The organism is Dyadobacter frigoris, from assembly GCF_005280585.1.
In the GTDB taxonomy this organism is placed as follows: Bacteria; Bacteroidota; Bacteroidia; order Cytophagales; family Spirosomataceae; genus Dyadobacter; species Dyadobacter frigoris.
In genome coordinates this window covers 115,344-173,014 of the sequence record NZ_SZVO01000002.1, presented here as the reverse complement: position 1 = coordinate 173,014, position 57,671 = coordinate 115,344, and the positions used below count along the sequence as shown (strand labels likewise).

49 protein-coding genes (1 of these 49 only partly in view) are annotated in these 57,671 nt (G+C 39.6%); 21 read left to right on the top strand and 28 right to left on the bottom strand.

Annotated features, from left to right (window positions below):
• Window positions 1–453, top strand: partial view of a GNAT family N-acetyltransferase gene (locus tag FDK13_RS04505; RefSeq protein WP_137338798.1) — the 3' portion only. It extends 15 nt beyond the left edge of the window; only the last 453 of its 468 coding nucleotides appear in the window; its start codon lies beyond the left edge, outside the window; its stop codon occupies window positions 451–453.
• A 410-nt stretch (window positions 454–863) separates the two neighbouring features.
• Window positions 864–1,820 (top strand): methylenetetrahydrofolate reductase [NAD(P)H], encoded by a 957-nt coding sequence (metF, locus tag FDK13_RS04500; RefSeq protein ID WP_137338797.1) that lies wholly within the window; start codon window positions 864–866, stop codon window positions 1,818–1,820.
• 7 nt (window positions 1,821–1,827) lie between these two features.
• Here metF and FDK13_RS04495 read toward each other — a convergent pair whose 3' ends face one another.
• Window positions 1,828–2,145: a heavy metal-binding domain-containing protein gene (locus FDK13_RS04495; protein WP_137338796.1), complete on the bottom strand. Its 318-nt coding sequence runs from the start codon at window positions 2,143–2,145 to the stop codon at window positions 1,828–1,830.
• 160 nt (window positions 2,146–2,305) lie between these two features.
• Between FDK13_RS04495 and FDK13_RS04490 the strand changes: the two genes are divergently transcribed.
• Both FDK13_RS04490 and FDK13_RS04485 read left to right on the top strand, forming a co-directional pair.
• Window positions 2,306–2,881 (top strand): nitroreductase family protein, encoded by a 576-nt coding sequence (locus tag FDK13_RS04490; protein WP_137338795.1) that lies wholly within the window; start codon window positions 2,306–2,308, stop codon window positions 2,879–2,881.
• Between the two features lie 121 nt (window positions 2,882–3,002).
• Window positions 3,003–3,968, top strand: coding sequence for an ABC transporter ATP-binding protein (locus FDK13_RS04485; protein ID WP_137338794.1), 966 nt, complete (start codon window positions 3,003–3,005; stop codon window positions 3,966–3,968).
• 7 nt (window positions 3,969–3,975) lie between these two features.
• Here the strand turns inward: FDK13_RS04485 and FDK13_RS04480 are convergent, their stop codons facing one another.
• The 6 genes from FDK13_RS04480 to FDK13_RS04455 form a co-directional block, all read right to left on the bottom strand.
• The gene (locus tag FDK13_RS04480) at window positions 3,976–6,489 is read right to left on the bottom strand and encodes a DUF5686 and carboxypeptidase-like regulatory domain-containing protein (RefSeq protein WP_137338793.1); all 2,514 of its coding nucleotides are present in this window, start codon (window positions 6,487–6,489) and stop codon (window positions 3,976–3,978) included.
• Window positions 6,490–6,526: 37 nt separating this feature from the next.
• Entirely contained in the window at window positions 6,527–7,174 is a 648-nt protein-coding gene (locus FDK13_RS04475) for a SanA/YdcF family protein (RefSeq protein WP_374756086.1), read from the bottom strand.
• 160 nt (window positions 7,175–7,334) lie between these two features.
• Complete coding sequence (locus tag FDK13_RS04470) at window positions 7,335–10,076, bottom strand: DNA gyrase/topoisomerase IV subunit A (protein WP_137338792.1); 2,742 nt, start codon at window positions 10,074–10,076, stop codon at window positions 7,335–7,337.
• A gap of 177 nt (window positions 10,077–10,253) precedes the next feature.
• On the bottom strand, window positions 10,254–10,898 hold the full coding sequence (locus tag FDK13_RS04465; RefSeq protein ID WP_137338791.1) for an NUDIX hydrolase: 645 nt from the start codon (window positions 10,896–10,898) through the stop codon (window positions 10,254–10,256).
• A gap of 143 nt (window positions 10,899–11,041) precedes the next feature.
• Window positions 11,042–12,619 carry an NAD(P)/FAD-dependent oxidoreductase gene (locus FDK13_RS04460; protein WP_137338790.1) on the bottom strand — a complete coding sequence of 526 codons (1,578 nt, stop codon included), beginning with the start codon at window positions 12,617–12,619 and terminating at the stop codon, window positions 11,042–11,044.
• A gap of 97 nt (window positions 12,620–12,716) precedes the next feature.
• Window positions 12,717–14,126: an SGNH/GDSL hydrolase family protein gene (locus FDK13_RS04455; RefSeq protein WP_137338789.1), complete on the bottom strand. Its 1,410-nt coding sequence runs from the start codon at window positions 14,124–14,126 to the stop codon at window positions 12,717–12,719.
• Window positions 14,127–14,345: 219 nt separating this feature from the next.
• Here FDK13_RS04455 and FDK13_RS04450 point away from each other — a divergent pair, with 219 nt between their 5' ends.
• The 3 genes from FDK13_RS04450 (at window position 14,346) to FDK13_RS04440 (ending at window position 18,482) form a co-directional block, all read left to right on the top strand.
• Complete coding sequence (locus FDK13_RS04450) at window positions 14,346–16,184, top strand: glycoside hydrolase family 9 protein (RefSeq protein WP_137338788.1); 1,839 nt, start codon at window positions 14,346–14,348, stop codon at window positions 16,182–16,184.
• A gap of 112 nt (window positions 16,185–16,296) precedes the next feature.
• The gene (locus FDK13_RS04445; protein WP_137338787.1) at window positions 16,297–17,217 is read left to right on the top strand and encodes a sugar phosphate isomerase/epimerase family protein; all 921 of its coding nucleotides are present in this window, start codon (window positions 16,297–16,299) and stop codon (window positions 17,215–17,217) included.
• A 101-nt stretch (window positions 17,218–17,318) separates the two neighbouring features.
• Window positions 17,319–18,482 carry an acyl-CoA dehydrogenase family protein gene (locus FDK13_RS04440; protein ID WP_137338786.1) on the top strand — a complete coding sequence of 388 codons (1,164 nt, stop codon included), beginning with the start codon at window positions 17,319–17,321 and terminating at the stop codon, window positions 18,480–18,482.
• Here the strand turns inward: FDK13_RS04440 and FDK13_RS04435 are convergent.
• The 3 genes from FDK13_RS04435 to FDK13_RS04425 all read right to left on the bottom strand — a co-directional run bounded on the left by FDK13_RS04435 (window position 18,475) and on the right by FDK13_RS04425 (window position 22,021).
• Window positions 18,475–19,389 carry a sterol desaturase family protein gene (locus tag FDK13_RS04435; protein WP_137338785.1) on the bottom strand — a complete coding sequence of 305 codons (915 nt, stop codon included), beginning with the start codon at window positions 19,387–19,389 and terminating at the stop codon, window positions 18,475–18,477. The two genes, FDK13_RS04440 and FDK13_RS04435, sit on opposite strands and share 8 nt — an antisense overlap.
• 264 nt (window positions 19,390–19,653) lie before the next feature.
• Entirely contained in the window at window positions 19,654–21,144 is a 1,491-nt protein-coding gene (locus tag FDK13_RS04430; protein WP_137338784.1) for a helix-turn-helix domain-containing protein, read from the bottom strand.
• A gap of 214 nt (window positions 21,145–21,358) precedes the next feature.
• Window positions 21,359–22,021 carry a porin family protein gene (locus FDK13_RS04425; protein ID WP_137338783.1) on the bottom strand — a complete coding sequence of 221 codons (663 nt, stop codon included), beginning with the start codon at window positions 22,019–22,021 and terminating at the stop codon, window positions 21,359–21,361.
• Window positions 22,022–22,395: 374 nt separating this feature from the next.
• Here FDK13_RS04425 and leuS point away from each other — a divergent pair, with 374 nt between their 5' ends.
• Window positions 22,396–25,221 carry a leucine--tRNA ligase gene (leuS, locus tag FDK13_RS04420; protein ID WP_137338782.1) on the top strand — a complete coding sequence of 942 codons (2,826 nt, stop codon included), beginning with the start codon at window positions 22,396–22,398 and terminating at the stop codon, window positions 25,219–25,221.
• Between the two features lie 86 nt (window positions 25,222–25,307).
• On the opposite strand, the gene FDK13_RS04415 is transcribed toward leuS, so the two are convergent.
• Together FDK13_RS04415 and FDK13_RS04410 are read right to left on the bottom strand one after the other, a co-directional pair.
• Complete coding sequence (locus tag FDK13_RS04415; protein ID WP_137338781.1) at window positions 25,308–25,688, bottom strand: T9SS type A sorting domain-containing protein; 381 nt, start codon at window positions 25,686–25,688, stop codon at window positions 25,308–25,310.
• 379 nt (window positions 25,689–26,067) lie between these two features.
• The gene (locus tag FDK13_RS04410; RefSeq protein WP_137338780.1) at window positions 26,068–26,322 is read right to left on the bottom strand and encodes a helix-turn-helix domain-containing protein; all 255 of its coding nucleotides are present in this window, start codon (window positions 26,320–26,322) and stop codon (window positions 26,068–26,070) included.
• Between the two features lie 259 nt (window positions 26,323–26,581).
• Between FDK13_RS04410 and FDK13_RS04405 the strand changes: the two genes are divergently transcribed.
• The 4 genes from FDK13_RS04405 (at window position 26,582) to FDK13_RS04390 (ending at window position 29,380) form a co-directional block, all read left to right on the top strand.
• Window positions 26,582–27,385 carry a glycoside hydrolase family 25 protein gene (locus FDK13_RS04405; protein ID WP_137338779.1) on the top strand — a complete coding sequence of 268 codons (804 nt, stop codon included), beginning with the start codon at window positions 26,582–26,584 and terminating at the stop codon, window positions 27,383–27,385.
• Between the two features lie 281 nt (window positions 27,386–27,666).
• Complete coding sequence (locus FDK13_RS04400) at window positions 27,667–28,404, top strand: CPBP family intramembrane glutamic endopeptidase (RefSeq protein WP_137338778.1); 738 nt, start codon at window positions 27,667–27,669, stop codon at window positions 28,402–28,404.
• A gap of 76 nt (window positions 28,405–28,480) precedes the next feature.
• The gene (locus tag FDK13_RS04395; protein ID WP_170982708.1) at window positions 28,481–28,960 is read left to right on the top strand and encodes a CPBP family intramembrane glutamic endopeptidase; all 480 of its coding nucleotides are present in this window, start codon (window positions 28,481–28,483) and stop codon (window positions 28,958–28,960) included.
• Between the two features lie 12 nt (window positions 28,961–28,972).
• Window positions 28,973–29,380, top strand: a complete 408-nt coding sequence (locus tag FDK13_RS04390; RefSeq protein WP_137338776.1) for a hypothetical protein — start codon at window positions 28,973–28,975, stop codon at window positions 29,378–29,380.
• A gap of 469 nt (window positions 29,381–29,849) precedes the next feature.
• Here the strand turns inward: FDK13_RS04390 and FDK13_RS04380 are convergent, their stop codons facing one another.
• On the bottom strand, window positions 29,850–30,632 hold the full coding sequence (locus FDK13_RS04380) for a LytR/AlgR family response regulator transcription factor (protein ID WP_137338774.1): 783 nt from the start codon (window positions 30,630–30,632) through the stop codon (window positions 29,850–29,852).
• Between the two features lie 316 nt (window positions 30,633–30,948).
• On the opposite strand from FDK13_RS04380, the gene FDK13_RS04375 reads away from it, so the two are divergent.
• The 8 genes from FDK13_RS04375 (at window position 30,949) to FDK13_RS04340 (ending at window position 37,375) form a co-directional block, all read left to right on the top strand.
• A complete protein-coding gene (locus FDK13_RS04375; protein WP_137338773.1) occupies window positions 30,949–31,263 on the top strand; it encodes an HTH domain-containing protein in 315 nt (104 codons plus the stop codon).
• A 6-nt stretch (window positions 31,264–31,269) separates the two neighbouring features.
• On the top strand, window positions 31,270–31,824 hold the full coding sequence (locus tag FDK13_RS04370) for a CPBP family intramembrane glutamic endopeptidase (RefSeq protein ID WP_137338772.1): 555 nt from the start codon (window positions 31,270–31,272) through the stop codon (window positions 31,822–31,824).
• A gap of 153 nt (window positions 31,825–31,977) precedes the next feature.
• Window positions 31,978–32,166, top strand: a complete 189-nt coding sequence (locus FDK13_RS04365; protein WP_137338771.1) for a hypothetical protein — start codon at window positions 31,978–31,980, stop codon at window positions 32,164–32,166.
• A gap of 23 nt (window positions 32,167–32,189) precedes the next feature.
• Entirely contained in the window at window positions 32,190–32,399 is a 210-nt protein-coding gene (locus FDK13_RS04360) for a hypothetical protein (protein WP_137338770.1), read from the top strand.
• 43 nt (window positions 32,400–32,442) lie between these two features.
• A complete protein-coding gene (locus tag FDK13_RS04355) occupies window positions 32,443–33,189 on the top strand; it encodes a CPBP family glutamic-type intramembrane protease (protein WP_137338769.1) in 747 nt (248 codons plus the stop codon).
• 23 nt (window positions 33,190–33,212) lie between these two features.
• Complete coding sequence (locus tag FDK13_RS04350) at window positions 33,213–35,393, top strand: peptidase domain-containing ABC transporter (protein WP_229215899.1); 2,181 nt, start codon at window positions 33,213–33,215, stop codon at window positions 35,391–35,393.
• Window positions 35,394–35,406: 13 nt separating this feature from the next.
• Window positions 35,407–36,570: an HlyD family secretion protein gene (locus tag FDK13_RS04345; protein WP_137338767.1), complete on the top strand. Its 1,164-nt coding sequence runs from the start codon at window positions 35,407–35,409 to the stop codon at window positions 36,568–36,570.
• Window positions 36,571–36,658: 88 nt separating this feature from the next.
• Window positions 36,659–37,375, top strand: coding sequence for a hypothetical protein (locus FDK13_RS04340; protein ID WP_137338766.1), 717 nt, complete (start codon window positions 36,659–36,661; stop codon window positions 37,373–37,375).
• A 64-nt stretch (window positions 37,376–37,439) separates the two neighbouring features.
• Here the strand turns inward: FDK13_RS04340 and FDK13_RS04335 are convergent, their stop codons facing one another.
• The 11 genes from FDK13_RS04335 to FDK13_RS04285 all read right to left on the bottom strand — a co-directional run bounded on the left by FDK13_RS04335 (window position 37,440) and on the right by FDK13_RS04285 (window position 51,702).
• On the bottom strand, window positions 37,440–38,498 hold the full coding sequence (locus tag FDK13_RS04335) for an agmatine deiminase family protein (RefSeq protein ID WP_137338765.1): 1,059 nt from the start codon (window positions 38,496–38,498) through the stop codon (window positions 37,440–37,442).
• A 188-nt stretch (window positions 38,499–38,686) separates the two neighbouring features.
• The gene (locus tag FDK13_RS04330) at window positions 38,687–39,283 is read right to left on the bottom strand and encodes a hypothetical protein (protein WP_137338764.1); all 597 of its coding nucleotides are present in this window, start codon (window positions 39,281–39,283) and stop codon (window positions 38,687–38,689) included.
• 13 nt (window positions 39,284–39,296) lie between these two features.
• Window positions 39,297–40,391, bottom strand: a complete 1,095-nt coding sequence (locus tag FDK13_RS04325; protein ID WP_137338763.1) for an AEC family transporter — start codon at window positions 40,389–40,391, stop codon at window positions 39,297–39,299.
• A gap of 148 nt (window positions 40,392–40,539) precedes the next feature.
• Entirely contained in the window at window positions 40,540–41,727 is a 1,188-nt protein-coding gene (locus FDK13_RS04320; RefSeq protein WP_137338762.1) for a pyridoxal phosphate-dependent aminotransferase, read from the bottom strand.
• A 74-nt stretch (window positions 41,728–41,801) separates the two neighbouring features.
• Window positions 41,802–42,374 (bottom strand): hypothetical protein, encoded by a 573-nt coding sequence (locus FDK13_RS04315; protein WP_137338761.1) that lies wholly within the window; start codon window positions 42,372–42,374, stop codon window positions 41,802–41,804.
• Between the two features lie 38 nt (window positions 42,375–42,412).
• Window positions 42,413–43,882, bottom strand: coding sequence for a SusD/RagB family nutrient-binding outer membrane lipoprotein (locus FDK13_RS04310; RefSeq protein ID WP_137338760.1), 1,470 nt, complete (start codon window positions 43,880–43,882; stop codon window positions 42,413–42,415).
• A 38-nt stretch (window positions 43,883–43,920) separates the two neighbouring features.
• A complete protein-coding gene (locus tag FDK13_RS04305) occupies window positions 43,921–47,079 on the bottom strand; it encodes a SusC/RagA family TonB-linked outer membrane protein (RefSeq protein ID WP_137338759.1) in 3,159 nt (1,052 codons plus the stop codon).
• 785 nt (window positions 47,080–47,864) lie between these two features.
• Window positions 47,865–48,758 (bottom strand): carbon-nitrogen hydrolase, encoded by an 894-nt coding sequence (locus FDK13_RS04300; RefSeq protein WP_137338758.1) that lies wholly within the window; start codon window positions 48,756–48,758, stop codon window positions 47,865–47,867.
• A gap of 52 nt (window positions 48,759–48,810) precedes the next feature.
• Window positions 48,811–49,797, bottom strand: a complete 987-nt coding sequence (locus FDK13_RS04295; RefSeq protein WP_137338757.1) for a glycosyltransferase family 9 protein — start codon at window positions 49,795–49,797, stop codon at window positions 48,811–48,813.
• The gene (locus FDK13_RS04290; RefSeq protein ID WP_137338756.1) at window positions 49,794–50,708 is read right to left on the bottom strand and encodes a lysophospholipid acyltransferase family protein; all 915 of its coding nucleotides are present in this window, start codon (window positions 50,706–50,708) and stop codon (window positions 49,794–49,796) included. Before FDK13_RS04290 ends, FDK13_RS04295 begins: the two co-directional genes overlap by 4 nt.
• Before the next feature lie 85 nt (window positions 50,709–50,793).
• The gene (locus tag FDK13_RS04285; RefSeq protein ID WP_137338755.1) at window positions 50,794–51,702 is read right to left on the bottom strand and encodes a lysophospholipid acyltransferase family protein; all 909 of its coding nucleotides are present in this window, start codon (window positions 51,700–51,702) and stop codon (window positions 50,794–50,796) included.
• A 104-nt stretch (window positions 51,703–51,806) separates the two neighbouring features.
• Here FDK13_RS04285 and FDK13_RS04280 point away from each other — a divergent pair, with 104 nt between their 5' ends.
• Window positions 51,807–52,100: a hypothetical protein gene (locus tag FDK13_RS04280; RefSeq protein WP_137338754.1), complete on the top strand. Its 294-nt coding sequence runs from the start codon at window positions 51,807–51,809 to the stop codon at window positions 52,098–52,100.
• A gap of 30 nt (window positions 52,101–52,130) precedes the next feature.
• Here the strand turns inward: FDK13_RS04280 and cobA are convergent, their stop codons facing one another.
• From cobA to cysD, 4 genes are all read right to left on the bottom strand, one after another.
• On the bottom strand, window positions 52,131–52,883 hold the full coding sequence (gene cobA, locus FDK13_RS04275) for a uroporphyrinogen-III C-methyltransferase (RefSeq protein WP_137338753.1): 753 nt from the start codon (window positions 52,881–52,883) through the stop codon (window positions 52,131–52,133).
• A 199-nt stretch (window positions 52,884–53,082) separates the two neighbouring features.
• Window positions 53,083–55,305 (bottom strand): ferredoxin-like domain-containing protein, encoded by a 2,223-nt coding sequence (locus tag FDK13_RS04270; RefSeq protein ID WP_137338752.1) that lies wholly within the window; start codon window positions 55,303–55,305, stop codon window positions 53,083–53,085.
• A gap of 78 nt (window positions 55,306–55,383) precedes the next feature.
• The gene (locus FDK13_RS04265) at window positions 55,384–56,628 is read right to left on the bottom strand and encodes a sulfate adenylyltransferase subunit 1 (RefSeq protein WP_137338751.1); all 1,245 of its coding nucleotides are present in this window, start codon (window positions 56,626–56,628) and stop codon (window positions 55,384–55,386) included.
• A gap of 75 nt (window positions 56,629–56,703) precedes the next feature.
• On the bottom strand, window positions 56,704–57,660 hold the full coding sequence (gene cysD / locus FDK13_RS04260) for a sulfate adenylyltransferase subunit CysD (protein ID WP_137338750.1): 957 nt from the start codon (window positions 57,658–57,660) through the stop codon (window positions 56,704–56,706).
• Window positions 57,661–57,671 lie beyond the last annotated feature (11 nt).

Below are 57,671 nucleotides of genomic sequence, written 5' to 3'. Positions count from 1 at the left end.
CAATGGGATACCAAATCCTTTGATGCGCTTTCGAATCAGGAATTATATGAACTGCTGCGTTTAAGAAATGAAGTTTTCATCGTCGAACAAAATTGCATCTTTCCGGATCTTGACGGTAAAGATCAAAAATGCTATCATTTGCGGGGAATGGAAAATGGGAATTTGATGGCTTATTCCAGAATTGTTCCTCCCGGAATCTCGTATGAATATCCCTCCATCGGACGTATTTTGGTTTCACCGCTTGGCCGGGGAAAAATGTTCGGGATTGAATTGATGGAACAATCAATAACCAAGCTGGAAGAAATTTACGGAGAGGCCATTATCAGGATCGGGGCCCAGCTTTATCTTAAAAGATTTTACGAGTCTTTTGGCTTTGTTCAGTCCGGTGAAATTTATGATGAAGACGGTATTGATCATATTGAAATGACCAGAAAGAATACTTTTGTGGAATAATGGGTAACCGGATTCGGCATTATGTAGAATTATTCGTCATTTTGGCATATGGCCTTTCACTGGATTGTATGAATTTTTAATCTGGTAAAGGTTGAAGATATATTCTAAATCCCTCTTACGGCCGGGAAATGGGCCAAAAGCAATGAATACTTGAATCTTTTGCAGTCAGCGTCCATCATTGCATACATCTGGCATGAATATTTATAATATAGAAGTCAGTCAAGCAAACTGCAACTAGTATCTGACGCCTGTCAGTTTTACTTTGTAGTTTTGACGAACACTGATAGAGGAGGGTTTACGTGGAATGGCCTACTGTTATGCGGTAGGCCATTTTTTTGTTTTATCGGTTGGTTTGGTTATATAAATGGTGTTCTTTTGTATACGCTTACGCAAACCAAGAAAACCAGTACATGACCAAAGTTACCGAATTCATACACCAGGCTCAGGGCAAGACACTCTTTTCTATTGAGATTATCCCACCTTTAAAAGGACAAAATATAACTGAATTGCTGGATTCCATAGAACCTTTAATGGAATTTAAGCCACCTTTCGTTGATGTCACTTACCATAGAGAAGAATTAATTGATGTAAAAGGCCAAAACGGCCTGATTGAGAGAATACCTATTCGCAAGCGTCCGGGAACTGTGGGGATCTGCGCAAGACTGATGGAACGATTTAAAGTTGATGCTGTTCCTCATGTCATTTGCGGAGGTTTTACCAAAGACGAAACAGAAGATGTATTGTTTGATCTTCACTATTTAGGAATTGATAATGTTCTGGTATTACGAGGCGATCCTGAAAAATCTGCGGGCGTTTTTAAAGCGAAACTTGGTGGACATACTTATGCCTCTGAACTGGTAGTGCAGGTTGATAAGATGAATAAAGGCGTATTACTTCATGCTGAAACCGAAGCTGCCCACACAAATTTCTGTATTGGAATAGCCGGATATCCTGAAAAACATTTTGATGCAGAAAGTCTTGATACGGATTTTGAGCATTTGAAAAGGAAGATTGACCTGGGCGCAAATTATATTGTAACCCAAATGTTTTTCGATAACCAAAAATATTTCCGTTTTGTTGACCGCTGCCGTGCTGAGGGAATTACGGTTCCTATCATTCCGGGACTAAAACCATTGGCAACCAAAAGACAACTTACCGTACTAGCCGATATTTTCCACCTTGAATTTCCTCAGGAACTCGTCAAAGAGGCGGAAAAATGTGCTACAGATAAAGAAGTCCGCCAGCTTGGTGTTGAATGGGGCGTTCAGCAATGTAAAGAACTGATTGAATACGGTGTTCCGGTTTTACATTTTTACACCATGGGAAAATCAGATAATGTCGCCAGAATCGCAAGTCAGGTTTTTTAACTGAATATTATTCAAGGCAGACTGCAGTGCCGTTGCAGCTAACCATGAGCATTGACCCATTTCCGAGCGTTTCAAAGTCAAGATCTACGGCGATAATAGCATGGGCACCAAGGCGCTGTGCCTGGTCCATCATTTCACGAAGCGCAATGCTTTTTGCTTCGCGAAGACTTTGTTCATATGCCGCGGAACGTCCGCCGACTACGTCGCGTATGGAAGCGAGTACATCTTTGATAATGTTGGCTCCAATGATAGCCTCACCATTTACGAGGCCAATATATTTTATGATTTTTTTACCTTCAATGTTTGGAGTGGTAGTAACAAGCATGTAGATATTAGTTAGTTAAAGGTTTGAAGTTATTCAGATAACGGGCACAATTTACAGTTTTTTGACGTAGTCATATAATAATTACTATTTCAACGGTTTGCAGAGCTTTTATGCAGCTTTCAGACGATTTAAACGGATATATTTAATTAAAGCAATTTTCATGAGTAACGTTATAGATTCCATCAACGAGGTCATTCGTAGCCGTCGCAGCATATTTCCACCAAGTTATATTGAAAAGGAAATTCCAAAAGAATTAATAGAAACCATTCTGGAAAACGCAAATTTTGCTCCAACCCATAAACTAACCGAACCATGGAGATTCCGGGTTTTTACAGGTTCAGGATTAGATAAGTTGGCGGATTACATGGGAGAAGCGTACAAGGCAAACACAACTCCGGAAACATTTTCAGAGGCGAAATATGAGGGAACTCGTTCTAAATCTTTAAAATCCGCCGCGGTGATTGCAATTATCATGGAAACCCATGCCGAAAAAATACCGGAATGGGAAGAAGTGGCGGCCGTTGCCTGCGCAGTCCAAAATATGTGGCTTACATCAACAGCCAATAATATCGGAGCCTATTGGAGCAGTCCGTCCGTTAATGACGCTTTGAAAGCCTTTTTGGAATTGAAAGAAAATCAGAAATGTGTTGGATTCTTTTACATGGGTTATCACAATCTGGGTGAAATTCCGGCGCGTCGTACACCAATCGCAGATAAAGTTACCTGGATTGGTTAACGGGCTATCGGCTATCGGCGATCGGCCGTCAGTTTTTTGAAACAATTACGATTTTGGATCATCGAAAGTCTGACAGCCGAAGTTAAATTTTCATCATCATTTCTTCTTTACAACTCTCCCAATGACTGTTCTTCGTGCCGATTCTGTTTCAAAAAAATTCGATTCTAAAACGGTTTTATCTGATGTTTCCCTGGAATTAAATCCAGGTGAATGGTTAGGGATTTTGGGAGAAAGCGGATCGGGGAAAAGTACATTTTTAAGAATATTGGGCAGATTCATGGATGCTGATTCGGGAGATGTATTCTTCAAGGAAGCGCTATTAACTTCTGTAAAAGGAGAACTAATTCCTGGCCATGATTCTATAAAATTGATTCATCAGGAATTTGAGCTTTTTCCAAACCAAACAGTAGAAGAAAACATTTCTTATTCGCTTCGTTTTTATGAGCCGGAATATCGTAAGCAGAAAGTTGAGGAATTGTTAAAGATCACTGGTTTGTCGAATGTTCGCAGACAAAAAGCCAAACTTTTATCAGGAGGAGAAAAACAGCGGACGGCCATAGCAAAATCGTTGGCGGAACAGCCGGATGTTTTATTACTGGACGAACCTTTTGCCCATTTAGATAATAGAAACCGACGAATTCTGGCAGAAGCAATTGAGCAAATGCGGCAGGAACAGCAGATGGCCTGTATTTTTGTTACTCATGAAGCTTCAGATGCTTTGGCATGGTCGGACAAAATCGCAGTTTTAAGAGATGGAAAAGTAATTCAATTTGGAACTCCGCAGGAAGTATATAATCAACCAATTGATGGTTATGTTGCAGAATTGACCGGTGATATTAACTGGCTTGGTGAAAATCCTGAGTTGAAAAAATCTTTCATTCGTCCTGAAAAAATAAAGCGGACTAAATTTTTGGAAAAAAGTAAATGGACCGGGATTGTGGAGGCCATTCGTTTTCATGGAAATCATTGGGAAATCCGTTGTACAAACGAAAAGGGATTATTAGTTTTTTATAGGAACAAAAAAGACGTAGAAAATGGTGAAGAAGTTTTTCTGACTTATTCCAATAAAGATGTGAGGACAATTTAACAGAAACTTACAAACTAAACCAGAAAGAAATCTTCAGCGCAAATGGCGTCACGTTAGGATTATTTTTATAAGTAAGCCGATGAATAGCATCAATCCGGCCAAACTTGAAAATATTATCAATACCGTAACCGAGTTCAAGATAAGGTGTATTTCCAAGTTCATTAAAAGTCTGAATTGGATTTCCCTGCGCATCCACGGAAGAGGCCAGCGCGAGGTTTTTCTTGCTTACCTGTCCGTAAAAAACTCTTCCTGTGGCTAACAATCTCCACTTTAATTTTCTGACGGCAGGAATACGATTGAGGATAAAACCTTCATCATTATGTTCCACTCGTAGTGTCAGATATCGATCACTGATAAATTCGAAATATTTCATCAGGTTGAATGCGTTGTCAACATAAAACAAAGATTCATTACCCAAAGGTGTGTATAACAACGTATAAGGAATTGTTGACGGAATATATCCCAGCGTAAGATTGTAATAAGTCCGGCCAAAAACGCCAGCCCGGAAAGTTTGTTTTACGTTAATTGCAAACTTGTGGTAGTTGAAGTCCCCTTGCAGGAAATTCTTCATTCCCATCGTATACCGAAATGTGAAAGCAGGTGAATTTCCAGTTCCCATGCTAATGCGCTCGTTATCATTTTGTAGAAACGTTTCGTTCCCTGCAAGGCGGGTTTCTACATTCAGTTCTGTAATTTGATAAGTACTTTTCAAGGGTGAATCTGCTCCCATTTGTGGCTGCGAACGATAAGCAAAGTCAAATAAAGGGTCAAAATTTCTGTGGCGAAGCTGAACGTTAGCGGTGAAGCCCTTTACAATTTCTCTTCTAAAATACATCGAAACATCTTCCTGCCAGTAAGCTCTCCTGAAAGTTCCGAATCTTGAAAATGCACCAAAAAGAGTATTTGTACCAATTGTTTCAGCAGAAACTCCTAATCTTTCCAGATCTTTTGAATAGGAAATTCCGGCCATTGTCCATGGTTTTCGGGAGAAAATATAGTCAATACCGCCGCCATATTTAAATTTCTGATCTTTGAAACCGTAGGCACCGTAACCACTTACAATCCATTTCCGGCTAAATCCCGGGTCAGTTTTAAATCCCATTCTCAGGCGATTTCCTTCAATATTGTTGTTGGCATACAAAAATAAATACGGACCAATATCAATGTTCCACTTGTCAATCTTTTTATATCCGTTGACAAAAATGTTTAATATCTCGGAGTATGTTTTTACAACCGGCAATACTTTTAAGGAATCAACAAGCTGAAAACTTAACAGCTCTGATTTGGAAAGCGATTCAGGCCGGCTCTTCGCCCAGAAAGTAGAGTCATGAACCATGTAATCTTCTTTCAGCTCTATGGCAGTATCGAAGAATTTCGGTCCTTTTGGAATATTCAGTTTATAATTTGAATTGGAAGAATAAAACTTTAATAATAATCCCGCCGTTTGCTTGGTTGGTTCGTCAACATCTATTAATACCCTGGTCTTCGTTAGAACCCAGGTTTTATCATCTTCAAAAAGATCGTAAGACGTCTGGATTTTTATTCTTTCAATGAAATTCAAATTGGCTTTTTTTCCAACATTTGCATCCATTTGGGTTAATGCAAAGGTTTTTCCATCGATCCAGAATGATCCGCTAAAAGCCAGATCCTGTTCCTGACGCGGTTCAAAATCAATCTGGTAATCATAATTCGTGCCGTTTGAAATACTGTCGGCCAGGTAATAATCGTAATATAATTTCCAGCTGTCCGAAATTGGAGAAATGAAATCTTTTTCAAGTACATTAAGCCAGTTATTATAAAAATTATATTGCTGAAAGGAAGAACCAACGATTTGGGAAACAAAACTTCCATCCGTCAAACCTACACCGGAAACTTTGGTTTTATTAATGATTTCCTTTTTCTTCTTGGGATCTCTTCTGAAATAAACGTTGGAAACGGATTCAGAAATGAAGATTGGAATAACCGTTTGTCCGTCATCACCTTTCACTTCGTCATATTTATCGACGATATGCGTCATCTTTTTTACTGCCCGGCGGTTTCTGAATTTCTCTGAAAGATTATCTATATCAATCTGGATTTTGTTATAACTTTCATATTCATAAGCATCCTGGTTCTCGGAATTATTGTTTTTCCGGTTCGCAACAATCTTGCGCATGATCGCCCAGGCGGGATTTTCTCCGGCATATATCTTAACTTCCCTAAGCTGCAAAGCGCCGGGTGTGAGTTGAATATCAATGGTTTGTGCGGCTGCGTCAGGAGTTATAGCTTTACTTTTTGTCGTGTAACCGATATAAGTGACCAGAATAGAATCGGCGGGAGGGGTGAAGGTCAGCGTATAAAATCCGTCGAAATTGGTTGTTGTTCCTGCTGGAGTATTTTTTACGCCAATATTAGCAAAGGGAACAGGATCTCCTGAAGTAGCATCCGTAACTCTTCCTTTTATAGTGTGCGTGGTTTGTGCGAAGGATCGGACAGATAATAGTATAATTACAAAAAAGATGATTGGTCTAATTATTTTCATATCTTATATCTCTGGTGAGTAAAATCTTTCGCTTCGTTCAGGGTCCTTTTTTCTTTTTTATCTCAACATTAGACGTAACATCTGCTTTTGGTCTCAAAAAATGTACATCCAAAACTGCTTTTGGCCTTGCCAGATATTCGCGGATCAGCGTACGAATCGAATAACCGTCCGGAACATCCTGTGCAGCAAATGAAATTGCATTAATTCCTTCATTATGGGCAATATATAATGCCCTGGCGTTGTGGAAGTTTTGTGAAATAACCGTAAAATTATCCTGGTTAAAAACTTCCTTACAGCGAACTACCGAATCAAAAGTCCGGAATCCGGCATAATCTAATGTCATAACATTTTCCGGAATTCCCAAATTGAGCAGGGCTCTTTGCATGTCGAGCGGCTCATTGTAATACTGCGAGTCGTTGTTTCCGCTCAAAATAATATACTTGATTTTACCTTCCTTGAAAAGTCGTGCCGTAGCCTCCATGCGGTATTTGAAAAACAGATTTTCTTTTCCGCTTTCCGTATTCCGGCTAGTCCCCAAAACCAGTGCGACGTCGTTAGAAGGAAGATCATTAATTGAAAAATAGTTATACTGCTTGGTACAATATACCACCCAGAAATTGCACAGCAGGATAAAGACCAGGCTGGCAAAGAGTAGAGCAATAACTATTTTTATCAATTTTTTCACGGGCATCCTTAAAGTTAACCTCTAAGTTGATGTATATATTATGAGGGTATTGCAAGTCTTCCACAGTTTGTCGTTTTATTTTCTATACGCTTGCAACATGGTATTTTGTTGCTAACCGTCGAAAAACGTTTGAATAACATGTGTTTTTTTGACACACATGTTATTCAAACAGACCGAGTTGTGATTTTGGATCAGTGCCTTTTTTTGATTCCTTTTTTTGTTTGGAATCATCCTGAACGTCCTCATCCTTCGTATTTTCTGGCTCAGTTTCTTCCTGATTTATTTCGGATTCACTGCTTTCAGATTCCTGTATTTCGTTATTTTCTGTTGTTTCGCTATCGCCTTTTTCCGTTTCGTGATGAAGATCCGGAATGTCGATAACCAGCTCATCTTCCACTAAAACGGCCAGAGATTCCAACCAGCGGATTTCTTTGTATTTATCAATGGCTAACTTGTAACCCATTGCTTTCCATCCTCTTACATCAACAAGATCTTCCACAACAAATTCTTCATGCAGCTGATCGCGTTTTTCATTTTTGGCATGAACTACCTCAAAACGCGGACGTTTGTCGGCAGAGGCAAGAATTAATTTGCTGTTTTTCGCATCACTGATAAACAGGAATTTCTTGTCAAGCGAAGAAGTTTCTATCGTGAAACGTTTGATGAAATAATGTTTTTGTCCACCGTCATAATACAAAGCTGTAACCGGAAGTTTCGGATCAAACTTTTTGACCAGTAAAACTTCATTGGAAACATAATGATTGGTCAGGTCGAAATTGGTAAGCTCGTAAGAACCTTCTTTGTAAATAACCAGAATACTGTCCGTTGATCCGAAATTGCCAAGATATTCCCCGCGTTCATCGCGATTCAGACGGCCGATGATTGGATCAAACCACATATCGACTCCTCCCAAAGTAGACCGGCCAGCTTGTTTCATTACAATTTTACGGACAGGATATTTTGTCAGGATATTTCCCATCGCGCTCCGGTTTTTGATCAGCAGATCAGCAAAGTTGAAATCGAATTGTTTCACTTTTGCTTTGCTCTGCGCTGTAAGGCTTACGGTAATGATCTCAGCTTCACCATTTTCATTGGAAGTGAAATAGGTGATTTTTGATTTAGGCGTACCCTGTGTCAGGTCGTATTCCCGGTCGCGTGTAACAGCCGTAACCTGGAATCTTTTGATGTAAGAAACACCGGTTTTCCCATCAAGATATGTTACATTATAAACTTTCCGTTCGTCATTTTTGAGGAAAACGGCGCAATAGATAATGTCTTTTCCTACAAATACTTTATCCTGAACTTTGGTGACCAAACATTTTCCGTCACTTCTGAAAATGATAACATCATCAATATCAGAGCAATCCATGACGTATTCATCTTTTTTCAGCCCGTAACCGATAAAACCTTCTATGCGGTTGACATAAAGTTTTTGGTTATTGGCAGCAACAACGTTGGCCGAGATCTGGTTGAACGCTCTGATTTCCGTTCTTCTTTCTCTGCCTTTTCCGTATTTTTTTAAAAGATCTTTGAAATAATCGATTGCGAAACGAGTAATGTTGGCCAGGTTATCTTCCGTTTCCGCAAGTTCATCCTGCCATTTTCGCATCAGTTCATCCGCTTTATATCCGTCATATTTTGAAATACGTTTGATACGGATTTCAGTAAGCTCAACGATATCTTCGTCGGTAATTTCCCTGTAAAACTGTGGTTTAAAAGGTTCAAGGCCCTTATCTATGGTCCGGATTACATCTTCAAAAGTTTCACATTCTTCAATGTCCCGGTAAATACGGTTTTCAATAAATATTTTTTCCAGCGAACCGTACAGGATCTTTTCTAGTAATGCTAGTCTCCGGATTTCCAGTTCACGCTTTAAAAGATGAACCGTCTGCTGCGTATTGTACCGCAAAATATCAGTAACGCCAACAAAGTGAGGTTTATTCTCAATAATGACACAGGCATTCGGAGAAATGGAAACTTCACATTCGGTGAATGCGTAAAGTGCATCGATGGTAATATCCGGAGAAACGCCTGGCGCCAGATGCACCTGGATTTCCACATCAGCGGCGGTATTATCAACAACTTTTTTAATCTTGATTTTTCCGCCGTCATTAGCCTTGATAATGGAATCGATCAAAGAAGAAGTCGTAGTGCCAAACGGAATATCCCGGATAACAAGCATTTTCTTGTCTTCCTCTTCAATTTTGGCTCTTACACGTACCTTTCCGCTGCGATGTCCGTCTCCATAATTGGATACGTCAATATGTCCGCCGGTAAGAAAATCAGGATAAATGATAACTTCCTTGCCTTGCAAAATATCTACCGAGGCTTCAATCAGCTCGCAAAAGTTGTGTGGTAATATTTTGGTTGAAAGTCCAACCGCAATTCCTTCAACACCCAGAGATAATAAAAGTGGAAATTTTACAGGAAGGGTAACCGGCTCACGCTTCCGGCCATCGTAGGATAACTGCCATTCGGTAGTATCACTATTGAAAACAATTTCTTTGGAAAATCTTGAAAGTCGAACCTCAATATATCGCGCTGCCGCGGCACGGTCGCCGGTGCGCAAATCGCCCCAGTTTCCCTGTGTGTCGAAAAGCAGTTCTTTTTGCCCAAGGTTAACAATGGCATCATTAATAGAAGCATCACCGTGCGGGTGATACTGCATGGTAGAACCGATCACGTTGGCAACTTTGTTGAAACGGCCATCATCCATTTCATTCAAAGCGTGAAGTATCCTGCGCTGAACCGGCTTTAAACCGTCTTCAATGGCAGGTACTGCACGTTCCAGAATTACATAAGAGGCATAATCAAGAAACCAACTTTCGTAAAGGCCCGAGACGGGTAACTGACTGTGTAATTCGCTATCTTCTACGTTAGGCGTAGCTCCGTTTTCGTCCATAAATTAAGGCGGAAACTAAGGGTTTATATGCTGTAAAAATTTAAGTAAGATCAACCTCTTATCGGATTTCCGCACATGGATAATCGATTTTTTCAGGATTAAAATGTACGAAGAAAGCCGGGAGGCATGGATGAAAATACTCGCTAATATAGGAATAAAAGGGATTATTTCCCAGTTTCAAACTTCCAAATCTACGGTACCAATGACCGACAGAAGCTCACTGATCATCATCGCCGTTGCTCCCCATATCTTGTATCCATTCACTTCATAATGCGGTGCAACAATCTGCACACCACGGATCTGAATTTCACTGGTGCCAATTATGGATACGTCGGAGATTTCTTTTAATTTTATCTGGAAAATGTCCTCAACTTCCCTTGGATCCGGATAGAAATCAGGACGATACGGAATGGTGGCAACAACAGGCAAAACATAAAAATTGCTGGCAGGAATGAAAAGTTCAGTTAATATCCCCAGGACTTTTACATCATTGAGGCGTAAACCTATCTCTTCCTGGGCCTCTCTCAACGCAGTCCGGATAAGATTTTCATCTGTTTTTTCATAACGGCCTCCCGGAAAAGCTACCTGGCCGGAATGTACGCCATCGTAAGCGGGACGTAAAATCAGCGGGAAATAAATTTCATTGCCATAGGGATAAAACAAAATCAATACGGCACTTTTTCTGGTTCTTTCGTTAGGTTTAACAGTAAATCTCAGTTTGGAAGACGACTGCATAACCTGATGGGCAGATTCACCGGGAAGCGGATCTTTTAATTTTTGAAATAATTCATTCGTGAAAACCGAGAAAGATCCCTGAGCCATAGAGGCGTTTATAATTAATTTTAATTGGTGTCGGTATTTTGTTGCAGCAACTCAACGCTTCACGCATTTTAATAACGTTCCACGAAAGATTCTGGTGTTTGAACAATGATACTAAATATTTTTATGTAAGACAAATGAGTGCTTTATACCGAAGCGTATAGCCCGACAAGTTGTTCTGCACATCTTTGTCCGTCCATCGCAGCAGACATAATTCCGCCTGCATAACCGGCACCTTCACCACAAGGGAAAAGTCCTTTCACGACCGGATGTTCACAGGTTTCACGTTCTCTCGGAATTCTGACCGGTGAAGATGTGCGGCTTTCCACGCCAATTAATTGTGCTTCGCCGGATAGATATCCTTTCATTTTTCTGCCAAAATCTGAGAAGGCATCTCTTAGCGGGAAAGCAATATTAGGAGGTAAGACTTCATATAAATCAACCGGCGTAATTCCTGGCTGATAAGAAGTTTCGCGAAGTTCTCCGGATATTTTTTTGTTGATAAAATCATTAACAAGTTGTGCTGGGGCCGTTTGTGTTTCTCCTGCCAATTTGCAGGCAGCTTGTTCAACTTCTTTTTGATATTGCAAACCAGCCAAAGCACCAAATTCTTTATAAGGCAATAAATCTACATCTTCCACGGAAACAACAATTCCTGAATTGGCATAAGCAGAATCACGACGTGAGGGAGACATGCCATTCACGACCACTTCTCCGGATGCAGTTGCCGCAGGAACAATAAATCCGCCGGGACACATGCAAAATGAAAAAACGCCCCGCTGAACGCCTTGGTAACGTGTTTGGGTAACAAGACTATATGAAGCAGCCGGAAGATAAGGTCCACGGTCGGTCTGGCAGTGGTATTGAATCTGGTCAATTACACTTTGCGGATGTTCAATCCGAACGCCCATCGCAAAAGATTTACTTTCAATCAGGATATTCCTTTGGTCCAGTAATTCATAGATATCCCTGGCGGAATGTCCGGTGGCAAGAATCACACCAATTCCGGTATGCTCAGTTTTATCATCCGTAATAACGCCTTTCAGCGTATTTCCTTCTAAAATGAAGTCAGTAACTTTTGTGTCAAAATGAATTTCTCCACCGGCTTCCAGAATACTTTTCCGCATTTCGGAAACAACCATCGGAAGTTTGTTCGTACCAATATGCGGATGCGTATCGATCAGGATTTGTTCATTGGCGCCATGTCCAACGAATATTTCCAGAACTCTCCGAATATCACCGCGTTTGTTGGAACGTGTATATAATTTTCCGTCTGAATAAGTTCCTGCACCGCCTTCTCCAAAACAATAATTGGATTCCGGATTTACAACATGATCTTTATTGATAGCAGCCAGATCCCGCCGTCTTGTACGCACATCTTTTCCACGTTCAAAAAGAATTGGTTTGATACCAAGTTCAATCAAACGCAAAGCCGCAAACATACCAGCCGGGCCGCAACCCACGATTAATGCTTTTGGCCGATTGCTGACATCAGGATAATCCAGAGGCGTTTCAATCAGCGAAGGCGGCTGTTCATTGACATATACTTCTGCCTGTACATTGACCTTTACCTGTCGGCTTCGGGCATCGATGGACTGGCGTGTTTTCCTGATAAAAGGCTGATCAGTAACCCGCAGATTAAGTTTTTTATTAATATACTGACGAAAAGCGTCATCATCCAGAGCGATTTCTGGTAAGAGTGTAAGCGAAAGATTGTGCTGCATTTTATAGAAAGGGATTTATCCTTTAATAATGCAAATATAAGAATTTTAATATTTAAACCCGGCCAAAAATCAAGGAGGCTTTTGACCGGGTTCAGAACTATTTGACTTTTGACATTTCAGCGGCGTAATTACTAATATTGATCAACGGTATCTGAGCCCGATAACTGCTGTTCAAAACCTTGATCACTTCATTTGCCAACACAGCCTGACCAATAGCAGAAGGGTAAAGACCATCGGCGGAAAAGAAATTTCCATTAGGGTAGGATGGGTCAATTTTAAAACCGTCTTCCGAAACATAATTTCCTGCAACCACTTTTTTGTAGACAGCATAAAAATCGACAAGTGGCTGATTGTATTGTTTTGACCACATGAGCAATAGCTCGTTATATTTTTCGGGTTTCGAAATTTCATCTTTTCTGATCACATCTTCATCGGTAAGATAGGAATACTTGAAATTGCCGTTATAAAGATTGACCACATTCGTCGTTGGAAGAAATATAATATCGGATGTAGCTGCTGCGGGTGTTGAGACATCGCTGACCTGGATACCAATTGGCTTGCCCGTTTTCCTGATCAGATTTTCATAAGTATACCATTTGAAATATGGAAAATCAAGCACTTCCGGCACCGTGGCTAATATTGATTTTGTGCCTTTTTCTTTCAGATAATTGAGAATTTGCCGTTCCCAGGCAAATTCACTTCCACCGAATAATCCACTTCCGCCTCCACGCAAATTATTTAATATATAAGCATCAATTCCAGTTTCGAATAAAGCAATTTCAGGAGTAATGGTTTTGGCATATTCCCATGCGGAATTGTATCCGGCTCCCACGTATCTGCTAAAAAGTGAGGCATTTACATAACCGTTTACCCACAAATAATTGGTATTTGAAAGATAAGCGGGCTGCGGGTTATTGATGTAGAAATTATTTTTATATGCCAGTTCTTGCGCCGGGTTTGCAGCGAATATATTGCGTCCGCCAAAAGGTGCGGAAAAATTGTCCGTGATCTTTCCCGAATAAGGTTTCATAAGTGCGGAGCCTTTTTCCGTATAAACCAGATTGTTAGTGACTTCATCAAAAACAGGAATTGCGGCTGAATTTTTTTTGATAAGATATCCAGTGCCATTGCCGTTTTCCTTTTCAAAAAGTGCCTGGTCAAAACCGGCAAGTCCCATTTGGCGGGCAACCAAATTCGGATAGGATGTCAGTTGTCCCTGACGATACAAACCTCCATCCCGATAACCAGCTTCAACACCTTCACCAATAGAAATCATTAAAGGTTCGTTAGTAGAATTTACTTTCAGATCACCAAGATTGACTGAGCCGGTGGCAGGTGCCCAGCTGAACGAAGGATCTGCTTTTACAGGAACTGATATTTCTCCTGATTTTAATGGGTTGTTGATATCTGTTGGTACCGTTGGCGTGTTATCGTCATCATTATCTTTACAGCTCAATGTGCTAAATAACAGCGAAGTAGCGAAAAGTAGGATAGAGAATTTTTTCATGGATTTGGCAGGAATACGTGAGTAGTATTATTAGTATATTAAAAGTGACTAAAAAAATTATTATTAGCAATAATAAGTTGAAATATTTTGTAAATCAGATACTTATAAGTCTGTTTTACTTTAAGAAATAATTTGGTAGGAAAGAAGATTTCATACCCCGTATGCCTGATACTATAATTTTGAGCGATATTGTATCAAAAACATAACTCCTGAACCTTGATGATAAATCTTTCCAAACAAAAATGGACCATTCTGTTTTTCCTGATTTGTGTTCCGTTTTTTTTAAGAGCACAAACCGCCAAAATCCTGACGAATCATGTCGGTTATGAAGATTCAAAATCTAAGAAAGCTATACTCATCAGCGAAAAAAAACTGGATTTTTCTGCCTTTCAACTTATTGATGCAGAAACTGGGAAAGTTGCGTTTTCAGGAAAACCTGTATTCAGCGGTCCTGTTAGTAAATGGAAAAACTGGCTTTTCTGGACGATTGATTTTAGTTCGTTTTCCAAAAAAGGAAATTATCTGATCAAAGCGGTTAGCTTGGGTAATACGATTGCTTCTTATCCTTTCATCATTGATAAAAACGTTCTGGAACAATCCACACTTTCTAATGTTGTCTATTATTTTAAAGGTCAGCGGAGTTCAGGACTAATGGACAAAGCCGATCGGACTTTGATACTGTCAGGTCATCCAAAAGATACAATCGATGCCCACGGTGGCTGGTATGACGCGTCGGGCGATTATGGAAAACATTTATCACACCTTACTTTTTCTTCCTATTTCAATCCACAACAAATATCGCTGACGGCCTGGACTTTGTTTAAAACCTATGAACTTTCAGCCAAAAGAAAGGGAAATGATTTTCGTCAATATAAAAGAAGATTATTGGATGAAGCCATGTATGGCGCAGATTATCTGGTGCGGATGCAGGCCAAAGACGGATCTTTTTATCGTTCTGTTTCCGCTCCCGGCGCTGGTAAATTTGCGAAAGACCGGGTAATTCGCGCAGAAGATCAAAGTTATCGTATCAAAAAAACAGAAGGACAGGCATTTAGTGATAGCGACAAATCGAATGATTTAAAAAAATATCAGGTAAGTTACCGTTCTGGCGGAGGTGTGAGTATTGCTGCTTTGGCGATGGCTTCTGTATATGATTCTTCGGGTGATTTTACGAATAAAGATTACCTTCTTGCCGCTGAAAAAGCATTTGGCTTTTTGGAAAAACATAATGTTGAAATGACGAACGATGGTAAGGAAAACATTGTGGACGATTATTGCGCACTAACCGCAGCCACGGAATTATTCAAGGCGACTGGAAAAGAGATTTATGCGAAAGCAGCGGCAAAACGTGCTAATAATCTGATTTCAAGGTTGACTTCATGGAATAAGGAAACAAACTACTGGCGTGCTGATGAAAAAGACCGGCCGTTTTTCCACCCATCCGATGCAGGATTTCCTATTGCCAGTCTGTCCTATTATTATCCTCTGGCAACATCGGCTGATCGGGTGAAAGTTAAAGAAACAATCAGAAAATCGCTGGTGCATGAACTGGAAATTACCCATGATGTAAATAATCCATTTGGTTATAGTCGCCAGCTCGTGCAGGATACGATCGGAAATAAACGCACAACATTTTTCTTCCCGCATGGGAGCGACGCTTCGCCCTGGTGGCAGGGAGAAAATGCGAGGCTGGCTTCCATTGCAGCCGCTGCCAGACTTGCCGCTCCGTTATTTAATGACGACAAAACATTCAGAAATAGTCTTGAAACTTTTGCATTGGATCAGTTAAACTGGATTTTGGGATTAAATCCTTATGACGTAAGTATGCTGCAAGGTTCGGGACATAACAATCCAACCTACGGTTTTTTCGGAACTTTTGAATATACCAATGCGCCTGGCGGAATAGCCAATGGAATCACTTCCGGATTGACTAATCAGGACGATATTGATTTCAATTTGTCATATGCCAAAACGGGTATGGATAATGACTGGCGCTGGGCGGAGCAGTGGCTTCCTCATGCAGCGTGGTATATGCTGGCGATTTCGGTAAATGAATAATTAGCTGTTGGCAATTAGCGGTAAGCTTTTAGCTTTAAAAAACATGGTAAGTATGATTTAAATCTGGCTTTATGTTTAAAAAGCATTTTGTCTGTTCTAAATTGTCAAAAGTATGAAGTCAAACCGTCGTCAGTTTATCAATTCAGCTGCTATGTTAGCGGCTTCTGCTTTGCTTCCCGAAAATGTTTTTTCAAAGGGAAATATAAATTCTTTCCCCATTTCCTGTAATCAATACGACTGGATAACTTTTTACCAAAGAGAAGGAAAAGACTGGTTTTCGGATCTGGATTCGTCTCTGGCAGATTTCGCTTCAACCGGTTTGAAGGCCTATGAACCGGGTTTGAACACGGTCGATGATGTGAAAAAACTTCTTCCGTTACTTCAAAAACATAAATTATTAATGCCTTCAGTTTATGTCAACAGTTCTTTGCATGAACATGACGAAGGGCAAAAATCAATACAGACCGTATTGTCTATTGCTGATGCGCTGAAACCTGCTGATACAAAAATCGTGGTAACAAATCCAAACCCGATTCAATGGGGCGGACAACAAAATAAGTCTGATGCGCAACTTACCGAACAGGCGAAAAACCTTGATTTGTTGGGTGCTGAGTTGAGAAAACGGGGAATGACTTTGGCTTATCATACACATGATGTTGAATTACGCGCTGCCGCGAGGGAATTTCATCATATGCTTTTAGCTACAAATCCACAAAATGTATCGCTTTGTCTTGATGTGCATTGGGTCTATCGCGGCTCGGGCGATTCTCAGATTGCATTGTTTGATATTGTTAAATTGTATGGAACACGAATTGTTGAACTGCATTTGAGACAATCCAAAGGAGGAATCTGGCAGGAAACTTTTGGTGAAGGTGATATTGATTATAAGCTTTTGATAAGCCGACTGAAAGAAATGAATGTTAGACCACATTGGGTTTTAGAGCAGTGTTTGGAAAAAATTTCACCGAAAACAATGAGTGCGGCAGAGGCGCATAAAATTGATTTGAAATATGTTTCTGAAATCATATTTTGATAAAAACTGGATTTCTGTGAAATCTGCAATGCTTTGGTAAGGTTTTTTCAGTTGAAAAAAGAAGTAAGTTTCAAATTCTTCTCCATCTAAATGAATTGCTTATGCTGACCACCGACTTTTTTCAAATAGAAGAATTACTCACGCCGGAACAGCGTTTGATAACACAGGTTGTGAAAGAATTTTCAGATATTGAAATAAAACCTGTCATTGAAGGATATGCGCAGCGTGCAGAATTTCCGCAACAATTTGTAAAAAAATTTGGAGAGCTGGGTGTTTTTGGTCCAACAATTCCAAAGGAATATGGCGGTGGTGGGCTGGATTACGTAAGTTACGGACTGATGTGCCAGGAAATTGAGCGTGGAGATTCTTCTATGCGTTCAACCGTTTCAGTGCAAAGTTCGCTGGTGATGTGGCCGATTTACCAGTTTGGCTCAGAAGAACAAAAACAAAAATATTTACCAGGATTGGCATCGGGAGATATATTAGGATGTTTTGGATTAACAGAACCAGATCATGGTTCTGATCCCGGCGGACTGAAAACGTATATTTCAAAAACACAGGGCGGTTATCTGTTGAATGGCTCTAAAATGTGGATTTCAAATGCCCCGTTTGCTGATATAGCGATTGTCTGGGCCAGAAATGAAGATGGCCGTGTACAAGGTGTGATCGTGGAAAGGGGAATGGAAGGTTTTTCAACACCAACCATTCATGGAAAGTGGTCGTTGCGCGCAAGTGCTACCGGCGAACTGGTTTTTGATAAAGTACTTATTCCCAAAGAAAATATTCTGCCGGATGCGTTAGGTTTGAAAGCGGCTTTGCAATGTCTTGACCATGCTCGTTACGGGGTAGCCTGGGGAGCAATCGGTGTTGCGTTGGATTGTTACGAAACCGCGGTTAGATATTCCGGAGAAAGATTTCAGTTCAATAAACCAATCAGTTCGTTTCAGTTAATCCAGAAAAAGCTGGCGGAAATGCTTACCGAAATTACAAAAGCACAATTGCTTGCCTGGCGCCTGGGGATTCTGATGAATGAAGGAAGAGCTACAACCTCACAAATTTCTATGGCCAAAAGGAACAATGTCGAAATGGCTTTGATGGTTGCCCGAGATGCGCGCCAAATTTTAGGAGCCATGGGAATTACTGATTCTTTCCCGATTATGCGGCACATGATGAATCTGGAATCTGTCACGACGTATGAAGGAACGCATGATATTCACCTGCTGATTTTAGGGGCTGAAATTACGGGAAATCCTGCTTTCAAATAACAATTTCGTTTGTCGGACCCTTTTCAAGGATTTCTTTTTGAAGCTCTTTGCTGGTTTGTCTGGAACCGTCAGGTGACCAGCCAGGAGCTTTAATCAGATATTTTAATTTTGTTGTGAAGTCAATAGGCTGCTCAAAATCTTTTTTGATTTCTTTCCACTCATGAAAAACAGTTTCGGATAATCCGTCTGTTTCCGTATTTTTTGTTAGTCCGTAACGTGGAGGAACGGACGGCATTTCTTCCTGAAAAGTACCAAACATTCTGTCCCAGATGATAAGACACATACCCATATTTTTGTCCAGATATTGAACATTACTTGCGTGATGAACGCGGTGGTGCGAAGGTGTAACAAAAATATATTCCAACCAACCAAGTTTATCAATGTATTCTGTGTGGACAATAATGCCGTAAATCTGCGTCAGCGAGTACATGATCACAATATCTGCCGGATTAAAACCGATTAATACCAAAGGAATAAAATACACAAACCGGTAAAGCGGCTGAAAAACGGATGAACGAAAACCTGTCGTCAGATTGAAATGTTCAGAAGAATGATGCGTAACATGAACTGCCCAGAAAAGGCGGCTGTGGTGATCCACGTAATGTAAAGTATAAAATGTAAGATCTTCAAAAAGGAATAAGGCAAACCAGTAAATGTACGGATTGGTGATTGGCTCGATAATCCGTACATTATAAAACCAGATCAATATACCAACATAAACAGCCCGGAAAAGAAGATCAATGCTGCCATTGATGAGCATTAAAGCTGCGTTGGTAAAAGTATCTTTTAAAGAATACGAAACTCTGTGCGACCGGTACGTGATAAATATTTCCAGACAAATCAGGGAAATATAAAATGGCGTGGAAAGCTTTAAAAGAAGATCCTCAAATGCGTAAGTACCGGGCATAATGTCTGCAAATATTTTACAAAGATAAGACGGAAGGTTAACGGAACATGGCAATCGTTCTTTTTTTAAGAATATTCTAATAAATCCATTTTTAGAGCAAATGAGAAAATTATTGAATAACCGGCTTATTAGAAATTAAATTCTTTTAGACAATAATAAGTTTTTTTTCTGAAATTTCTTGCTCTAATACCTTTATAACAATTATTTAAGGTTAGTAACAAAAACTGATCTCTTAGAAACGGATTCATTACTACTTTTTCGGGGTTAATTAATCAGTCGCCGCAGCGCCTTTCTCAATTCTTCATTTTTGTGTTTTTTCTGTAAAATGACAGGCGCTGCAATACGTTCCTTACAATCAAAAAGAGAACATCTTTCACAAGTTTCATTCACATCTCTGGAAGGGATTGAAGGATCGTCAAGAAACTGTATGGTTTTCCTGGTTTGATCGTCCAGATATACGCCCATGGAAACACTGACATTCAGGTTAGGTGTTGTGGCTGTCGGCTGTGCGAAACTGATGATCAGATAATTGTCCTGAGTGTCTATGTATCTGGATTTCTGTGCTTTACAAATAGTATTGACGTAGGTTTTATTTTTTACCGATTCTGCAAGATCGTTCAAAACCGTCAACGCAATCCATCTTCTGCAATAATGTTCGTCCTTAACGGTATGCGGATTATGCTTGCGTGAAATGTGCATTTCCTTTGTCATTTCAAAAAGATTTTGTCCGGCAAAATTGTTGAACCGGGAAAAGAAAATCTGTTTGATACCAAAATTTGTAGGTAATACATTACTGAGTCGATAACAGAAAGATTCCGGTGTGGTATTAAATTCTTCTACCAGGGCAACCAATTTCTCGGGTTGCCAGGTGGTAAGCGCGAAAAAATCTTTCAGTTTTGGAATTAATAAGCTGCGTTTTACGATTACCGCACTGGCAAAATAGGACGCCTTGAAGTTATTTAACAGCTGTTCAAAAGATTCGGCTTCTACTAGCGCCGTGGTATGCAGCCGGTTTTTCAGTTTTAAATATACATATCCGATTTCACGTCCATAAATAAATGCACGTTGTACAGAGGAAAGATGGACATTGATCAGCAGCCGGTTTCCTTGCGGACGGGTGATCGTCAACGATCTTACGCTGGCGAATTCAGGATTTAATTTTTCATTTATATCCTCAATTTTATAGTTATATTCTGTTTTAAGAACTTCTGCCAGATAGCTCTCGTCCAGTAATTTCTCAGCCGGAATTCCCCTTTCTTCCATAAACCTTTCGGCTTCCAGCTCAATATCTTCAAAACAATTGTCGTGCATTTCCTGATAAGTCCGCAAAGCAGAAAAATAAAATTTCTCAACTGACATGTTATAATTCCTTGCAATTTCAATGAGTGTGCCAACAAAAGCGCTGATTTTGGTTGGAGCGTCGGACAATAATTCCAGTAAACTGGCCGGATCAATTCCAAAAAGTTCAAGAGGAAGTTCGGTAAGAATATTTGAGCTTAATAATTCGGAAATCGGTTCGAGCCTTTTGCTGAGCTTTAAAGAAACAAGTGTATCATAATCGACATCCATCGCGCCGGCCAGGGCAATGATTTTGTCTGATTTAGGATATTTTTTTCCTTTTTCAATTTCATTAATATAAGAAATAGACAACCCCGACTTTTGGGAAAGTTCATTCAGCGACAGCCCTTTGTCAAGGCGAAGCTGTTTTAGTTTTAATCCAAAAACCAGTCGTACGTTGTCGGTATTTAAAGCCACTTTATTAGTTAAGTTGTTTCTGGTATTACTGAAAATATATCAAAAGAAATGAAAATGATATAATTCAAACGGCAAAATTACTTTATCTCAATCAATTCCCTAATGAACAAAATAAATAAAGCATGATATTCAAAATTCTATTATTTTGACAAAAGAAAAAGGGCTATTCTGTTGAATAGCCCTTCTTTTTATTTTCTTTTAACTCTGACTCATATCAGAAAATTGCAAAGCCCAAAGTTGCCTGGAACAAATTGCTTTTTTTGCCGAATTGAGATGCAGTCGTTGCGTTATTGTAATTGATTTTAACAATATCGTTGAAATTTCCTTCATAACGCACATCCAGACTTAAACGTCCGAAGTCAAAGCCTACACCAGCCTGGTAACCAAAAGCAAGTTTGTCATTAAATTCAGCTTTTGAATCCGATTTTGTAGCGTCATTAAAGGAATCATTAAGTTTTCCGTTGCTCGACAATCTGTAAGAAGCCATTGGACCGGCATTGATACGGAAGAATTTGGCAATGCGTACACCGAAAAGTACCGGTACATCCAGATTGGAAAATCTTACATCAACTTTACCGTCATTCACTGAATTGTCAAAGTCGAATTTTGCACCTTTCTGAGAAAGCATTAGCTCTGGCTGAATATAAAAATTACGTCCGAAACGGAAAAATACCCCGCCTGCAAAACCAAGCGTCCGATCAGAATTATCTTTGAAATTAAAGGCACTGGTACCTGATCCTAAAGCCAGGTCATTACCATTAACATTAGATAAATTAGCACCTGCTTTGATACCAAACCGAAAAGCCGGATCATATTGTGCTGAGGCGGAAAAACTGATTCCAATTGCGCAAAGTGCTATTAATAATACCTTTTTCATAATCTGTTCTAATTAATTGATGAACTATAATTGGTTTTTATAATGAAGTATAAAAAAGCTATGCCCTTGCCATAACAACATTTCAGACTTAAAATGTGTGCATTTGTTTCTACAAGGCCTATTGTAAGTTTTGGCCTGGCGCTTTTTCTGAAAATCAGTCATTATACAAGGAAATATCAATTCGGTCACAATTAAAATAGGAACAAAACAAGATGCGGAAGTTGTAAGGCATTAATAGTCATGAAATTTAAGCCCGGTTTCGAAACTTAAAATTGATATGAATTGAGGTAAAAGAAGGACGAATACAATCAAAAACGCTATTTTTGCGGGCTGTAAAGGGCAAAGTTAATTTTAGACTAAATTGTTGAGAAAGAATGAGTGAATATAGTCATCGGGAAATCGAAAAGAAATGGCAGAATTTTTGGGAAGCCAATGAGGTTTATCGTGTACAAAATGCGTCAGATCTTCCCAAGTATTATGTTTTGGATATGTTTCCGTATCCTTCCGGTGCCGGCTTGCACGTAGGTCATCCGCTTGGATATATCGCTTCTGATATTTATTCACGGTACAAACGCCTGAAAGGATTCAACGTTTTGCACCCGATGGGTTTCGATAGTTTCGGCCTTCCGGCTGAGCAATATGCTATCCAGACTGGTCAGCATCCGGCAATTACTACGGAACAAAATATTACCCGATATATTGAACAATTAAAAAATCTGGGTTTTAGCTATGACTGGAGCCGTGAAGTACGTACTTCTGACCCGTCATATTATAAATGGACACAATGGATTTTTACCGAACTTTTTGAAAGCTGGTATAATAATGACGCGCAAAAAGCAGAAAGAATTGAAACGCTTGTTGCCATATTTGAAAAAGACGGTAATCAAAGTGTAAATGCTGCTTGTGATGAAGATATTCCTTCTTTCACGGCTGAAGAATGGAATTCCTGGTCGGAAGAAGAACAATATAAGATTACGCTGAAATACAGAATTACTTATGTAGCGGATGCTACCGTGAACTGGTGTCCTGGTTTAGGTTCTGTTTTATCAAATGATGAAGTAAAAGATGGTGTTTCGGAACGTGGCGGATTTCCGGTAATCCAGAAACTGATGCGTCAGTGGATGATGCGGATTACTGCTTATTCGCAACGACTTTTGGATGGACTTGATCAGGTAGATTGGACGGAATCTTTGAAGGAACAGCAAAGAAACTGGATCGGTCGTTCGGTTGGGGCTTTGGTTAAATTTCCTGTTGCAACTTCCAAAGAAGGCGCTGCGGGTGAAGAAATCATCACGGTTTTCACAACACGTGTTGATACGATTTACGGAGTTTCCTTTATGGTTATCGCGCCGGAACATGAACTTGTGGACGTAATTACCACGCCTGAGCAAAGAGCGGATATTGATGCTTACATCGATTTGACCAAAAAACGTTCGGAACGTGATCGTACCAGTGATGTAAAAACGGTTTCTGGTGCTTTCACAGGTGCTTATGCGATAAATCCTTTTAACGATGAAAAAATCCCTGTTTATATAGCGGATTATGTTTTGGCAGGTTATGGAACAGGTGCGGTTATGGCGGTTCCGTCGGGTGATCAACGTGACTGGAATTTTGCAAAACATTTCGATTTGCCTGTTATCCCAATTCTTGATTCTCAAAAGGATATGGAAGTTCAGTCTGATAATACCAAGGAAGGGAAATATATCAATTCCGGTATGATCGACGGGCTTACTTTCCATGAGGCCAATAAAGTTTTGGTGCAGTGGCTGGAAGAAAAAGGTGTCGGCAAAGGAAAAATTAATTATCGTTTGCGTGATGCCGTTTTCAGTCGTCAGCGGTATTGGGGAGAACCTGTGCCTGTGTTCTATAAAAATGACAGCACCGGAGAACCTTTACCATATTTGTTGAAAGAAGAAGAATTGCCGCTGAATTTGCCGGCAGTTGACAAATATTTACCAACAGAAACCGGTGAGCCGCCGTTAGGACGCGCAGCTGGTTGGGCGCATGGCAGTGGAAACGGATACGAACTTAGTACCATGCCGGGTTGGGCGGGAAGCAGCTGGTATTGGTACCGCTATATGGATGCGAAAAATGAAAATGAGTTTGCATCCAAAGAAGCGATCGATTATTGGAGAAATGTAGATTTGTATATCGGTGGAACGGAACATGCAACGGGGCATTTGTTGTACAGCCGTTTTTGGAATAAATTCCTGAAAGACAGAGGTTTTGTACCGGAAGAAGAACCGTTCAAAAAACTGATTAATCAAGGCATGATCCAGGGGCGAAGCAGTTTTGTGTATCGTGTAAAAAGTGATGAATACAGCAAACCTGTTTTTGTAAGCGCTGGTTTGAGATCTCAATATGAGGTTTCTGCCTTACACGTGGATGTAAATATCGTTGAAAATGATATTCTGGATATTGAAAAATTTAAAGCCTCACGACTTGATATAGCCGGAGAAAATGCTGAATTCATTCTGGAAGACGGGAAATATCATTGCGGTGTTGAGGTTGAGAAAATGTCAAAATCCAAGTTCAATGTTGTAAACCCGGATGATATCGTTACCAAATACGGAGCCGATACCTTGCGTCTTTACGAAATGTTCCTGGGGCCGTTGGAACAGGCAAAACCATGGAATACAAACGGTATCGATGGTACTTACCGTTTCATCCGTAAATTCTGGCGTTTATTTTACAATGATCAGGGACAATGGCTTGTAAAAGACGAGCCGGCGAAACCGGAAGAATTGCGTGTTTTGCACAAAACGATCAAGAAAATTGAAGAAGATATTGAACACTTTTCTTTCAATACCGGTGTAAGTGCATTTATGATGTGTGTGAATGAACTGGGAAGTTTGAAATGCAATAAGAGAGCGATTTTGCAGGAACTTGTGATCCTGATTTCTCCTTACGCACCGCATTTGAGCGAAGAACTTTGGGATGCATTAGGGAACGAAAAAGGAACAGTTTCAAAAGCTGCTTTTCCAAAATGGGAACAGCAATACGTTGTAGATGCAATCTTTGAATATCCGATCCAGATTAACGGAAAGGTGCGTGTGACTTTGCCATTTGCACTGGATACCGCAGCAACGGAAATTGAAAAAGAAGTGCTCGCCAACGAAATTGTAATCAAATGGCTTGACGGAGCTACACCCAAAAAAGTGATCGTAGTTCCTAAACGTATAGTGAACGTAGTTATGTAAGAAAAGAGTAACGACGTGAAAATAAGAAAGCAGGAATTATGGCCACCGTGTCATTTAATTCCTGCTTTCATTTTTCATTCCAAATTCTAGTTAACAGTAACAGCACGTTCCGTAGTTTTTTCGGTTAATTGTAAAACTTTGGTTTGTTTTTCTCCTTTGCTCGAAATTTCAAGGATATAGTCCCCACTTTTTAATTCATTTACATCAATTTCACGTCTTAGCTTTTTGGCATTTCTACCGGCAGTTTCGCTGTAAATAATTTTGCCTTTTGAATCCTGAAGAAGGATCGCTGTGCTGGCATTGTTGTATTTGTCAATGTTGATTTTAATTTTTCCATCTTTGGAAGCATAAATACCGGAATCGAATCCTGTTACTTTTTTTACCTCTTTGTCTTCTGCGTTTGCAGAGAAAATTGTAGTTATGGCTAGTAAAATTGTGATAATTGCGGAATTGAATGAAGTTTTCATGGCTAATAGTATTTAAAGGTTTATGATGTGTTGTTCTTAAAGAACATGATAAAGGTAAGTGTTATGCTAGGTACTATGCAATGCAAAGTACATAAGCGGCCTGATATTTCGATGAATGGCGAAATTGCAGGATCTTAATATTAGAAGTGGAAATAATTCAAAAATCCGGTTATAAAAACAATAATTGTTTCTAAAACCGGATTTAAGTGTGTGTAAAATGGTAAAGTAGTGTTAATAAAGTTTGTTGATGAAGTGTTTAAAAAGTGTGTGTAAAAGGTATGCTTTAATTAATGGTGTGTATAATGTGTTTTTAAAACAGTTTCCTTAAATTCCTTATGTAGACGTTACTTTAATAAAAGCGTCACACAAGAAATAGAATTTATTTTAAGACGTTTTCTTCCCACGACAATAATTCTGTAAGTGACATGCCGAAAAATTTTGCAATCTCTGATGCTCTTCCGATGGTCAGGTTTGTATCTCCGGTTTCTATTTTGCTGTATGCCGTCTGACTAAGACCGATTTCACGGGCAATGATTTCCTGTTTGTAACCGCGTAAATGGCGAAGTTTTCTAATTCTCCTTCCGATGGTTTCAAGATTTTCTTCTTTCATGTCCGTCTTATTTGTATTATCCATACCCAGAATTATATATGCTACATTTGATTAGACTAACCGGATTTTAATGGGTCACTCTTAAAAATCAGAAAACGATGTTATTTTAGCTTGTTTTGCTCTGGTAACCGGAATATGATTAGAATATTCAATATTTGATTGAAAAACATCTAAAAAGTAGGTGACCTTCTACCATGTTTTGACGTAACCCAGGAGGTGTTATACTTTTTCAACGACTGCAAGACAGAAAATCATTCCTATCTTTTCGTACTTTTACCGGCGTATGACAAAAAAGAAAGTGCGAAGTATCACAGTGGGTAAGCCCGACTATCTGAAACCATTGCCTCTGAAAGGCTGGGCGATCATAGCAGGAATTGTTTTGCTGATTGGTGGTTTGGTGTGGTGGAATGATAGCAAGGACGAAAATCGCTGGACTTATATTGCAAAATTCGGGATCAAACTTCCGCTAAAATATGCGGTACATGGTATTGATGTTTCGCATCATAATGCGCGTATCAACTGGGATAAATTAAAAAATTCGCGGACGGACGAGGTCGGGATAGACTTTGTGTATATAAAAGCCACCGAAGGAGCCACGCACCTGGACCGGGAATTTCAGCGTAACTGGAAGGAAGCAAAGCGTGTAGGTATGAAACGGGGCGCTTACCATTTTTACAATCCACGCGTAATGTCCGACAGGCAGGTGGACAATTTTATCGGGCAGGTGCAATTGCTTCCCGGGGACCTCCCGCCTGTGCTTGACCTTGAAACAGACGCCAGAAAGCCAAACGATATCATCGTCAAAGGCGTCCGTAACTGGCTCGTGCTGATTGAAAAACACTATGGTGTGCGACCGATTATTTATGTGAACGAACATTTTTACAAAAAATACATTGCCGGAAACTTCGATGATTATCCGCTCTGGCTGGCCGGTTATTCAAGAAATCACATTGACGACCCTGCTTCCGATGCACACGTTCTTTTCTGGCAGCATAGCGAAAAAGGCTGGGCGGACGGGATTCGTGGTTTTGTGGATTATAATGTTTTTCTGCATGAGCCGGAGGATTGGGCCGGGTTAGGGGAGTAGTTTTCTGCTTTTCTGCTTTTCAATTTTCTTCGGTTTTAAAATTTTGCTCCCTTTCTTGTAGATTAATATCGTCGAATTTTAGCGGCGATATTACGGTGGTTTTCTTATCTTCTTCTCAATTTCTGGCTTTTCTGCCAGCGGAATTTCAGTATAATCGATATAGGAATATTTTAATCAATCTTTGATTAAAATAGTGTAGAACAGGGTAATAAGATTTCGGGGAGAGTTTTTACATTGCGGTGCGAATTTTTTAGGTACGGTCCGTTAGGGTCACTATACACATGATAAAAATTTTATTCGAATTTTCCCGAAATCCTTATTCATCTTTTGGCAAAGGTCAAGGCGAAACAGTGCCAGGAAAACTTGACTTCGTGAAGAGGGCAGTATTTTTCTGTATCGGTTCTTCATTTGTAGTTTTAATAGGAGTCATATTTTTGATCGAAATGCCGCTTAAACTTTTACTTAACATCTCCGTTTTGGAAAACCTGGCACACAACAGGCAAGCATTTCGTGAATCTACGACTCCTGTGCGCGCAGTTTTAGATATTTGCCTGGTCGGGCCTTTTATCGAGGAAGGTGTTTTTCGGCTTATGCTCTTGCTGGAATCGCGTTATTTACAACTAATCTCAGTTTTTTTGCTGATTGACACAATCACGAAATTCCATCGGTTTTACTTCTCTTCTTTTCAATATGAGGTTATTGTCGTATCAATTTTGGTTATGCTGTTTTTTTATAATCATATTTCAATCCGGTCAGAGACGCCCGTGTTACCAAAGGAGTTTTACAATTATGCATGCTGGTTTTCGATCATCACTTTTGGCCTGGTTCATATCAGAAATTTTGCGCCCATTGACGGATCTATCCTCTTTCTTTATCCGTTTTATGTCTTACCTCAGCTTGTTTACGGTGTTGTCCTGAGTTACACAGCGCTAAAATACAAGTCAATCGTTTGGCCCTTTCTCATTCACGCCGGCATAAATTCCTCAGCGGAAGTGATGCGCGTACTGACCAGTAATTGATATGGCTCATGCTTACGTACTTTTTTTACATTTTGTCGCCTTTGTGAGAAATCCCAATAACCCGGATTACCCCACTATGACTGACAATAAAAAGCTGATCGATGTTGGAATTTATATATCTATTCTCGCTTTTATAGCAGGGGAATTACTATGGTATCCCGTGAAGCTTGCAGAGAAACTGGAATGGTATAATCCACTTATAGAACTTGATAATGGCCAACGGATTTTGATTACTGTTGTCTCAGCCGTTGCTATTGCGCCGTTTGTAGAAGAAGCCATGTTCCGGTTTCCGTTGGGTTATGTGAGGGTCAAGTCCTATTTCAAATGGGTTTATTATTTATCGGCGGTTCTTTTTGGCTGGATTCATATTATCACGTATGCCTTTGATAGCAGTCATTATTTGTTTGTTCCACTAATCACGCTGCCTCAAACTTTGATGGGCTTTTTGCTGGGTTATGTCCGAATGATCTACGGATTCTGGTATGGCGTATTGTTACACGCCGTTTACAACGCCCTTGCTTTACTTTGGATCTACAATGTTGGTTTTGACTTTTAACACACATACAGTATGCTATCTTTTTCCTATAAAAAAATCGGCTATTTATTAATCGTTATCGCCGTTATAGCTTTGTTGTCAACACTCATTCCGGCCTTTTCCCATTTTAAAATGGATGTAAAATCTTCAAGTGTATTTGGATGTTTTTTGGTGGGAGGGCTTATCGTCGTTACTTTTTCGAAAGAGAAATATGAAACGAATGAAATTGAAACGCTGCGATTAAAATGCTTTTTCAAAGGATTCTTCGCAGCCCTTGCCGGTATTGTAGCGGGTTCCTTAGCGAACTTACTCATCCCCGGAAAAGCTGTTACTGTGGAAAGAGCTATTGGGTATCTGGAAGATAATAGCATATTGAAATTATGCGTGCTTACCCTGATTTTGCATTTGATCTTTTTCCGGAAGGAATTAAAAAAACGCTGATTTTTATTGATTAATCCTTATATCCTGCATCAATATGACTTGGGTAAATCCAAAACAGAAGAAGATTTTTTATAATCTAACTACTTTCTTAGTCGGATTGATAATTGGCCCGGTGGTGAGTAGTCTTATGTTGTTGTCAAGGGTTTTATTGTTTCCATCTTGTATTGATGGGTTTAAAGAAGGAATTATCAAGTTTTTTCCAATTATAATCTATACATCACTATACAAATTATGAACCTGACAAAATACTTTTAGCGCTTTGATCGCCTGCACAGCATGATCGGTAGAAAAGCAACCGGATCTCCTGCTGACTTGGCTGTAAAATTAGATTTATCTGAAAGAGCTGTGTTTGAGTACATACGTGCCATGCGGGAAATGGGTGCACCTATTTCTTTTTGTCCTCATCGAAGAACTTATTATAATGAAAGGGAAGTCCGGTTTAATATGGGGTTTCTAGGAACGTAAATTTTCATACTTTATTTTTTAAAATTTTCATTACGATTTCTCGATAAGTGATTCCAATATGTACTTTTTTTCCGTCAGTTGTGATGATTTGGTTTCCTTCGATTTCACCAATAACGTTTTTACGTAAAATAGAAGAACGACTTACTCGTAAAAAGCGATCTGCTGGAAGTATTTCTTGAATTTTACTCATGGTGACATGTGTAATGATAGTCCTTGAAGGAAGGTGTATTTTAACGTAATCCTTCATTGCCTCTATCAAAACAATTTCGTCAATCACAAGTCTTATCAATTTCTTATCCTCTTTAATTAAAAGAAAGTCATCATTATTGTTTTGTTTTTTTATTGGTTGATAAAGGATTTTAACGGGCTTTTCAGGAATTAAATAGTTAGATGGATAAGTTTGGGACGCCGGTTCCAGTCCTGGCAGTAGTTCGGTTACTTTGTAGACAGCACGAATGAAGCGCTCAAAAGCAATAGGTTTAAGCAGATAATCGGCTACCTGATGGTCAAAACCATCCAGGGCGTACCGCTGATAAGCAGTTACCATAATAATTTGAGGTCGATGCCCTTGTAGGGTGCGGATAAATTCGAAGCCGTTCATTTCCGGCATTTCAACATCAAGAAATACCAGGTCAGGCTTTTTGTCATGAATCTGAAAAAGAGCCTCCAAAGCATTGTCAAACTCACCTGTTATTTCAAGAAATGGTACGCGTGAAACAAATTTTTTGATGACATCACGGGCGTGAGGCTCATCATCAATAATGAAGCACTGTATGTTTTTATTCATGACCTAATTTGATCGGTTGAGCTACACTTCACCCATGTTTTATCGAAAATAGAATTTAATCGGTCGAAGTTATTTTTTTATAAAATTTCAACGGGCTTACTTTGAATACGTAATTATTTCTGTTGGTCACTTATTAAAGCCATTCTCATATGAAACATTTCAATATTTTCTGTCACATGGTGGCGGATTCGGTGTAAATAATTGCTTATATCAATGTGTGATAGTTTGGGTAATCACGCGATTAAGGTAAGCCGAAAATAAATATTAAAGTTTAAAGAAAGGGCTTTTATCGTCAACTACATCTACCTGATAAATTATGAACCTGACAAAATACTTTGAAAGATTTGAACGCCTTCACGGCATGATCCGTAGAAAAGCAACCGGGTCACCTGCTGAACTGGCCGCAAAATTAGATTTATCAGAAAGAGCAGTTTTTGAGTATATACGTGCTATGCGTGAAATGGGTGCGCCTATTGTTTTTTGCCCAATCCGCCGTACTTATTGCTATGAGAGAGAAGTTCAGTTTAGTATCGGATTTAAAGAGTTAAGTAGAGATGAGATAAAAGAAATTGAAGGAGGTACAAATGATAGAGGCGAATTCCTTAAATACAGCGGAGTTAAATTAAATTAGCCGGCAATGATCATTCATTTTAAGTATTTAGTTGGGCATTTTATCCAATTTATAAAAAATCCTAATCATCCTGATTACAAAACTTTGTCTTTTCGCCAAAAATTGACTGACGTTGGGTTGTATTATTTGGTTTTTTCGATTTTGCTTTGTGTATTAATTGGCTCGATGGTCGAATTTCTAAAGGAATTCAGCTTTCTTCATACACTTAAACTAATTGAAAGAAAAGATGTGGTTTTATATCTGATATTTGGTGCCATGATAATAGCACCTCTTGTAGAAGAAGGAATTTTTCGGCTGCAATTAGGCAATTTAAGAAATAAGCCCTATTTTAAATTACTGTTTTATATTTCTGCTTTGCTCTTTGGTTGGATGCATATCTTTAATTTCGAATTTACTTCCTCTCATTATGCATTTATTCCTATCATAACATTGCCTCAAACAGTATTGGGACTAATATTAGGCCATATAAGGATTATTTACGGTTTTTGGTACGGAGTCCTGTTACATTTCTTATACAATACAGTTTTTGTTGGTGCCTATTTTATTTTTGAAATTTTTTAGTACTGCAATTATAGTTCAGTGTGAGGAATTACATTTACGGCGTTATCGAATGAATTTGATGGCCAGCAGAAACATTTGATACATGATTATGTTAGCTAAAATTTAAATTTGGAAATTATGAATTTTAAAACAATTGACTTAGATGTTTACGGAGTGACACAATTGTCCCTTGAAGATCTGCAATGTATTAATGGAGAGTATTCCTGGAATGAGTTCTGTAATGACGCGGGATATCTTGTTGGTTCAGCAGTAGCTTATGCAACAAACGCAACTGATATGGTAAATCGTGCACTTATGGATCATGTAATTAGCAAAACAATAGATGGAGCCCCAAAAAGATAATTTAACTCGTACTGAATATTACTATGAAACAATCGAAAAATATTGAAACATATACTGAAGGCCTAAATATGTTGGATCTAAATGAGCAGTCTAACATTTATGGTGGAGAAGTAATACTGAACGATCCTCAGGCAGTCGGTAATAATGCCTCACAAGTAATGCAATATATTGCTTCGGGCTGGAATAGCTTTTGGTCCGGATTCAATCAAGGATATAAAGAACATAGAAGATGATCAGTGTAGGAAGGAAACTTCCTACACTATTTTAATAATTACAATGATTAAAAATATTATAGGATTTTATTATAATCCATATTCTTATTTCTTTTTAGGGAAGAAGGAAAGGTTTAAAGAAAAAATTCTCTTGCTTAGGAAGGCATTCATTTTATGCTTTTTATCTTCATTCTTTATAGTTCTTATCATAACTTTAATTATTGAATCAATCTTAAAAGCTCAATTTGATCTCTCCATTTCGGAAAATTTGAGAACCAATAGAAATGAATTTAAAATCGTCAATTCTCATTTAGAATCTTTTTTTAAAATTTGTTTATTGGGGCCTTTTGAAGAAGAAGTCTTGTTTAGATTACCATTAATAAAAAAAAACAAATTTTTATTAATGGTGGTTATTCTTGGTTGGATCGATTATCTATTCCCAGAACTCTTTCACTTGAAATTTTTTTCTATTGAGTATAATGTTATTATATTTTTAATCCTTATAGGCTTATTTTTTAACAGCCAAATACCTTTTAAAGCCGAGCTTACAAACCTAGAAAAAGGAAGCTATAATTATTTATGTTGGGTTTTAATACTGGCATTTGGATTTTTTCACATTGGTAATTTTGCTCCATTAAACTGGTATTTAATTTATTTATATCCGATATATGTTCTTCCACAGATTATTTATGGCGTTGTCATGAGTTATTTAACGATCAGGTATAATTCAATATTATGGTCATTTTTATTGCATGTAGCTATTAACTCAACTTCTGAAATCTACCGAATAATAGACTTGCTTATTAATTAATAATTTGAATAAATATAGTAGCATTGACCAAACGCACCCTCCTCAGACAACACGACATCACCGACTGTGGAGCAGCCTGTCTCGCTTCAATAGCTGCACATTATAAATTACTTCTCCCCATAGCTCGAATCCGCCAATATGCAGGCACGGATCAAAAAGGAACCAATATGCTTGGTCTGATTGAAGCGGCACAAAAACTAGGATTTCAGGCAAAAGGTGTAAAGGGGACGGTTGAAAGTCTTCCCAAAATTCCGCTTCCTGCTGTTGCCCATGTTATTGTAAAAGGAGGCTTACAACACTATGTTGTTCTATATCAGGTAAATGGCAAAAAAATTACTTACATGGACCCGGGTGATGGAAAATTTCATTCCAAAACCATTGAGGAGTTCAAACAGTTGTGGACGGGTGTATTGATGATATTATTACCGTCAGATGAATTTAAGGCTGGCGATCAGCGAATTCCGACTTTAAATCGGTTCTGGGCTCTTGTCAACCCACACAAAAGTGTCATGATCCAGGCATTATTTGGTGCAGCCGTTGCTACATTACTCGGTTTATCCACCTCCATTTATATCCAAAAAATAACAGATCACGTACTACCCACAGGCAACATCAATCTGTTACGTTTATTGAGTGTCGGTATGCTGTTTATTTTGTTGTTGCAAACCGTAGTTGGCACTATAAAAACCGTTTTTGTTTTCAAAACCGGACAGCAAATAGATGCCCAGCTTATTCTGGGTTATTACAAACATTTGCTGACACTTCCCCAGCAATTTTTTGATACCATGCGTGTCGGAGAAATTATTTCCAGGGTAAATGACGCCGTTAAAATCCGTTCCTTTATCAATGAAACCGTGCTGGATCTGGTCGTTAATGTCTTTATCGTGCTGTTTTCATTTATGCTCATGTTTACATATTACTGGAAACTGGCACTGATCATGCTGGCCATTATTCCGTTTTATGTATTGTTTTATTGGCTTTCCAATCGGGTGAACAAACGTCTGCAAAGGGAACTGATGGAGAATTCCGCTGAGCTGGAAGCCCAGCTCGTAGAATCGCTCAATGCAGCGGCTACCATCAAGCGGTTTGGTATGGAAAGTTACGCCAATTATAAAACGGAAACACGGTTTATCAAGTTGATCCGGACTGTTTCCAGCTCTTTTATGGCTTCCTTGTCTGTTGGGACTGCAAGTGGCGTAGTATCCCAGGGTTTCACAATTGTTTTACTTTGGGTTGGCACTTCCTTTGTCATTAGCAATGAATTGACGGCCGGAGAACTTTTTTCTTTTTACGCGTTGATCGGCTATTTTACCGGACCTGCGGGAAAACTGATCAGTGCAAACCGGACGATACAAGATGCATTGATTGCTGCCGACCGATTGTTTGAGATTATGGATCTTGAAAGGGAAAAGACAGAAAACAAAATTGAGCTTACCAGGGATATGATTGATGATATCCATTTAGAAAAAGTTACCTTCCGATATGGAACCCGGGCAGTTATTTTTGAAAACTTAAATCTGACGATAAAAAAAGAAAAAATTACCGCGATTGTTGGAGAAAGCGGTTCGGGGAAATCTACGCTTATTTCTTTGCTGCAAAATTTATATCCGCTTAAAAATGGCCGCGTAAGAATAGGAGATTACGATATTCAGCATCTGAGCAATGAAAGTTTACGAAGATTGGTCAGCGTAGTTCCGCAGCAAATTCATTTATTCGCAGCAACCGTTCTGGAAAATGTAGCGCTGGGCGAATTTGAGCCGGATGTAAAAAAGATACTTCACTACGCCAGAAAACTTGGTATTCATGAATTTATTGAGGAATTGCCAAATGGATATGCAACAGAACTGACAGAAAATGGAAATAATCTTTCGGGTGGTCAAAGGCAGAGACTGGCAATTTTAAGGGCTCTCTACCGTGAACCGGAAATTATCATTTTTGATGAGGCAACATCGTCTCTTGATACTATTTCTGAACAGTATGTGCAGGATACGATAAGGTCGTTGTGCGCGCTTGGAAGAACCGTTGTGCTTATTGCCCATAGATTGTCTACTATCCGGGATGCAGATGAAATTATCGTTGTTCATAAAGGTAAGGTTATAGAACAGGGTACGCATGAAGAATTGCTTCTGCAAAACGGTCAATATCAGGTATTGTGGAAACAGCAGGGCGTAATATTATCAGAGTCTTCAAATCATTCAGTCTAATCTTTCCTGATTCATGCAACAGCAATTTTTCCCCGCAGACGTTCTGGAAAACAGTATAGAAAATTATTTGCCACGCGTAGCCGTTAGAAGTCAATGGATATATACGATTACTATTTTAGCGGTCATAATGACTTTATTTTCGCTTCCGTTTCTTTACATCGATATTTCCGTACCCAGCAATGGTAATTTAAGAACGAAAAATGAAAAAACAGAGCTTCGGTCTCTTGTCAATGGTGTGATACAAAATGCCCTGGTAAATGAAAATCAGTCAGTAAAAAAGGGAGAAATTTTGTATGAAATTAACTCACAGGAATTATCCACGAAATCTCAATTAAATACTGATCAGCAGGTTGAAAGAACTTCTTTTATTGATGATCTTGAAAAGTTAATTCACCTGAACAAAGTTTCATTATATGACAATCAGACTTTTGGTACATCGCTTTACGCTCAGCAGTTTTTTTCGTTTCAATCTAAAATGCAGGAAAATCTTTTTCATCAGCAAAAGATAAAAAAGGAGCTGGATGCAGACCGGAAGCTTTTTAAGGAAAAGGTTATTGCTATGCGTGAGTTTGATGCAAAAGAGTTTGAGCATACCCAGTTGGTTGCCCAATACGAATCAACTTTTCGTCAGCAAATGGGGCAGTGGCAGTCGGATTTAACAAGTCAGCATACGGCGTTGCAGCAATTGTTGTCGGAGGCTAAACAACTGGAAGAACAGAGGAAAAATTTTACGATTAAAGCGCCAGTTACAGGAACTGTTCAGCAAATCTCAGGTAAATATATTGGTAGTTTTATTCAGGCAGGAGAAACACTGGGTACCATTTCACCTGATGATTCGGTACTGATCGCCGAATGTTACGTTTCACCTCAGAATATAGGTTTGATCAAAAAAGGACAGCGTGTTTTGTTTAGAATAGACGCTTTTAATTATAATGAATGGGGAATGATAAAAGGTAAGGTCACGGATATAGCGCATGATTTTATAGTAATCAATGATCTTCCGGTTTTTAAAGTTAAATGTGTTTTATTACAAAAAAAGATTCAGCTGAAAAATGGCTATGCAGTCTTTCTCTCCAAAGGCCTGAGCTTTCATGCTGAATTTGTCATAACCAGACGAAGTCTTTATCAGCTCATTTATGACAAAGCAGATAATTGGCTGAATCCGAAAAACGTGTAATCCCACCGTTCACTCAATGAGGTAATTCTACGCTTAAAACCTGAAATCCATCTTAATACTTTTGATAAAATTTAAACTTTTATCAAAAATGAAAAACTGCAAACTTGTTGTCATTTTTTTATTGGCTTGTGTGTTAACTTCATGCAGAACTACCGCCATACTGACTGAAACCTTCGAAAGTGATATTATTGGTAGTTTGCCTGTTAAGGATATTCCCGGCGATCCTGCGGGGGATCAAATTACCTATGAAGCGGTACTTAATCCAAGGCTTCGGATCACGACGTCAGCAACAAATACGGGTGAAAAAGCACTTACATTCTCTCAGGCACCGGCTACAGGGCTTGATTCGCGTAATCAATTTGTAGGTTTCCGCGGAAGTCCCACGAGCTTTACGCAGCCTTTGTGGTTCTATTACACAGGAACGGTTACAGGTTACGGAAGCGATCTGATGATGGATATAACGGACGGAACAAGCGTGATTATTGTCCGAATGATTATTACCAATAGCGGTGATGTTACGCTGATGAGAAGTTTGCCTGGTGAGATGGAATGGGTTGGTAATATCCCACCTGGCACAAGCCACACGACGATTATCTCATTAAATATGAATACGAAAAAATACAATCTCACGATCATAAAATCGGGAGGCAATATTATCGCAAAAGATCGGCCGATCGTATTTGGTGATCTGCTGTATTATGCCAATCCTGCCCATCCTTCGATCGATTTCCAGTTTAATGAAAGTACTTTTGAAATGAGGAAATTTATTATCGAATCAGTTAATATCAGCCGAAAGGAACCGTAATGCAAACTCCCCGTTTTAATGATATTTTTTAGATTATTAAAACAGGGAGTTTTATCTTGAATGCTTAAACAGTCGGTTCCTGTTGGCTCAAACAATGAAAACTTCCTTGTCCCCAGATGATTTCAGTAGCTTCCAAAGGAATGATTTTTCTGTCAGGCATTGCTTTTTCCAAAATGTCTATCGCAATCTGATCGTTTGGATTATTGAAAACCGGGACAATAACTCCGGCATTGCACATCAGGAAATTTACATAAGAACCGGGTGTGCGGAAATCGTCGATAATAACCGCTTTCGGCATGGGAATTTCAATGATGTTTAATTGCTTTCCGTTCAACAAACGCATTTCCTTCATCATTTTAAGATTCGTTTGCAAAATCTTGTAATTTTCATCGTTTGGATCGTTTTCTACGGCGGCTATTACGGTATTTTCATTAATAAAACGGGTCGTGTCGTCAATATGTCCGTCGGTATCATCTCCTGCAATTCCGGCTTCAACCCATAAAACCTGATCGATTCCATAATAACCGGAAAGAAATTCTTCAATCTGAGCTTGATTAAGGTGAGAATTCCGGTTTTGGTTTAACAAACAGGATTTGCTGGTTAGCAAACTTCCGGCTCCGTTAAATTCTACCGAGCCGCCTTCCATAATAATTCCGGGCGTAACAAATGGCAAATCCAGATATTTTGCAATAGCTTGCGGCGTACGATTATCATCATCATAAGGCGGATATTTTCCTCCCCACGCGTTGTGTCCCCAGTCCACGATCATTTTTTCCTTCGTTTCCGGATTGATCAGAAATGCAGGTCCGTGATCGCGGCACCAGGCGTCGTTGGTAGGTTTTACAATAAATTCAATTTTGGATAAATCAACCTGGATTTTTTCCAGTTCTCCAATAATGAATTGTTTTAGATTTTCGTCATTGGCAATAATGCCTACATTTTCTGCCTGACTGATCGCCTTGATGAAAGCCAGATATTGCGGATACATTTTAGAAAGCCGGTCGCCCTGCCAGGAAGCATCGTTATGCGGGAAGGTTAACCAGGTAGCGCGATGTGGCTGCCACTCGGCTGGGAAAGTAAATCCTGCTGCTTTTGGTGTGGACGACAAGTGGAATTCTGACACGGTATTAATGCTAAATGTTATTGGAGTAAATTCTATTGACGGTGTAAAGGTCGGAAAGGTTTTTCAAAAATGACAGGCGACGTAAAGAAAGTATATGAGAAGCCTAAGTGATAAAATGAAGAATCCAAAGACACCGCTTTGAAACGGGCTTTGGATTTTTTTCAAAACGTTGGTAAAGAAAATAGGTTTTACTTATCTGAAACAATTACATTTTCAATTAAATAGGAGCCTTCTTCTGTGGTAAGATTGTAGGCTCTTTCAACTTTTCTGGCGTTTGTCTGCACCACACCCACTTTCCAACTGGAAATTTCACCGGTTTCAGGTTCAAAATGATATAAAATATCATTTTTTGAAAGCTGTTTCATGGCTTTGTTTCCTTTGTCGGTTTGTACCTGATGATGTGGCGTGGCTTCCAAAAGAACGGCTGGTACCAGTGGCCAGGTTTCATTTCGCGCCAGCGTTTCGTTTGTGGGACGAAGATAAACGGCTGTCAGTGCTGCATCCGGATTGTAAAATACCTCAACCCCTTTTACCTTTGTTGTAATACTTTTTCCTTTATGGCAAGTCCTGACTTTTTCTCCAACCTTTACCTCACGTATAGGCTTCAGGGTTCCGTCCGCCATGGTCACACTCGCATTCGCGCAAAAGTATTTGTAACGCTTTTTTTCTTTTGCCGAAGTCCCGTCTGCTACTTCCGTTTTTTCACTTTCAGTATTGTTTTCTGACTGCGCTATTGCAGCAAAAGATAACAGGGAAAGAAACGGAATAATTATTTTTTTACGCATAAGAATAGTTGAATCAGGCTTTTGATACTCTGACAAAAACTTTGCTGAACAAATTAGGTAATCCGCCCAAAGCAATCAGTACGACACCAGCAATAATCAGCGTTGTTAAATTTGCAAATAAAGCACCGGTTGACAAAATTCCAAGAATAAGAATTGTTGAAAACGGGAGAGAAAATGCCAGAAGTAACACCGCAAGTTCCATGTCAAAAGTTCTTTTTTCTTTCGCCAGTCCCATCGCATCTTCACGCAAATTGAATGCAGAAATATGAGCCAGAGGCCAGAAACTTGCTGCGCTCAAAGGAATGACGATCGCCAGTAAAACCATGGATTGATCCGTTAAATTTAAAACGTAGATCATACCCGCGCTGATAAGCATGGTAATTCCAGCTCTGAAAAGCAAAATACTTGCCACGATACGTTTTTTGCCTTCTTTAAGCTGAACTGCCAAGCCAATAAATAACAACACAAGCGGCGTCATCATGGCACTGGTTTTATCAAAGATTTCAGTAATTACAAAGGGAAGTGTCGCGTAGTTGATTCCCAAACCCAGAAGGACAAGAGCCAGAATAATTAACACATTAATTGGCTCCTGAAGCATATTGCCAAACAAGCTTTTAAGTTTTCCGCCCAGCTTTGTTTCCGTATCATGACTGTTTTTTAGAAACATGTTCATGGCCAGAATGTAAAGCGAGATCAGTACAAAAAATTTGTTTCCAACATCAGCAAGTGCAGCAATGGCAAGGCTCTTTTCACCCAGGAATTCGGCAATGAAAGGAAAACAGGATAAACCCGGCGCCAATGAAGGAATTAACATCATAAGCGTACGGCCTGTCGGACTATTTTTTTCAATTCCAAAAAGCGCAAAAGCGAGCGGCGCTGAAAAAAACATAAGAAAATTGAAAACCAGTGTGACCAGCGGAATGATGATCATTGATGAATCAATGTCAATCTTCATTAACGAAATAAAGATTGTTGATGGCAAAGCAACAGAAAGAATGATTTCTTTAATACCGTTGGTTTGATCCTTACTTTTAAATTTCCCCCTGAGCAAAAGTCCAAGGCCGATTAATAAAAGTAGGGTGATGGTTTTTTGTAAGGCATCACTCATGATAAATACTTTTTTATTGACTATGTACCCGACATGAAGATGTCCGGTGAAATGAATAAAAATCAAAAAGGATAGGCTGGTTTCTCGGGGTCTTATCCGGTTTGGATATACGTTCCGAAAAACCAGCCATCAATCAGATTACAGCAAATTAGCTAATGGTTCCAAGGGCTCCCACGAAAGTTTTCATTTCGTCCATTGTACCGATACTTACGCGGCACCATGGTTTGTTCTGGATATCAAAAGCACGGATAGAAATGTTTTTGGCAGCCATTTTGGACAGCAAATCTTTGCCTGACATACTTACAGGGAAGATCACAAAGTTGGTATAAGACGGGATGTATTTGTAACCCATTTTATCCAGATTCGCGTAAAGGTATGTTTTTGCTTCGTGGTTCAATTTGCGGGTCATTACCTGGAATTCACTGTCATCCATTGCGGCAGAAGCAGCAGCGATTGAAGTGTAAGAAATTCCCATTCCGCCGCGCGTGATTTTTTCGATTTGCTTAATGAATGCAGGTTGAGCAGCCATGTACCCAACGCGAATTCCGGCCATTCCCATAATTTTAGAGAATGTACGTGCGATAATTACGTTTTTATTTTTTTGAAGCAAGGATACCATACTTTCAGTATCAGCACCAACCGCTAGTTCAATATACGCTTCGTCAATGAAAATAGGTACTTTCTCAGAAACGCGTGAACAGAAATCCAACAGATCCTTACCAGTTGTGATAGCGCCGGTCGGGTTGTTTGGATTACATATGTAGATAAGTTTTGTGTCTTTATCCACAGCAGCTTCCATAGCTTTCAAGTCATGCGAATGGTCTTCTTTGACAGGAACAGCTTTCCATGTTGCTCCAACAGATTTAGCAACCTGAATAAGAGACATATAGCAAGGGTCAGCAGAAACAATATTTCCACCGTTCATGAAAAGTACCAAAGCTACTTTTTCCAATAGATCAGAAGATCCCGGGCCCATCATGATATAGTCTTTAGATACGCCTTCTTTTTTAGCGATCTTGTCAACCAAATCATTCATTTCTTTCCATGCATAACGGTTTCCACCTGCTACTGAATCACAAACCGCTTTTTGAGCTGTTTTTGGTGGGCCATATGGATTTTCGTTAGCACCAAGACGTACCATTTTGGAAAGATCTGGTTTCTTGTCAAGAAAATGTTCGCGAACCATTGGGCTGCGGTAGATACGATTTTCTGGATCAAGAGATAAAGGCATGTCTTCAAATGCGCCGCCGAAACTCAAATGAGGGGCTAGCGTCATACCACCGATGGCCATTAAGCCTGATTTCAACAAATTGCGACGGTCAATTTTCTGGTTCATCTTATTGTAAAAGTTAAGTAATAGTAATGGGAGTGAATGATATCCTAAATTTAAATAAAATTTTTTATAATTCCCTATTTTGCTGTGACAGAGGCTTGTGATAATCTCGTAAATGTGAATCCTTTGTAGGTGCCCGTCCAGGTTAGCTTAATAAGATCGCCCTTCCGCTGAATGCGATTGCCCTGAAAACCAAGTGCTTTATACGTCGTTTTAAACGTTACCAAACCACTCGCGTCAGACGTAATATCTCCTAATTTGCCAGCCGCTTTTAATACATCTGCTGAAAAAAGGAAGGTTTTGGATTGAAACTTTACGGTATCTTTTTTTATTGTTTTATTGATCTCGTAATTAATCGCAATCTGAACATTCGGTGTCGGTATGGAATCGATGCCCTTGGAGTTGTCCAGAATATTGGTCTTGTCCAGTTCAAGTAACCTGGCAGAAAAAACCAGTTCCTGTGCAGAGCTGTCGTAAGTTACCGTGGGCTGTTTTTCAATCGGGTAGCCAAAAGGTGCTCCAATAATATTTACCAAAACGGGTGCTACTGTTGCGTCAACCCATGGATCCTCTTCTTCGCAGGCAAATAATGTGGCTCCGGCAAGAAAACAGAAACCGAGAATTTTGAAATGTTTTTTATATGATTTCATTTTCAATATTTTTTAGTCAATTATCTGATAAATCATATTTATTCAACCCACCAAAGTTTGGTTTTCATATCGTCTTTTCCACCTAATAACTGAACGCCAGCCTCGACGCTGGTTTTGTTAAGAGAATATTCGTTAGTGGAATAGGTGAAGCGCGTTGGAAGTACGCCATCGTTGTTTAATACTGCTCTGACATCCGGTGCAGGAAAAACAGGTAAGCCTGTGCGCCGCCATTCTGTCCAGGCTTCAATACCTTGTCCAAATAAAGCAACCCATTTTTGTTCCATGATTTTGGCCTTTGTTGCACTGCCAAGTTTTGACAGGAATGCAGCAGGAGGAGTTAAGCCATATTGCGTGAAAGAAGCATTGATGGCTGTCTGGAAATATGTTTCAGCGCTGCCGGTAATGTCTCCGTCAATAGTGGCTTCTGCCAAAATAAAGTTCAGCTCAGAAAAAGTCATGATCACTTCTGGTGCCGTTGCTTTGGTAAAATAACTTCCGATGGTAGAGCTTGTAGCAAGGAAAGTCGTTGCAATAGCATCTGGTAATCCATTCGGATGTCCCTGATAAAGGCCTGCTTTGTTCGGATTGGCATATACTGTAATTCTTGTATCACCCATGGAATTCATTTGGTCAACAATTGTTTTACTTAAATTCCAGTCCGTACGGCCACCCTGAATGATGATCTGGTTCCATTCATTATTGCTTGGCAGAACGGCAGAACAATTCAGTTGGGCGTTATCTGCATTGGTAGTGAAAATGGGATATCTTTTAGCATCGCCAAGAATCTCCGCAAAAACAGCTTTTGATTCTGCGGGTTTCTTTTTTGCCTGGCGGTTCGCAAGTCTGAGGCGAAGTGAGTTAGCGAACTTTTTCCATTTTAATATGTCTCCACTGTAAACGATATCACCTGCTATGGCTGGGCCACCAACAACCAGCATTTCATTTGCCGACTTTAAATCAGCCAGCATAGCGGTGTAAATTGCTTCCTGTGAATCGTATTTGGGCGTATAAATTGGCGTTTCCGATGTACCTTGAATTGCTTCCGTGTAAGGAATTGGTCCATACATATCCGTTAACAATGAGAAGACCCAGGTTCTCATAAGTAGTGCGACGCCTGCATAATTCGTATTTGGCGTAATGCCTTCAGGTGAAGACATTGTAATAATTCTTTGGAAATTAACCTGAGCATCGTTGAAAAAGCCTTTCCAGTTATTATTCGTTACAGCTACCGAAACAGTATAGTCATCGCCTTCATTTGAATAAATATTGCGGGTCAGGTGTTGCATGTAGAGTTCTGCCGCATCAATATTAATACGTTCAAACCGATCTCTGTGTCCCCAATAACGGTCAATGGATGATTCAAGACCTGAGGTAAGAATATACTGAGCCTTAACCAGCGTAGGACTGTTCGGGTTAGAATTTATTTCTTCGAAATCTTTTGTGCAGCTGTTAATTGAAAATAAAGCTGTCAGTGCAAGTACTAATGGTTTGTATGTTATTTTTCTCATAATGAAAGTCAATTAAAGATTCCGGATAAACAGGAAGATTAGAATGAGAAGCTTAAGTTAACACCCATACTTCTTGAACTTGGAAGCTGGCCATACCCAAATCCCTGAGCATTTCCACCTTTTGAATCAAATTCAGGATCCACGTGCGGTGTATTTTTAAAGATCATCCATACGTTACGACCTACAAGAGACAACTTGGCAGTCTGGAAGAAAGTCTTTTTCAACAAGTAAGGAGGAAGGCTGTACCCAAGCGTAAGTTCACGAAGCTTCACATAACTTGCATCGAAAATTGCTGCTTCATGATAGTTGCGTGGATTGTTGTAAGCATAGAATTCTTTCGCAGGAATGATGATGTCATTTTTTGCATAAGAACCATCAGACATCAATTTAACTCCGTCACCCACTACGCCTTCTTCTCGTCCAACAGCAGTTTCGGCATATTGACCAGTCCAGCGTCCGGTTGCAGTTCCTTCGTCAAAAATATCTCCGCCCATACGAATGTCAACAAGCGCAGAAACCGTAACTCCTTTGAAAGTAAATGTATTGGAAATACCTCCCGTCCAGTCTGGCTGGATGTTGCCCAATTTGATTGTTCCTGGTGCAACTTGTGGAAGTCCGTTAGCATAAATAACTTCTCCATCTGGCGAGCGTAACCATCCTTTTCCGTAATAGGTACCGTAAGCTTCGCCGATGCGGGCTTCTGACGTCATACCGCGCTGTGTTGTAAGCGTGTAGGTAGTAAGCCCTTCTGCAAGCGCAACAACCTTGTTTTTGTTTTTTGCAAAGTTAACTGCGATATCCCATGAGAAGCCATTGGATAATTTAACCGGGTTGGCAGTCAGCATGATTTCAACCCCTTTGTTAGTAATTTCACCTGCGTTTAGTACACGACTGTCGTAGCCACTGGCTTTTGAAATTTCAACGGCAAGAATTTGATCTTTGGTGCTTTGGCTGTAATAAGTCATATCAAGCCCGACTCTTCCCTTGAAAAATCTTAAATCCGCTCCAAATTCTTTACCTGTTGTAATTTCCGGTTTCAAAGACGAATTCGCAATTTTTACAGCTTCGGCAAATTTACTCAGGCTGCCATTCCACGATCCGTTGGCTGTGAAAGTTTGCTGTAATGCATATGGATCGGCGTCGTTACCTACCTGAGCCAAACTCGCACGTACTTTTGCGAAGCTCAGAACATTGCTTTTTACATTCAAAATATCAGTAAGAACCGCACTTAATGAAACAGAAGGGTAGAAGTAAGAATTGTTATTTTTTGGTAATGTACTTGACCAGTCATTTCTGGCGGTAATATCCATAAATAACATGTTTCTAAAGCCAATCTGAGCTGCTCCGAAGACACTCTGGTTTTCAGATTTCATGATTGTACTTTCAATCGTGTTCAAACTTGGAATAGAGTTGGAAGCGTTATAAACTCCGTCTACAACCAACTCACCAACAGCAAAGTAATTCCTTTTATAATAGTTGGTTCTTTTGATCGCACCACCCTGAACATTTAAAGAGAAGTCTTTGGTTACGTCTTTGTTAAAAGTAACGATTACGTCGGAGTTTGTTTCCTGGTTACGAAGAACTTCTTCATTGTATCTGCCCGGAGTTTTAGTGCCGTTGCGTACTCTTTCGAAGTTTGTAATATTGATACGGGTATCGCTCCATACATCTGTTCCTGTGCGAAGCATCACGCTTAAAGAAGGAAGGATTTTATAGTTGAAAGATATATTTCCCAGTAATCTGTCTTTATTATTTCCACTCGTTAATTTCTTTTGAGAGAAATACGGGTTGGTAAAGAAAGTATGCTGCCAGTTTGGCGGATCAGTATCACCGGGGATCTGATTATGTACCGAGGTATATTGCTCATAATTACGAAGCTGCTTCCAGGACACGTGTCTGTGAGACCAGATAAATTCCTGTCCGGAAGTATAACCGCGGTTATCGGCGCCGGATTTAATATATTCAGCAGATAGCACTACGCTTAGATTTTTGGTCAAATTATAGCCCGAATTGACCTTGAAATTGTAACGATGGAAGTCATTGTAATAGGCAATTCCACTTTGTTTCGTATGTCCTAAGCCCAAACGGAAGTAACCTTGATCGTTTCCGCCAGCAACGGCAACACTGTTTGAAACCGTACTACCTGTATTCCAGAACTCTTCCCAGTTATTTGGCTGAGGAGTTAAAGGTGCCACATCATTTCCTGTCCACCATTGTCTGACCAAACGGCCGTCCATCGGTGCGCCCCAGCTTTCATCCGTTCCCTCGGTTCCTGAAAGTGGAGCATTGGGGCCGTAAGCCGCGCGATATTGTTGAATTTCAAGAGGATCGGTAATAGATCCGCTCCATCCGTCGTGGTACCAGGTTCTGTAACCGTTACCGCCACCATATGTATTTTGGAACTTAGGTTTGATCCATGGGCGCTCGAAAGTAACATTTGAGTTCACTTCCACACCAATTCCTTTGGTTCCTTTTCCTGTTTTTGTGGTAATTAAAATAACGCCGTTTGCTGCACGTGAACCGTACAAAGCAGCAGCGTTAGGGCCTTTTAAAACAGAAATATCTTTAATGTTATCAGGATTTACTTCCGACATTCCACCACCGTACTGATTGGTGGCCGAAGTTGCAGAAGCCTGTTGCATAGGTACACCATCCACTACGATAAGTGGCTGATTGTTACCGGAAATAGATCCTGCACCACGAATCTGAATCGTGGATCCGCTGCCAGGACCGCCGTTTGATTGAATTCTAACACCTGCAATCTTACCTGAAAGTGCGTTGGCAACGTTGGTGGAGCGAGATTCTGTCAATGCTGATCCTTTCACTTCCTGAACTGTATAACCAAGTGCTTTTCTTTCGCGCTCGATACCAAAGGCAGTAACAACAACTTCCGATAACTGACGTGTATCTGCATCAAGTTTAATTTCAAATACAGATTGATTCCCAACTGCAATCTCTTTAATTAAGAACCCTACATAAGAAACAACTAAAATCCCGTCACCAGGTATAGTAAACTTAAACTTTCCATCTGCATCGGCGTTAGATCCGGTGTTAGAGCCTTTAAAAATAATAGATGCCCCGGCCAGTCCGAGTCCGTCGTCGGTGGCAGTTATTTTCCCGCTTATTTCACGTGTCTGGGCGTGTGCCAAAGAGGAGAAGAGGGAGGCCCACAAGAATAATAGTAAAACTTTACGCATGAGGAATCCAGTTAAATTAGGTGAGTAAGAATGCAGAGTAGAAAAAAGTTATGGCTGTGGTGTCCACGTTTCTGTGCGCCGCACACACTTTCGCATGGACATTACAGCACAGCCATAATCTTGTAAAACTGCTTTTCCGGAAAGCAATACCCTCTTAATCGAGGACAAACAGTAGAATCAGGCGCTGAATAAACGTAAAAAATCCAGGCGTTGACAAAATGTTTGTCCACGTAATCAGGCCGGTAATTGGTAAAAATTATATTGTAAAAAGGTAGAACTCCTTTGTTGGAATTAACAACAAGAGACGATCAGGTTCTCACTTCTTACATTCGGATACATTCAGTGCGGCTGGAATATATCAGGCAGTTTGAAAGTTCAGTCATTCGTTTAATGACATTTCAAATATACTGACAAAGTGAATAAATGCAAGAGAATAAATGTAATTCTTATAATATTTTGCAATAATAATTGGTTGGAATGGGCAATGATAAAATAATATAGTATTATACTTATATTTAATTTAAATTATCCTGTTTAAATACAATCTAGTACATATATAGACTTCAAAATCAAGTTATATTTATTTGTCTCTTGTTGACTTTTTATTTGAAGTTAATTTTAGTATTAATTTGATATGTTTATATATACTTGAATTGCAGTGTTTTATATATTAATGCACATCCTGATTTTAATCTTATATTGTATGCCAGCAATAAAGCCAAAAACAGCACATTGAGCGCTCTTTTTGGCTTTATTGGAATAATTATATTTAGAGTGACTTAGGGTTAGTCTATATATCGACTAAGAATTGGCTTATAGGAATCCACTCTTCTGTCTCGCAGGAAAGGCCAGGTGGTTCTGTAATGGTCGAGTTTCTGTAAATCGATTTCTTCGACATGTACAATTTCTTCTATGTGCGGAGCCAGGTATAATAACCGTCCCTGAGGATTTGATATAAAAGATCCGCCCCAGAATTGCTGATCGGCTTCATGTCCTACGCGGTTTACAGAAACAACATAAACTCCGTTCGCTACTGCATGTCCGCGCTGAATAGTTTGCCAGGCTCCGTATTGTTCATCGTTGATAACCGGATCCGTTTCGTTAGTATCCCACCCAATCGCCGTAGGATAAAACAATATTTCAGCACCCATCAAACTGGTAATTCTTGCCGCTTCCGGATACCATTGATCCCAACAAATCAGTACACCGATTTTGGCAAATTTTGTATCAAAAGTACGGTATCCGTTTTTGTCAGATTCGTCCATAGATGCATCCCCCGGAGTGAAATAAAATTTCTCATAATATCCTGGATCATCAGGAATATGCATTTTGCGGTATTTTCCTAAATAAGTTCCGTCAGCATCCAGTACGGCAGTTGTGTTATGATAAAGTCCGTGTGCGCGTTTTTCAAATAACGAAGCAATAATCACAACGCCTAATTCTTTGGCAAGACTGCTTAAAGATTCTGTTGAAGGCCCGGGAATCGCCTCCGCCAGTTCAAAGTTTTTGTGATCTTCAACATCACAAAAATATAGTGACTTGAAAAGCTCTTGCAGGCAAACAATTTGTGCACCTTTTTCGGCGGCTTCTCTTATTTTAGTTTTAGCTTTTTCGAAATTATCATCCACATCAGCAGAACAGCTCATCTGAACGATTCCGATATTTACTTTCTTATTCATCCAACAATTGAATTAAAATTTGGGTGAGTGTTTTGACACCGGTTTTGAAACGTTATTTACTTAGAGGAAGTTCTTTGATCTCGAAATTGAAAGATACCTCATTCATGCATTTAAAATGTTTCCTGGGACATTCCTTATATCCAATTTTAGAACAAGGTCTGCAATCGAGATCATTATTTTCTATTACTTCAAAAGCTGTTTTGTAAGGATACATGCCAAAAGCCGGAACCGTATTTCCCCAAATCGAATATACTTTCTTCTTGAATGCGGCTGCAACATGCATCAGGCCGGTATCATGTGAAAACACGATCAGTGACTGTTCAATCAATGAAGCCGATTGATTGAAATTATATTTGCCAGAACCATTAAATATCAATCTGTCGCCAATTGCCTCCCTGATTTCTTCTCCCGCTTCAAAATCTTCTTTTCCTCCCAGCAAAATAATAGGATAATTGATTTTTCGGCAAAGTTCGATCATGCGGTGAACAGGCAGTTTTTTAGTTGTATGTTGCCCACCTATGGCATAGGCTACAAAATTTGCCTGGTGCGTTTCCGGAATCCAGTTGCGTTCAACTTTATCTTTGTATGGAATAAAATAATCCAGACCCAGATCGTCATTCATTACGCCTAATGGTACCAATGTTTCCAGATATCTGTCTACAATATGAATGTCCGGCAGGTAATTAATTTTAAATTGGGTTTGCAGCCACTTCTGAGCATTCAGTTTCTTGAAGCTGTATGACCTTTTAAAAAGAGCCAGTTTGATATGAATTGTTCGTAAATTGGTATGCAGGTCAATTATATAATCAAAATTCTCTGCACGCAGCTCTTTGATCATTTTGTTCAGACTGCCATCGAGCAACCAGATTTTATCGACGTAAGGATTATCTTCAAGCAGGAAACCGAATTTGCTTTTGGTAAAATAATGGACTTCGGCATCCGGATATTGCTGTTTTAAACAACGGACAACGGGGGTAGTAAGAACAATATCGCCAATCGATGAAAAGCGGAGGACTAAAAACTTAACAGGTTTATTCACGATTTTTCTTTTACTTCCAATAGTTGATCCTTTTGCAGCCCTTGCGGACGTTTGTGTTTCCAGCGTTTATGGCTCCAAAGCCAATTATCGGGCTGTCTGATTATATCTTCCTCTAAAAACGAAATTTGCTTTTGAAGGATATAATTGTTCGGCTCTTGTTTTGGCGTTTCGGTGATCAATTTAAAATAAAATTTGTAGAATCCGCGCTTAAAATTATTTCTTAACACGCCCATATAAAGCACCGGAGCGTTCAGTTTTCTGGCTATCAATTCCACACCTCTGAAAACGCCCGTATCCTGATTCAGGAAGGTTGTCCAGTACGCTTTTTCAGGGACAGCAGATTGGTCATTGATAAGAATAAAAAGGAAAGGTTTGTCACGTGGGGTGATCGCCCTGGCAAATGCATCTTTCATTGGAACCATTTCAGTTCCAAACTGAGTTCTGACGTCCTTAAACCAGTTATCAAATGTTTGATTCGCAAGTTGATGATAAACGATGACCAATTGATAACGAAATTTTACGGCAGCAAATAAATTTAGCATTTCCCAGTTTCCAAGGTGACCGGCTACGACTACAAGGTTTTTCTTTTCTTCATAATAATGATCGAGAATATCAGATTCTGCCTCAAAACGATTTAACAAATCGGTCTTTGAAATACTTCTCAATTTGATTGTTTCGAAAATAATATCGGTAAAATTCTGATAGTATTTCTTCGCAATTTCCTGGATTGTATTTTCTTTCAATTGCGGGAAACTGTTTCTCAGGTTATCAAGAATCACTTTTTGACGGTAATGAAAAATGTCAAAAATGAAAAACCTCAAAATATTGGAAAAACGATACAGGGATTTCCATGGAAGTCTGGAAATGGCGGCTAAAAGTTTAATTACGATACGGGTAAGGAAATTTTCCATACAAGACTTTCTAAAAATGACAGCGCTGGTGATTAAACAACCAAACCGTTTTTCAAAAGAAAGTATGGAAACTTACCTGAGAATATCAGGGTACTAAATTCAGTAATTGCTCAGGTTTCAGACATTCAGGTTTACAATGTTTCCAACGTCTGTGGCTCCATAACCAGTTGTGTGGCTGGAGGCGAATATCCTGCTCCAATATCTGAATCTGCTTTTCCAAAATTCCATTCACAGGAACTTCCTTTGGCGTCTCGGTTATTGTTGTTATGTCAACATGATAGTAGCCTCTTTTGTTCTCAACTTTACTGAATTCTGCATATAATACAGTAAGATTCAATTTTCGTGCTATCGCTTCAACACCACGAAAAACACCCGTGTCTTGGTGCAGGAATTTTGTCCAGAAAGCGGTTTTAGGATTTGCGGACTGGTCATTAGCCAAAACGACGACATAAGGTTTTGTTCGTGGTGTAAGTAACTCCTTAAATATTTTGTCCATAGGAACCAGTTTCGCCCCGAAGCGTGTCCGGTAATCCAGAAACCATTTATCGAATACTTTATTTTGTAGAGGGCGGTAAACTACGATGCAGTCATGCGAAAATTCCAGGGAAGAAAATAAATTGGCAAGCTCCCAATTTCCGCGATGCCCCATCAGGAAAATCGCACTTTTATTTTGTTTGTATAAATTATTAACGATGGTAAGATCACCTTCAAGCCGCTCGCGGATCACTTCGGGAGAGGCGGTCCTGAACTTTAAAGTTTCTAAAATAAGGTCAGTAAAATGAATATAAAAATTGCGGGAGATTACTTCAATTTCTTCTTCTGTTTTCTCAGGAAAACTATTGCGCAAATTTTCATGAATCACCTTCTTTCGATATCCAACAATATCAAATAGCAGCCAGCTAAGCGCAGTAGATACTCTGAATATGTTTTTCCAGGATAGGCCGGCAATAGAATCAAGAAAGAAAATTGAAATTTTGGCAACTATTTTATTCATAAATTATTTTTTACAATATTACATATAACGTATGTGTATTAAAAATTAGCATTTGTTTTTAAATTTGGCTAGCTTCACTATATCAATCAAATACGTATCAAACTGTGTTAGAAAGCTTATTTGACATAAAGAATGATCGTCGGCTCAGCGTATATCTGTATCGGATGGGATTCGGTATGTGGCTGATGTATCTGGCACTTGGTGCGCCTGTGCTTCATGCCTATAAACATTACCGTTTAGATTGCGGAGTGTTTTCCGTTGTTTTGATGGTGATAGGATTCTCAGCTTCCATGGTTTTTGATTATTTCCATAATCGCGAAGCCTATGAATACAAGAAGAAATGGCTTTTTGTAAGCTATCTTGTGCTTGCCGGCGTTATTTATTTCTTCATTTTGTAAAGAACATCACACCAACGAACTGATCTGTTATTAAATCTGCTTATTGACCATTCCTTCAATTTTCTGGAACGTTAATCCAGGAAGTGCTGCCACTTTTCCAATGACGATAACGGCTGGGGATTTGATTTCTGCTGCTTTGGCCAGTGCCAAGATATTTCCAATAGTCCCCAAAACAATTTTTTGTTCCGGTAAAGAGCCATTTTGGATGATAGCAATAGGCTCATCAAATTTATCCAGATCGGAATAAATACCAATAATTTCTTCAAGTTTATGTGTGCCCATCAGGATTACAACCGTCGCCGAGGAACGCGCCGCCCAGGGAAGATCGGTCGATAATTCATGTGATTTTGTGGTTCCGGTCACTACCCAGAAACTTTCACTGACACCGCGTGAAGTCAGAGGAATTCCGGCCAATGCAGGAACGGCATAAGTACTGGAAATACCAGGTATTACTTCTGATTCAATACCATGTTGGGCAGCATATTCAATTTCTTCATAGCCACGGCCAAATATAAAAGAATCGCCGCCTTTCAAACGAACAACCTCGCCGTATTCACTGGCAGAAGCAACAATCAGTTTATTAATTTCATCTTGTCCGCAGCTTACTTTTCCAAAACGTTTTCCAACATGAATTTTCAAACAATCTTCCGGGCAATGATCGAGGATAGATGGATGCACCAGCGCGTCATAAAGCACCACTTTCGCAGTTTGTAATGCTTTAATTCCTTTTAAAGTGATCAGATCAGGATCGCCGGGACCAGCACCGATTAATGTAAGTTTCATTAGAAATAGCTGTCGGCTTTCGGCGATCAGCTGTCAGTGGTTGCAGTAAATAATTTGTGAAGTCTAAGGGAAGCTTAAAATTCAAGACTCGGGTTTTGAAGAAAAAGAAGTCAGGTTTGAAAATTTCATGTCAAATCCTGACTTCTTGTAATATCCAAAATTATAATTTAGGCCGCAGCTAAAAGCTAACGCCTAAAAGCTAAGAATCTTTTCCAAACGAAAGTTCCTGCAAAACAGGTTCTCCTGTTTCCATCAACTGAGCTCCGCGTGTATTACGAACGAAGTTCAAAAAGTCTTCCGCTGTTTTTACAAAATAAGTAGCAAATTCTTCTGTTGGTTCGAATTTGTTGATACTGAAAGCAAGAGAACGGAATGGCGTTTCTTCTGAATCAGGAAGAACATATTCAGCCGGGATTTCATATTTGAATTCTTTTCCAAAATTACTTTCGAAATCGTTGATGATACCGTACTGTGTATTTGTGCTTACATCTTTGGTCATCAACAATCCTTTTGCACCCGTGATCAAAACATTATAAGCATGATAAATAGCATCAGCCCAGATTTTTGATTCAAAATTTTCTTTTGCAAGATTTAACTTTTCCTGTCCTTCTGTAATCGTTGTTGCCACAAGGTCAACCAAAACACTGGCGCATTCACCAACACCGATTTCAGTTTTAAACATTTCATCATGATCCCAGTCGCGGTAGTCATCTTCCTGAATGGTAGAAAGATCTGCGATTGGTTTCAAAAGCTGGAAGAAATAATTTTTAGTCTGACGTGCATAATATTGGTTAAAATATTCTCCGTCATAAGCATTTGATTCGTAATCGTTGAAGATCGTACGAAGTGCTTCTGGTCCGCGTTTTGCAGGGACTTTAATTACTTTATCTCCAATCAAACCAATGCCATCACCGGAAAAACCACCGCCCAGCAAAACTTGTAGTGCCGGCAAAACCAGTTTTCCGTTTTTAATCGAGCTGCCGTGGAAACCAATGTTAGAAGCATTATGCTGGCCGCAGCCATTCATACAGCCGCTGATTTTTATTTTGATATCCTGGTTATAAATCATTTCAGGAAATTCATCCTTCATGACATCTTCCAGAACACGGGTAATTCCGTAACTGCTTGTGATAGCCAAGTTACAAGTATCAGTTCCGGGGCAGGTTGTGATGTCCATCGTACTATCAAAACCGGGATTAACCAATCCTAATTTCGAAAGTTCATTGTATACTGCTACAAGGTCTTCACCTTTGATAAATCGAAGAATATATCCCTGATTAACCGTTACACGAATATCATCTGCTGCATATTGACGAACGATATCAGCCAATGTACGCGCAGTGTTAGAATGCATATCGCCTAATAAAACTCGTAATTGAACAGCATACCAACCTTTTTGTTTTTGTTCAAAAGTGTTGGTTTTCAGCCATTTCGTGAATTCAGGAATATCGGAAACACTTTCAGAAGCAATCTTTAAAATTTCTTCTTCGCTCAAAGATGGGCGAGGAGCGTGGTTAATTGATTCCGCTTTGTTTGTACCAAACAAATCATCAGGAATCTGGAATATTTTGTTTTTAACGGCAGTACGTTCTTCTTCCACTTTCGCCATTAATCCTTCCAGTCCAAGATCGTTCAAAAGGAATTTCATCCGCGCTTTATGACGACGAACACGTTCTCCATGACGGTCAAAAACACGAAGCAAAGCTTCTATAAACGGAATAACGTCTTTTTCTTCAAGAAATTCAAAGGCAGTTTGTGCCGAGAAAGGCTGTGCACCTAGTCCGCCGCCGATCAAAACCTTGAAGCCTTTAACCTCTTCACCGGCTTCGTTTATTCCCATTTTGGCGATAAGACCAACATCGTGAATAAACGCTAACGCAGAATCTTTTTCAGAAGAAGAAACAGCTATTTTGAATTTCCTTCCCATATCCTGATTAATAGGATTACGAAGGAAATAAGTAAAAATCGAATGTGTTATCGGTGTAACATCAAATGGTTCGTCCGGGTCAATACCAGCTACAGAAGAAGCCGTAACGTTACGAATTGTATTTCCACATGCTTCTTTCAGCGTAATTCCAGCATCTTCCAGATCCGACCAAAGTTGTGGAGAATCGGAAAGTTTTACAAAGTGCAGCTGAATATCCTGACGGGTTGTTGCATGCAAATTTCCAGTGGCAAATTTGTCGGAAGTATCTGCGATGCGAACAAGCTGATCCGCCGTGATACGTCCATAAGGCAGTTTGATACGGATCATTTGTACGCCTGGCTGGCGCTGACCGTACACACCGCGTGTCAAACGAAACTTACGAAAAGCTTCTTCCGGCGTTTCTCCCGTATTAAACGCGTTGATCTTGTTCTGTAAATCAACAATATCACGTTTTGCTGCGGTTGATACTTTGTCTGAAATTACTAAATTATTCATGGTGATGTATTCTTATAACCTATCGGAATAGTATATTAACTTTATATAAGGAAAAAAGGTGCGGATAGGCCGCTCCTTTTATTCAACCATACAAGCGCCTACGGTCACATTCGACGTTTCATCAATCAGAATAGCCGCGCCATTTGCTCTGTTTTGCTGATATGGATCGTAAGCGATCGGTTGCGCTGTCCTTAAAACAATTCTTGCGACATCGTTTAATTTCAGGCTTTCAACCTCATCCAGTTTTTCGTATGAATTGATATCGATCTGGTATTCTATGCTTCTAACAGAACATTTCGTTCTTGCGGTTCCGTGCTGAAGAAGATATTTATCACCGGCTTTCAATGTTTTGCGATCATCCATCCAGCAAACAAGTGCTTCAATGTCCTGACTCACGATTGGTGAATTGTCAACCGAAACGATCATATCGCCGCGGCTGATATCCACATCGTCTTCCAAAAGAATGGTAACAGATTCAAAAACACCTGCTTCAATAATTTCCTGTCCGCCGAATTCAATCCTAGCGATTTTCGATTCTGTTCCGGAAGGCAATATTTTAACAGCTTCGCCTTTTCTCAAAGAACCACTTTGCAAACGGCCTGCATAACCACGGTAATCATGTAATTCCTCAGTCTGAGGGCGGATCACATATTGTACAGAGAAACGTCCGTCTGTCGTATTTTTATCTTTTAAAACATTTACGTTTTCAAGGACTGACAACAATGTTTCGCCTGTATACCATGGCATATTTTTAGATCTGTCAACAATATTATCTCCGTTCAGCGCGCTAACCGGGATAATTATCAAATCTTTAATGTTCAGTTTCTGAGCAAGATCCTGGTATGTTTTAGCAATTTCCAAAAACGCGTCTTCGGAATTTCCAACCAGATCCATTTTGTTGATCGCCACAACCACGTGAGGAATTCCCAACATGGAAGCAATCAGCGAATGACGGCGTGTTTGTTCGGCAACACCGTGACGGGCATCAACCAAAATAATTGCCAGATCTGCATTCGAAGCACCGGTAACCATGTTACGGGTATACTGAATATGTCCCGGCGCATCGATCGAAATAAATTTACGGTTCGGTGTCTGGAAATATTTATATGCAACGTCAATCGTAATCCCTTGTTCACGTTCAGAACGAAGTCCATCCGTTAAAAGAGCTAAATCAATTTCGCCATCATTGCGGCTTTTGCTGGCGCGTTCGATGGCTTCCATCTGATCTGCCAGAATATTTTTTGTATCAAAAAGCAAACGCCCGATCAACGTACTTTTACCGTCGTCTACGGAACCTGCTGTTATAAATCTTAGTAAATCCACCTTGTACTAATTTTGAATTAAGAATGGGAGAATGATTGAATGAGCTCAAATGAGTCTTTGTCATTTTCTCATTGTTTAGAAATATCCTCCTTTTTTACGGTCTTCCATTGCAGCTTCGGTTTGCTGATCGTCGATGCGGGTTTCGCCGCGTTCGCTGATTCTTGAAACTGTAATTTCAGCAATAACTTCTTCTAATGTCGCAGCACTTGATTCCACGGCAGCAGTACAAGTCATATCACCAACGGTACGGAAACGAACTTGTCTGGTTACAATCTGATCTTCCGGATCTTTTTCAATTACAGGCGTATTGTATAACAAATGTCCGTCGCGCAGGATACACTCACGTTCGTGAGCGAAGTAAATGCTTGGAAGTGTAATTCCTTCTCTTTGAAGATAAGCCCAAACGTCTAATTCAGTCCAGTTGGAAATCGGGAAAACACGTACATTTTCTCCTTTATGAATACGTCCGTTAAAAAGGTTCCAAAGTTCAGGTCTCTGGCGTTTTGGATCCCATTGGCCGAATTCGTCGCGGAAAGAGAAAATACGTTCCTTCGCACGCGCTTTTTCTTCATCCCGGCGCGCACCACCGATGCAGGCATCAAATCCAAATTCTTCAATCGTGTCTAGTAAAGTAAAAGTTTGCAACCAGTTACGGCTGGCGTTTTTACCAGTCGGTTCTTTCAGATTTTTCGCTTTGATGGTATCTTCCACATAACGAACGATCAGTTTTGAACCAGTTTTTTCAGCAAGCATATCACGGTAATCCGTAGCTTCCACGAAGTTATGGCCCGTATCGATATGGACTAACGGAAATGGAATTTTGCCCGGCGCAAATGCTTTTTGAGCAAGACGAACCAGGGTTATAGAATCTTTTCCTCCTGAAAATAGTAACGCCGGACGTTCAAACTGACCAGCCACTTCACGCATAATGTAAATCGCCTCTGCCTCTAGCTGATCCAGGTAGTCCGGTTTTCTACGGTCAATATTTCCTTGGTCGCTAAGATCCGACGCCTCTTTTACTGAAATTGACATACTTACTTCAT

Bases quoted from the DNA above. Each gene is read 5' to 3' on its own strand.
- metF (WP_137338797.1), top strand. From the start codon at position 864: ATGACCAAAGTTACCGAATTCATACACCAGGCTCAGGGCAAGACACTC.
- FDK13_RS04495 (WP_137338796.1), bottom strand. From the start codon at position 2,145: ATGCTTGTTACTACCACTCCAAACATTGAAGGTAAAAAAATCATAAAA.
- FDK13_RS04490 (WP_137338795.1), top strand. From the start codon at position 2,306: ATGAGTAACGTTATAGATTCCATCAACGAGGTCATTCGTAGCCGTCGC.
- FDK13_RS04485 (WP_137338794.1), top strand. From the start codon at position 3,003: ATGACTGTTCTTCGTGCCGATTCTGTTTCAAAAAAATTCGATTCTAAA.
- FDK13_RS04480 (WP_137338793.1), bottom strand. From the start codon at position 6,489: ATGAAAATAATTAGACCAATCATCTTTTTTGTAATTATACTATTATCT.
- FDK13_RS04470 (WP_137338792.1), bottom strand. From the start codon at position 10,076: ATGGACGAAAACGGAGCTACGCCTAACGTAGAAGATAGCGAATTACAC.
- FDK13_RS04465 (WP_137338791.1), bottom strand. From the start codon at position 10,898: ATGGCTCAGGGATCTTTCTCGGTTTTCACGAATGAATTATTTCAAAAA.
- FDK13_RS04460 (WP_137338790.1), bottom strand. From the start codon at position 12,619: ATGCAGCACAATCTTTCGCTTACACTCTTACCAGAAATCGCTCTGGAT.
- FDK13_RS04455 (WP_137338789.1), bottom strand. From the start codon at position 14,126: ATGAAAAAATTCTCTATCCTACTTTTCGCTACTTCGCTGTTATTTAGC.
- FDK13_RS04450 (WP_137338788.1), top strand. From the start codon at position 14,346: ATGATAAATCTTTCCAAACAAAAATGGACCATTCTGTTTTTCCTGATT.
- FDK13_RS04445 (WP_137338787.1), top strand. From the start codon at position 16,297: ATGAAGTCAAACCGTCGTCAGTTTATCAATTCAGCTGCTATGTTAGCG.
- FDK13_RS04440 (WP_137338786.1), top strand. From the start codon at position 17,319: ATGCTGACCACCGACTTTTTTCAAATAGAAGAATTACTCACGCCGGAA.
- FDK13_RS04435 (WP_137338785.1), bottom strand. From the start codon at position 19,389: ATGCCCGGTACTTACGCATTTGAGGATCTTCTTTTAAAGCTTTCCACG.
- FDK13_RS04425 (WP_137338783.1), bottom strand. From the start codon at position 22,021: ATGAAAAAGGTATTATTAATAGCACTTTGCGCAATTGGAATCAGTTTT.
- leuS (WP_137338782.1), top strand. From the start codon at position 22,396: ATGAGTGAATATAGTCATCGGGAAATCGAAAAGAAATGGCAGAATTTT.
- FDK13_RS04415 (WP_137338781.1), bottom strand. From the start codon at position 25,688: ATGAAAACTTCATTCAATTCCGCAATTATCACAATTTTACTAGCCATA.
- FDK13_RS04410 (WP_137338780.1), bottom strand. From the start codon at position 26,322: ATGGATAATACAAATAAGACGGACATGAAAGAAGAAAATCTTGAAACC.
- FDK13_RS04405 (WP_137338779.1), top strand. From the start codon at position 26,582: ATGACAAAAAAGAAAGTGCGAAGTATCACAGTGGGTAAGCCCGACTAT.
- FDK13_RS04400 (WP_137338778.1), top strand. From the start codon at position 27,667: ATGATAAAAATTTTATTCGAATTTTCCCGAAATCCTTATTCATCTTTT.
- FDK13_RS04395 (WP_170982708.1), top strand. From the start codon at position 28,481: ATGACTGACAATAAAAAGCTGATCGATGTTGGAATTTATATATCTATT.
- FDK13_RS04390 (WP_137338776.1), top strand. From the start codon at position 28,973: ATGCTATCTTTTTCCTATAAAAAAATCGGCTATTTATTAATCGTTATC.
- FDK13_RS04380 (WP_137338774.1), bottom strand. From the start codon at position 30,632: ATGAATAAAAACATACAGTGCTTCATTATTGATGATGAGCCTCACGCC.
- FDK13_RS04375 (WP_137338773.1), top strand. From the start codon at position 30,949: ATGAACCTGACAAAATACTTTGAAAGATTTGAACGCCTTCACGGCATG.
- FDK13_RS04370 (WP_137338772.1), top strand. From the start codon at position 31,270: ATGATCATTCATTTTAAGTATTTAGTTGGGCATTTTATCCAATTTATA.
- FDK13_RS04360 (WP_137338770.1), top strand. From the start codon at position 32,190: ATGAAACAATCGAAAAATATTGAAACATATACTGAAGGCCTAAATATG.
- FDK13_RS04355 (WP_137338769.1), top strand. From the start codon at position 32,443: ATGATTAAAAATATTATAGGATTTTATTATAATCCATATTCTTATTTC.
- FDK13_RS04345 (WP_137338767.1), top strand. From the start codon at position 35,407: ATGCAACAGCAATTTTTCCCCGCAGACGTTCTGGAAAACAGTATAGAA.
- FDK13_RS04340 (WP_137338766.1), top strand. From the start codon at position 36,659: ATGAAAAACTGCAAACTTGTTGTCATTTTTTTATTGGCTTGTGTGTTA.
- FDK13_RS04330 (WP_137338764.1), bottom strand. From the start codon at position 39,283: ATGCGTAAAAAAATAATTATTCCGTTTCTTTCCCTGTTATCTTTTGCT.
- FDK13_RS04325 (WP_137338763.1), bottom strand. From the start codon at position 40,391: ATGAGTGATGCCTTACAAAAAACCATCACCCTACTTTTATTAATCGGC.
- FDK13_RS04320 (WP_137338762.1), bottom strand. From the start codon at position 41,727: ATGAACCAGAAAATTGACCGTCGCAATTTGTTGAAATCAGGCTTAATG.
- FDK13_RS04315 (WP_137338761.1), bottom strand. From the start codon at position 42,374: ATGAAATCATATAAAAAACATTTCAAAATTCTCGGTTTCTGTTTTCTT.
- FDK13_RS04310 (WP_137338760.1), bottom strand. From the start codon at position 43,882: ATGAGAAAAATAACATACAAACCATTAGTACTTGCACTGACAGCTTTA.
- FDK13_RS04305 (WP_137338759.1), bottom strand. From the start codon at position 47,079: ATGCGTAAAGTTTTACTATTATTCTTGTGGGCCTCCCTCTTCTCCTCT.
- FDK13_RS04300 (WP_137338758.1), bottom strand. From the start codon at position 48,758: ATGAATAAGAAAGTAAATATCGGAATCGTTCAGATGAGCTGTTCTGCT.
- FDK13_RS04290 (WP_137338756.1), bottom strand. From the start codon at position 50,708: ATGGAAAATTTCCTTACCCGTATCGTAATTAAACTTTTAGCCGCCATT.
- FDK13_RS04285 (WP_137338755.1), bottom strand. From the start codon at position 51,702: ATGAATAAAATAGTTGCCAAAATTTCAATTTTCTTTCTTGATTCTATT.
- cobA (WP_137338753.1), bottom strand. From the start codon at position 52,883: ATGAAACTTACATTAATCGGTGCTGGTCCCGGCGATCCTGATCTGATC.
- FDK13_RS04270 (WP_137338752.1), bottom strand. From the start codon at position 55,305: ATGAATAATTTAGTAATTTCAGACAAAGTATCAACCGCAGCAAAACGT.
- cysD (WP_137338750.1), bottom strand. From the start codon at position 57,660: ATGTCAATTTCAGTAAAAGAGGCGTCGGATCTTAGCGACCAAGGAAAT.